The organism is Pseudomonas sp. NFPP07 (assembly GCF_900115645.1).
GTDB classification, from domain to species: Bacteria; Pseudomonadota; Gammaproteobacteria; order Pseudomonadales; family Pseudomonadaceae; genus Aquipseudomonas; species Aquipseudomonas chlororaphis.
In genome coordinates this window covers 298,236-342,038 of record NZ_FOXG01000009.1, presented here as the reverse complement: position 1 = coordinate 342,038, position 43,803 = coordinate 298,236, and the positions used below count along the sequence as shown (strand labels likewise).

Annotated in this window: 39 protein-coding genes; 22 read left to right on the top strand and 17 right to left on the bottom strand. The window is 61.7% G+C overall.

The features are described 5' to 3' along the window. Window positions 1-411: 411 nt before the first annotated feature. From msrQ to BM019_RS24260, 6 genes are all read right to left on the bottom strand, one after another. Window positions 412-1,035: a protein-methionine-sulfoxide reductase heme-binding subunit MsrQ gene (gene msrQ / locus BM019_RS24285; protein ID WP_085534696.1), complete on the bottom strand. Its 624-nt coding sequence runs from the start codon at window positions 1,033-1,035 to the stop codon at window positions 412-414. Next, window positions 1,035-2,048, bottom strand: a complete 1,014-nt coding sequence (msrP, locus tag BM019_RS24280; protein WP_092420850.1) for a protein-methionine-sulfoxide reductase catalytic subunit MsrP — start codon at window positions 2,046-2,048, stop codon at window positions 1,035-1,037. The genes msrQ and msrP overlap by 1 nt, the downstream gene beginning before the upstream one ends. 63 nt (window positions 2,049-2,111) lie before the next feature. Then, window positions 2,112-2,969 (bottom strand): CDP-diacylglycerol--serine O-phosphatidyltransferase, encoded by an 858-nt coding sequence (gene pssA, locus BM019_RS24275; protein WP_009045643.1) that lies wholly within the window; start codon window positions 2,967-2,969, stop codon window positions 2,112-2,114. A gap of 146 nt (window positions 2,970-3,115) precedes the next feature. Next, window positions 3,116-4,132: a ketol-acid reductoisomerase gene (gene ilvC / locus BM019_RS24270; protein WP_007924618.1), complete on the bottom strand. Its 1,017-nt coding sequence runs from the start codon at window positions 4,130-4,132 to the stop codon at window positions 3,116-3,118. A 45-nt stretch (window positions 4,133-4,177) separates the two neighbouring features. Continuing rightward, entirely contained in the window at window positions 4,178-4,669 is a 492-nt protein-coding gene (gene ilvN, locus BM019_RS24265) for an acetolactate synthase small subunit (RefSeq protein ID WP_007924620.1), read from the bottom strand. Window positions 4,670-4,671: 2 nt separating this feature from the next. Then, window positions 4,672-6,396: an acetolactate synthase 3 large subunit gene (locus BM019_RS24260; protein ID WP_007924621.1), complete on the bottom strand. Its 1,725-nt coding sequence runs from the start codon at window positions 6,394-6,396 to the stop codon at window positions 4,672-4,674. Between the two features lie 403 nt (window positions 6,397-6,799). Between BM019_RS24260 and BM019_RS24255 the strand changes: the two genes are divergently transcribed. Then, window positions 6,800-7,222: a DUF4124 domain-containing protein gene (locus BM019_RS24255; RefSeq protein WP_087091984.1), complete on the top strand. Its 423-nt coding sequence runs from the start codon at window positions 6,800-6,802 to the stop codon at window positions 7,220-7,222. Window positions 7,223-7,240: 18 nt separating this feature from the next. Here the strand turns inward: BM019_RS24255 and BM019_RS24250 are convergent, their stop codons facing one another. The 3 genes from BM019_RS24250 to mrcB are packed head-to-tail and all read right to left on the bottom strand — an operon-like array spanning window position 7,241 to window position 10,648. Next, window positions 7,241-7,576, bottom strand: coding sequence for a YqcC family protein (locus BM019_RS24250; RefSeq protein ID WP_009045645.1), 336 nt, complete (start codon window positions 7,574-7,576; stop codon window positions 7,241-7,243). Beyond that, window positions 7,576-8,307, bottom strand: coding sequence for a tetratricopeptide repeat protein (locus BM019_RS24245; protein WP_007924627.1), 732 nt, complete (start codon window positions 8,305-8,307; stop codon window positions 7,576-7,578). The genes BM019_RS24250 and BM019_RS24245 overlap by 1 nt, the downstream gene beginning before the upstream one ends. A 16-nt stretch (window positions 8,308-8,323) precedes the next feature. After that, window positions 8,324-10,648 carry a penicillin-binding protein 1B gene (gene mrcB, locus BM019_RS24240; RefSeq protein WP_007924629.1) on the bottom strand — a complete coding sequence of 775 codons (2,325 nt, stop codon included), beginning with the start codon at window positions 10,646-10,648 and terminating at the stop codon, window positions 8,324-8,326. Between the two features lie 117 nt (window positions 10,649-10,765). Between mrcB and BM019_RS24235 the strand changes: the two genes are divergently transcribed. The 4 genes from BM019_RS24235 to BM019_RS24220 all read left to right on the top strand — a co-directional run bounded on the left by BM019_RS24235 (window position 10,766) and on the right by BM019_RS24220 (window position 14,057). Then, window positions 10,766-12,322 carry a bifunctional aminoglycoside phosphotransferase/ATP-binding protein gene (locus BM019_RS24235; protein WP_092420847.1) on the top strand — a complete coding sequence of 519 codons (1,557 nt, stop codon included), beginning with the start codon at window positions 10,766-10,768 and terminating at the stop codon, window positions 12,320-12,322. A gap of 90 nt (window positions 12,323-12,412) precedes the next feature. Then, a complete protein-coding gene (locus tag BM019_RS24230) occupies window positions 12,413-12,757 on the top strand; it encodes a pentapeptide repeat-containing protein (protein ID WP_007924632.1) in 345 nt (114 codons plus the stop codon). Between the two features lie 211 nt (window positions 12,758-12,968). Further along, window positions 12,969-13,241: a TfoX/Sxy family protein gene (locus BM019_RS24225; RefSeq protein WP_007924634.1), complete on the top strand. Its 273-nt coding sequence runs from the start codon at window positions 12,969-12,971 to the stop codon at window positions 13,239-13,241. Between the two features lie 15 nt (window positions 13,242-13,256). Then, a complete protein-coding gene (locus BM019_RS24220) occupies window positions 13,257-14,057 on the top strand; it encodes a Crp/Fnr family transcriptional regulator (RefSeq protein WP_092420844.1) in 801 nt (266 codons plus the stop codon). Window positions 14,058-14,291: 234 nt separating this feature from the next. On the opposite strand, the gene BM019_RS24215 is transcribed toward BM019_RS24220, so the two are convergent. The 4 genes from BM019_RS24215 to BM019_RS24200 are packed head-to-tail and all read right to left on the bottom strand — an operon-like array spanning window position 14,292 to window position 17,865. Continuing rightward, window positions 14,292-15,155, bottom strand: a complete 864-nt coding sequence (locus BM019_RS24215) for a ChaN family lipoprotein (protein WP_092420841.1) — start codon at window positions 15,153-15,155, stop codon at window positions 14,292-14,294. Window positions 15,156-15,176: 21 nt separating this feature from the next. Beyond that, complete coding sequence (locus tag BM019_RS24210; RefSeq protein ID WP_092420838.1) at window positions 15,177-15,944, bottom strand: heme ABC transporter ATP-binding protein; 768 nt, start codon at window positions 15,942-15,944, stop codon at window positions 15,177-15,179. Next, entirely contained in the window at window positions 15,944-16,927 is a 984-nt protein-coding gene (locus BM019_RS24205) for a FecCD family ABC transporter permease (RefSeq protein WP_175510724.1), read from the bottom strand. Before BM019_RS24205 ends, BM019_RS24210 begins: the two co-directional genes overlap by 1 nt. A 50-nt stretch (window positions 16,928-16,977) precedes the next feature. After that, on the bottom strand, window positions 16,978-17,865 hold the full coding sequence (locus tag BM019_RS24200) for a heme/hemin ABC transporter substrate-binding protein (RefSeq protein WP_062824581.1): 888 nt from the start codon (window positions 17,863-17,865) through the stop codon (window positions 16,978-16,980). A 214-nt stretch (window positions 17,866-18,079) separates the two neighbouring features. Between BM019_RS24200 and BM019_RS24195 the strand changes: the two genes are divergently transcribed. Continuing rightward, window positions 18,080-18,397, top strand: coding sequence for a Rieske (2Fe-2S) protein (locus BM019_RS24195; protein ID WP_092420835.1), 318 nt, complete (start codon window positions 18,080-18,082; stop codon window positions 18,395-18,397). Here the strand turns inward: BM019_RS24195 and sfsA are convergent. Continuing rightward, complete coding sequence (gene sfsA / locus BM019_RS24190) at window positions 18,394-19,107, bottom strand: DNA/RNA nuclease SfsA (protein WP_062824580.1); 714 nt, start codon at window positions 19,105-19,107, stop codon at window positions 18,394-18,396. The two genes, BM019_RS24195 and sfsA, sit on opposite strands and share 4 nt — an antisense overlap. Next, entirely contained in the window at window positions 19,107-20,279 is a 1,173-nt protein-coding gene (locus BM019_RS24185) for a pyridoxal phosphate-dependent aminotransferase (RefSeq protein WP_009045653.1), read from the bottom strand. Before BM019_RS24185 ends, sfsA begins: the two co-directional genes overlap by 1 nt. 337 nt (window positions 20,280-20,616) lie before the next feature. Between BM019_RS24185 and dksA the strand changes: the two genes are divergently transcribed. The 16 genes from dksA (at window position 20,617) to BM019_RS24100 (ending at window position 42,232) form a co-directional block, all read left to right on the top strand. After that, window positions 20,617-21,057 carry an RNA polymerase-binding protein DksA gene (dksA, locus tag BM019_RS24180; RefSeq protein ID WP_007924645.1) on the top strand — a complete coding sequence of 147 codons (441 nt, stop codon included), beginning with the start codon at window positions 20,617-20,619 and terminating at the stop codon, window positions 21,055-21,057. A gap of 144 nt (window positions 21,058-21,201) precedes the next feature. Continuing rightward, entirely contained in the window at window positions 21,202-22,098 is an 897-nt protein-coding gene (gene gluQRS, locus BM019_RS24175) for a tRNA glutamyl-Q(34) synthetase GluQRS (protein ID WP_092420832.1), read from the top strand. A 77-nt stretch (window positions 22,099-22,175) separates the two neighbouring features. Beyond that, complete coding sequence (locus BM019_RS24170) at window positions 22,176-22,352, top strand: hypothetical protein (RefSeq protein WP_003176118.1); 177 nt, start codon at window positions 22,176-22,178, stop codon at window positions 22,350-22,352. Next, window positions 22,336-25,290 (top strand): sensor histidine kinase, encoded by a 2,955-nt coding sequence (locus tag BM019_RS24165; protein WP_175510718.1) that lies wholly within the window; start codon window positions 22,336-22,338, stop codon window positions 25,288-25,290. Before BM019_RS24170 ends, BM019_RS24165 begins: the two co-directional genes overlap by 17 nt. A 22-nt stretch (window positions 25,291-25,312) precedes the next feature. Next, entirely contained in the window at window positions 25,313-26,749 is a 1,437-nt protein-coding gene (locus tag BM019_RS24160) for a sigma-54-dependent transcriptional regulator (protein ID WP_085534684.1), read from the top strand. Between the two features lie 733 nt (window positions 26,750-27,482). Then, complete coding sequence (locus BM019_RS24150; RefSeq protein WP_009045657.1) at window positions 27,483-28,886, top strand: polynucleotide adenylyltransferase PcnB; 1,404 nt, start codon at window positions 27,483-27,485, stop codon at window positions 28,884-28,886. 4 nt (window positions 28,887-28,890) lie between these two features. After that, window positions 28,891-29,370 (top strand): 2-amino-4-hydroxy-6-hydroxymethyldihydropteridine diphosphokinase, encoded by a 480-nt coding sequence (gene folK / locus BM019_RS24145; RefSeq protein WP_009045658.1) that lies wholly within the window; start codon window positions 28,891-28,893, stop codon window positions 29,368-29,370. A gap of 237 nt (window positions 29,371-29,607) precedes the next feature. After that, window positions 29,608-30,408, top strand: coding sequence for a 3-methyl-2-oxobutanoate hydroxymethyltransferase (gene panB / locus BM019_RS24140; RefSeq protein WP_007924658.1), 801 nt, complete (start codon window positions 29,608-29,610; stop codon window positions 30,406-30,408). After that, window positions 30,405-31,259 (top strand): pantoate--beta-alanine ligase, encoded by an 855-nt coding sequence (gene panC / locus BM019_RS24135; protein WP_085534682.1) that lies wholly within the window; start codon window positions 30,405-30,407, stop codon window positions 31,257-31,259. Before panB ends, panC begins: the two co-directional genes overlap by 4 nt. A gap of 109 nt (window positions 31,260-31,368) precedes the next feature. Further along, window positions 31,369-31,749, top strand: a complete 381-nt coding sequence (panD, locus tag BM019_RS24130) for an aspartate 1-decarboxylase (RefSeq protein WP_007924662.1) — start codon at window positions 31,369-31,371, stop codon at window positions 31,747-31,749. Window positions 31,750-31,988: 239 nt separating this feature from the next. Continuing rightward, complete coding sequence (gene pgi / locus BM019_RS24125; protein WP_007924664.1) at window positions 31,989-33,653, top strand: glucose-6-phosphate isomerase; 1,665 nt, start codon at window positions 31,989-31,991, stop codon at window positions 33,651-33,653. 174 nt (window positions 33,654-33,827) lie between these two features. After that, window positions 33,828-35,765 (top strand): acetate--CoA ligase, encoded by a 1,938-nt coding sequence (gene acs / locus BM019_RS24120; protein ID WP_092420826.1) that lies wholly within the window; start codon window positions 33,828-33,830, stop codon window positions 35,763-35,765. 38 nt (window positions 35,766-35,803) lie between these two features. After that, complete coding sequence (locus BM019_RS24115; RefSeq protein WP_092420823.1) at window positions 35,804-36,670, top strand: oxygenase MpaB family protein; 867 nt, start codon at window positions 35,804-35,806, stop codon at window positions 36,668-36,670. 151 nt (window positions 36,671-36,821) lie between these two features. Further along, window positions 36,822-38,000 carry an acetyl-CoA C-acetyltransferase gene (locus tag BM019_RS24110; RefSeq protein WP_092420821.1) on the top strand — a complete coding sequence of 393 codons (1,179 nt, stop codon included), beginning with the start codon at window positions 36,822-36,824 and terminating at the stop codon, window positions 37,998-38,000. Between the two features lie 183 nt (window positions 38,001-38,183). Continuing rightward, entirely contained in the window at window positions 38,184-39,200 is a 1,017-nt protein-coding gene (locus BM019_RS24105; RefSeq protein ID WP_007924670.1) for a class I SAM-dependent rRNA methyltransferase, read from the top strand. Window positions 39,201-39,301: 101 nt separating this feature from the next. Continuing rightward, a complete protein-coding gene (locus tag BM019_RS24100; protein WP_092420818.1) occupies window positions 39,302-42,232 on the top strand; it encodes a DUF748 domain-containing protein in 2,931 nt (976 codons plus the stop codon). A gap of 202 nt (window positions 42,233-42,434) precedes the next feature. On the opposite strand, the gene BM019_RS24095 is transcribed toward BM019_RS24100, so the two are convergent. After that, window positions 42,435-42,791 carry a BON domain-containing protein gene (locus BM019_RS24095; RefSeq protein WP_009045666.1) on the bottom strand — a complete coding sequence of 119 codons (357 nt, stop codon included), beginning with the start codon at window positions 42,789-42,791 and terminating at the stop codon, window positions 42,435-42,437. 285 nt (window positions 42,792-43,076) lie between these two features. Then, a complete protein-coding gene (locus BM019_RS24090; protein WP_007924673.1) occupies window positions 43,077-43,493 on the bottom strand; it encodes a pilin in 417 nt (138 codons plus the stop codon). Window positions 43,494-43,803: the final 310 nt, after the last annotated feature.

Genomic DNA, 43,803 nt, shown 5'->3' with positions numbered 1-43,803 from the left:
CACACGAATTGCTTGATTCAGTTGTTAAAGAGCGGTTGGTTAAGTCTTTCGTCTCAACCGAGGCGCGCATTCTACAGCAGCCTCTGTATCTGTCAAGCGGTTATTTTAAGAAGTTTTCAAAGTTTCCTTTGCAACTTCAACCACTTGCGCTTCCGATCTCTCGTCAGCGGGAGGCGAATTCTACAGCGTTACACGCTGCTGTCAACACCTCTTTTTCTCCGCTTTCGACCGAGAAGATCGAATCGTTAACCCGGCGAAAACATACTGCCGAATCAACTCCTTCGGGCTTCGATGAACTGAAGCGTGAGCGCTGTCGAAAACCGTGTAACTCGTTGAATCTCAAGGAGTTTTCCGTTTCGACTGCGCCGGAAGTGGGGCGAATTATAGACTTCCAGAATCTGCCGTCAACCCCTAATTACGCTTTTGTTGCAAAAGATGGTTTTTCCCCACTAAACGCGGGATTCGCCGTGTCACCGGCGGCACCCGCAGCAGTAACAACAACCCGCCAATAGAGGCGTAGATAGCCCACTCTTTAAGATCAGCCCGAACAATCCAGAGCATATGCAGTAAACCCAGCCCGAGAATGAGATACGCCATCCGATGCAACTTCTTCCAACGACTGCCCAGACGACGCTGACTGTATCGATTGGAAGTCACCGCCAAGGCCAACAATCCGAGAAAGCCCAGGCTTCCTACAATAATGTAGGGCCGCTTACGCAACTCCACGCCCAACTGCGACCAGTCGAGCCCGAGGATAAATACAGCGTAAGCACTTAAATGCAGCACTACATAAGCAAAGCACCACAAACCGAGCTGGCGTCGTACCGCGATCCATCCCGCCCATCCCGTGAGTTTCTGCAGGGGCGTCATACTCAGGGTAATCAGCAAAAAGATCAGTGTCCCCAGCCCCAACCGATCGACCAGTACCTTTCCCGGGTCGGGCCCGAGGGCGGAGGCCCAAGCCTGGTACAACCAAAGCAAAGGCCAGATAGCAGCAACGATGAAGACGCCAAGGCGCCAGAGTGGGTAGCGCATCAGTAATTCTTCCGCAGATCCAGGCCGGTATATAAAGAAGCGACTTCATCCGCGTAGCCATTGAACATCTGTGTCTCACGCACGTTGGGACTGAACAGGCCGCTAGGCAATCGACGTTCGCGTGCCTGAGTCCAGCGAGGATGATCAACCGTAGGATTCACGTTCGCGTAAAAACCGTACTCATTGGCAGCGATGCTTTGCCAGGTGGTTTTCGGCTGCTCCTCCACCAGACTGATGCGCACGATCGACTTGATGCTCTTGAAGCCGTACTTCCACGGCACCACTAAACGCAACGGCGCGCCATTCTGGTTAGGCAGCTCGCGGCCATACATCCCCACGGCAAGAATCGCCAAGGGATGCATCGCCTCATCCAGGCGCAGCCCTTCTACATAAGGCCAATCGATCAGGGCAAAACCCGAACGCTGGCCGGGCATGCTTTTAGGATCCTGAAGGGTTTCGAAGCGGATGAACTTGGCCTTGGAGGTTGGCTCGACCTGCTTGAGCAACTCGGAGATCGGGAAACCGATCCAGGGAATCACCATGGACCAGGCCTCGACACAACGCAGCCGGTAGATCCGCTCCTCCAACTGATAAGGCTTCATGAAGTCTTCCAGCGCATAACGCCCTGGCTTGCCCACCTCCCCGTCCACCACCACACTCCAGGGCTCGGTTTTCAGCGCGCCGGCATTGGCAGCCGGGTCGCCCTTATCGGCACCGAACTCATAGAAGTTGTTGTAGTGGGTAGCATCCCTGAATGGAGTGATCGCCTCATCCTTGACGTTGACCGCCTGCCATTTGGTTTCCGGCAGTTTCTGCGCAAACCATGACGGCGCCTTGCCAGGTTCGACATCTGGATATCGCCCAGCGTCTCCGGCACTGGCCCAACGCGGCAGCGCACTGGCAGCCAGGCCAGCAATGGCCCCACCCAACAGGCTACGGCGAGAGAAATAAAGAGATTCAGGCGTGACGTCCGACTCTTTGCAGTCAGACGACTTGGGGATTTTGATCAACATGGCAACTCCGCAGTATTGGAGGACTGATGCACCAATAGACTGCGGAGTATGGGGGAAATTACATTAAGGCAACGTTTTGCGTCGACGAAGACGCAGCAGGTATTGCACCGGACCGGACGCCGCATAAGCGAGGAAAACCAACAGCAGAATCCGCGGCGGATCACTGAAGACCACGGCGAATACCAGAACCACGGCGAGAATCGCCACGAAAGGTACACGCCCCTTCAGGTCCAGCTCCTTGAAGCTGTTGTACTTGATATTGCTGACCATCAGCATGCCGGCCGCCGCCACCATCAGCGCCACCAGGAACGACATCTTCGAACCCTGGATGCCGTAATCGCTGAACGCCCAGACAATACCGGCCACCACACCCGCCGCGGCCGGACTGGCCAGGCCGATGAAGTAACGCTTGTCGGCAGTCCCCACCTGGGTGTTGAAGCGAGCCAGACGCAACGCTGCGCCAGCTACATAGATAAAGGCGACCATCCAACCGACCTTACCCATGTCGCCCAACGCCCAACCGAATGCCAGCAAGGCAGGCGCAACGCCGAAGGCAACCATGTCGGACAGCGAGTCATACTCGGCGCCAAAAGCGCTCTGGGTATTGGTCATGCGGGCCACGCGCCCATCCAGACCGTCGAGCACCATGGCGACAAAAATCGCGATGGCCGCGAACGCGAAATACTTGCTCGCTCCTGCCGCGTCCCCGGCGCTCAACGCGCTCTGGGCACTCATGGAGTTGATGATCGAGTAGAAACCGGCGAACAGGTTCGCGGTGGTGAAGAGATTCGGCAGCAGATAGATACCACGATGCCGGACTTTACGGCCTTCAGCGTCATGCCCTTCTTCGACATGCTCATCGATGGGTAGCAGGCTTTCGGCGTCAGAGGCCTGGTTTGGCTCTTCGGGACGTTCGCTCATGGACATTACCTTGCAACGGTGTGAAAAGTTTCGACGATACCCAGGGTCACGATTGGACCACAAAGGATCCAGCTTTATACCAGAACCTGTCTATCCAAACGAAAAAACGCGGCCTAGGCCGCGTTTTTCCCTGACAAGACTCGAACTTAGTTCTTGGCTTTGTCGACGATTTTGTTGGCACCGATCCACGGCATCATCGAGCGCAGTTGCTCACCGATGATTTCGATACCGTGAGCGGCGTTGTTACGACGCTTGGCAGTCATCGATGGGTAGCCGGTAGCACCTTCGCTGATGAACATCTTGGCGTACTCACCGTCCTGGATGCGCTTCAGGGCGTTGCGCATGGCCTGACGGGATTCGGCGTTGATCACTTCAGGGCCGGTCACGTACTCGCCGTATTCGGCGTTGTTGGAGATCGAGTAGTTCATGTTGGCGATACCGCCTTCGTACATGAGGTCAACGATCAGTTTCAGTTCGTGCAAGCACTCGAAGTAAGCCATTTCCGGCGCGTAGCCAGCTTCGACCAGGGTTTCGAAACCGGCCTTGACCAGCTCGACGGTACCGCCACACAGAACAGCCTGCTCGCCGAACAGGTCGGTTTCAGTCTCGTCCTTGAAGGTGGTTTCGATGATACCGGTACGGCCGCCGCCCACGCCTGCCGCGTAGGACAGAGCAACGTTCTTGGCGTTGCCGGAGGCGTCCTGGTAGATAGCGATCAGGTCAGGGATACCGCCGCCCTTGACGAACTCGGAACGTACGGTGTGGCCTGGGGCCTTCGGCGCGATCATGATCACGTCGAGGTCGGCACGCGGAACGACCTGGTTGTAGTGGATCGCGAAGCCGTGGGAGAAGGCCAAGGTGGCGCCCTTCTTGATGTTCGGCTCGATTTCGTTCTTGTACAGCTGGGACTGGAACTCGTCCGGGGTCAGGATCATGACCAGGTCGGCGCCGGCAACGGCCGCGGCTACGTCGGTCACTTTCAGGCCATGGGCTTCAGCCTTGGCAACGGTGGACGAACCTTTACGCAGGCCAACGGTGACATCAACGCCGGAGTCTTTCAGGTTGCACGCTTGAGCGTGGCCCTGGGAACCGTAACCGATGATGGCAACTTTCTTGCCCTGGATGATCGAGAGGTCGCAGTCTTTATCGTAGAAAACTTTCATGAATTTCCCCTATATCAGGCCGTTCAGGCCGTTCGCTAATTTGAGTTAGATGCTGAGTACTTTATCGCCACGGGCAATGCCGGTGACGCCACTGCGTACGGTTTCCAGAATCGAGGCGGTGCCGATCGACTGGATGAAACTGTCGAGCTTGTCGCTGGTACCGGTCAATTGAACGGTATACACGCTGGCACTGACATCGACGATCTGCCCACGGTAAATATCGGTGGTGCGCTTGACCTCGGCGCGCTGGGCGCCGGTGGCCTTGACCTTGACCAGCATCAGCTCGCGTTCGATGTGAGCGCTTTCCGACAGGTCGACCAGCTTGACCACTTCAACCAGCTTGTTCAGGTTCTTGGTGATCTGCTCGATGATTTCATCGTGCCCCACGGTAGTCAGTGTCAGACGCGACAGGGTCGGGTCTTCGGTCGGCGCCACGGTCAGGCTTTCGATGTTGTAGTTGCGCTGCGAAAACAGGCCAACCACACGAGACAAGGCGCCCGGTTCGTTTTCCAGAAGCAAGGAGATAATGTGCCGCATGATTAAGTACGCTCCGTCTTGCTCAGCCACATATCGCGCATGGAGCCGTCTTTGATCTGCATCGGGTAGACGTGCTCGCTGGTATCGACCTGGATGTCGAGGAACACCAGGCGATCTTTCATGGCGAACGCTTCTTCCATCTTCGGCTTCAGATCCTTCAGGTCCGTGACGCGAATGCCCACGTGCCCATAGGCTTCGGCCAGCTTGACGAAATCAGGCAGCGATTCCATGTAGGAATGCGAGTGACGGCTACCGTAGTTCATGTCCTGCCACTGACGCACCATACCCAGCGCACCGTTGTTCAGGTTGATGATCTTGACCGGCAGGTCGTACTGCAGGCAGGTCGACAGTTCCTGAATGTTCATCTGGATACTGCCCTCGCCCGTTACACAGGCAACGTCAGCATCAGGGAAACTCAGCTTGACGCCCATGGCCGCAGGGAAACCGAAGCCCATCGTGCCCAGGCCACCGGAGTTGATCCAGCGATTGGGTTTGTTGAACCGGTAGTACTGCGCCGCGAACATCTGGTGCTGACCCACGTCGGAGGTCACATAGGCGTCGCCCTTGGTCACTTCGCAGAGGGTCTCGATCACGGTCTGCGGCTTGATGATGCTGCCGTCGCCCTTGTCGTAAGGGAACAGGCCGCGATCACCGCGCCACTCCTCGATCTGCTTCCACCAACTGGCGACTGTATCCTTGTTCGGGGTTTCGCCGATTTCCTTGAGGGCCGCGACCATTTCGGTCAGGACGCTCTCTACCGGACCCACGATCGGCACGTCTGCCTTGATGGTCTTGGAGATGGACGCCGGGTCGATGTCGACATGGATGATCTTGGCGTTCGGGCAGAATTTCGCCGGGCCGTTGATAACACGGTCGTCGAAACGCGCGCCGACTGCCAGGATCACATCGGCATGGTGCATGGTCAGGTTGGCGGTGTAGCTGCCGTGCATGCCGAGCATGCCGACGAACTGACGATCGGTGCCAGGATAGGCACCCAAGCCCATCAGGGTATTGGTGACCGGCAGGTTGAGCATTTGTGCCAATTCGGTCAGCGGCGCGGAACCGCCACCGAGGATCACCCCGCCGCCTGCGTACAGCACAGGACGCTTGGCCGCCAGGAGCATTTCTGCCGCCTTGCGGATTTGCCCGGAGTGACCACGAACAGCTGGGCTGTAGGAGCGCAGCTTCGCTTTTTTAGGGAAAACGTATTCGAACTTTTCAGCCGGATTGGTCATGTCCTTAGGGACATCGACCACGACTGGACCCGGACGACCGGATTGCGCCAGGTAGAACGCCTTCTTCATGACTTCCGGGATTTCCGAAGCATGCTTGATCATGAAGCTGTGCTTCACGATCGGCCGGGAGATACCGATCATGTCGGTTTCCTGGAACGCGTCGGTACCGACCATGGTGCTAGGCACCTGACCGGAAATGATCACCATTGGAATGGAGTCCATATAGGCAGTGGCGATACCGGTGATGGCATTGGTCGCGCCAGGGCCGGAAGTCACCAGTACCACGCCGGCCTTGCCGGTGGCACGGGCGTAGCCGTCAGCCATATGGGTAGCCGCTTGCTCGTGACGAACCAGGATGTGGGTCACTTCCGGTTCTTTGAACAGGGCATCGTAAACATGAAGGAGAGCACCACCCGGGTACCCATAGATATATTTGACGCCTTCGTCACGCAAAAAGCGGACGAGCATCTCACCGCCAGATAAAAGCTCCACGTTGTTCACCTCTAAAACGCCAGAATACCGCCCTCTTGAAAGGGGACGGGTCTTAATAGGTTTACTTCTCAGCAGAGCATGAGCGACGGTGGTCGCCGACTACGTCAGCACTGACTGAGCAAGTATTGGGAGTGCCCCAAGTGTTGCGGGGTTTTCCCACCCAGCGCGAGGTAACGCGTTGCGGGTGTAGCAGGTCGGCGCGGATGTGCGCCTCATGTTCTGCCGAGTGGGTCTGCTTCTGGCAGTCCCTCTACAGCGGACTTTGGATTCTTCTGTTTCGCCCTCTGCAAGTCAAGACGTCAATGTGCTTTATTCGAACTAAGCGCATGAGAACGCAAGAAAAAACCTGTAAACCGCGAGTGTCTGCGCTTCAATTGCGCAATCCTGGATAAGGAATTCAAAAATGCGAACCTTCGCCATGACCGCTGGCCTGCTGCTCGCCATGAGCCTCCCGTGCCAGGCCGGCCAGATTTACAAATGGGTCGACGCCCAGGGAGTCACCCATTTCGACGCCCAGCCACCCCAAGGCGTGGGCAGCACTGCCATCACCCTGCCAAAAGCGCCGAAAGGTGCGAGCAGTACTCCGCCGCCCGACAAGCCGGGCCCTCAGCAACAAGTCATGGACAATCAGGTCAAGCAGCAGCTCGCCAGGCAGGAAGCCGAACGCAGGCGTTTTTGCACACAGGCACGGGCCAGCCTGGCGCAGTTGCAGAACAACCCGCGCCTGAGCGAGAACACAGAGGGGGGAGTGCGCCGCCTGACCGAGGAACAACGGCAGCAGCGCATTGCGGAAACACAGAAGGCGATAGACAACCACTGCCGCTAGGCAGTGGTTGCAGAAGGTTTAGCGGGCGCCGCCGATCAGTTGGTCAAACTCCTTGAGCAGGATCTGCAACTGATGGTCCCGGCCTTGCATCGAGCGACCGGCGAATACCACTTCGGCCATTTCCTGGATACCCGAGGCGTTGGGCAAAGGCAGATCCTGCTCAAGAATCGCCTTCATCCGCGGCAGGAAGATCCACTGCAGCCACTGCTCGAACTCCAGCGTATCCACGGCAAACGGCTCGACACTGGCCAGAGCTTCAGCACTCGGCGGGGTGTCATCCCACAGCCCTTGCAACCGCATCTCACGTTCGATCAACAGCAACTGATCGGCAATCTTTGGAAAACGTGCATCCATCAGAGCGACACCTTGGCTTTTTGCCGGGCCTGAGCGGCACCAGCGGCATCGCCCTGTTTCTCGCGTGCCTGGGCAATCAATGCCCACAGGCTGGCCTGCAGATCCGGACGACCGTTGGCGAAGCTCAGGCCGCGACGGGCAAACTGTTCAGCCTGCGGGGCATCGCCCTGGGCCATGCGTACCTGGGCCAGGCGATACAGCACCTGCGGCTCACGCGGCGCGACACGCTGGGCGCGCTCAAGACTGGAGGAAGCACCGTTCAGATCACCACTCGCCTGTTGCTGCTGAGCGGTGGTCAACAGGGCCAGCACTGGACCGTCCAGTTGCTCATCGGCGGACAGCCCGCCAGAGCTGGCCGAAGGCACCCCGCTCGGCGTCGGCGGCAAGCTGTAGCTGCCCTGATTGATCGGTGCGGACTGGATCGGTGCGGTATCGATAGGACCTGGGGTGATCGGGCCCGGGGTAATCGGCGCGCTGCTGATCGGCGCAGCAGTGGCCGCAGCCCCGCCCGGCACCATCACCACCACGCCCGAGTCCTGGGGAATACTTTGAGCCTGAGCTTGCGCAGGACGCTTGATGGTCGTCTGACGGAAGCCGCCATTGGCCGAAATGCGTTCGCTGTTGGACACTGCGGTACCGGAGTCCACCACCGGAATCGAGCCACGCTGCACGCTGGCGCAACCATTGAGCAAAGCCAGAGCTGTAATAGCTGGAATCCACCACTTGTTCACGTCAAACCCTCTTCGCTTAATTCATCCAGCCCTTGACCCAATCCATCACCGACTCGCCGGACGCCGGGCTTTCGCCACCGCATGCCGGACCGGGAGGAGGTTCGCTGCCGCGAATATACGGCATCTGTACCGCGCCCGGACAGTTGGCATCCGAGCCTTGCCCGGTCCGCGAGTCGACCCAGGCCTGCACCACGTTATCCGGTTGCGGCATATCCAATGGCAACGGGTCGGCCTTGCGCATGAAACTGGTCCAGACCTGCAGCGCACCGGTGGCGCCGGTGAACGGTGTCTTGCCGTTGTCATCACGCCCCAGCCAGACCACGGCCAACAGATCCTGGCTGAAACCGGCGAACCAGCTGTCGCGGGAATCGTTACTGGTACCGGTCTTGCCCGCCAGCGCCAGGGAGCGCGGCAGCACGTTGTAGACCGAACTGCCGGTACCTTCGCGCATGACGCGCTGCATCGCGCTCTGGATCAGGTAGATCGAGCCCGGGTCGAAACGTTGCTGGATCTGGAACGGATAACGCTTCAGCGGTTCGCCCTCAGCGGTCAGCACGCTACGGATCCCGCGCATCGGGGTATTGAAACCGCCGTTGGCCAGGGTCTGATACATGGTGGCGACTTCCATCGGGCTCAAGCCCCCCGCCCCCAGCAGCATCGAAGGGAACGCCGGGAACTCGCGGGTGACACCAAGGCGCCCCAGGGTTTTCAGCACATTCGGCACACCGACTTCCAGGCCCAGGCGCGCGGTCGACAGGTTATAGGAATGGGCCAGCCCCTGATAAAGGAAGACCGTGCCGTGGGAACGACGGTCGTAGTTCTGGGGTTTCCACACCTGTCCATCGCCCCCCTTCACCGAGAACGCCTCGTCGGAGAGCCAACTGGTCAGGGTGTATTGGCTGGGTTTCTCCAGCGCCGTCAGGTAAACCGCGGGCTTGATCAGGGAGCCGATCGGCCGCACCGCATCCAGCGCCCGGTTGAAACCGGCAAAACCGGCCTGGCGGCTGCCGATCATGGCCTGGACTTCACCGGTTTCCGGGTTGGTCACCACCATTGCCGCTTCGACTTCATCCGATCCCTTGCGCCCGGCCAGGCGCTTGAAGGTATCCCCGACCGAAGCCTCGGCCTTCATCTGCAGAATCGGGTCGAAGCTGGTGAAGATCCGCAGGCCTTCCTCGGTCAAGTCTTCGTCGCGGTAATCCTCACGCAGCTGACGCTTCACCAGATCCAGGAAGCCCGGGAACGAGCTGTCCGCCAGACTGCCGCGCTTGGTCACGCCCAAGGGCATTTTCTTCGCCGCTTCGACCTGCTCCGGCGTCGCCACACCCTGCTGCGCCAGTAGATCGAGCACCAGGTTACGCCGCTCCAGCGCGCGCTCCGGATAACGACGCGGGTTGTAATAGGACGGCCCCTTGACCATCCCCACCAGCAAGGCGATTTGATGCAACTTGAGTTCGGCCAGCGGCTGGCTGAAGAAGAACTGGCTGGCCAGGCCGAAACCGTGCACGGCACGCTGGCCATCCTGGCCGACGAAGACCTCGTTGAGGTACGCCTCGAGGATCTCGCGCTTGTCGTAATGCAGCTCAAGCAGCAGGGCCATCATCGCTTCGGTGAGCTTGCGGCTCAGGCTGCGTTCGTTGGTCAGGTAGAAGTTCTTGACCAACTGCTGGGTCAGGGTACTGCCGCCCTGGCGCATGGCGCCGGACGAGGTATTGACCCACACCGCCCGTGCGATCGACTTGGGCGACACGCCAAAGTGGCTGTAGAAATCCCGGTCCTCGACCGCCACCAGGGTTTCCAGCAGATAAGGAGGCACCTGATCGATCTTGATCAGGATCCGGTCTTCGAGATTCTTCGGATACAGGCCGCCGATCAGCAGCGGCTCCAGGCGTACCACGGCCAGTTTCGAGCCTTTGCTACCTGACAGCTCGGCCACGTAGTCACCGGAGAAGCGCACCCGCACCGGTTGCGCCTGTTCCATGCCTTCATAGAACTGGAAACCGCGGGTATTGAGTTCAACGGTGTTACCACTGACCGACGCAGCGCCAGGGCCATTGACCACGCTTTCGCGGCGATAGCCGAGTGCGTCGAGTTCGGTGAGGAAGTCGTCCTTGCTGAGCTTCTGTCCGACGAACAGCTCCAGCGGGCGCGCATAGACCTTGGCCGGAATGGTCCAGCGCTTGCCGGAGAATTTCTCCTGGACCACGGCGTCGAGATAAACCGCAAAGCCGGCGAGCACCACCAAAGCGACCAGACCGAGCTTCAAGGCCCAGCCCAGCCAGGGGCGCGGGCCACTAGACGGACGTTTTTTAGCGGAACGGGGGGATCGAGTACGAGTCATGGCGGCGGATTATACGCACTTTATTCATCGTCAACAGGAGCCGCCCGAGGTTTGCGTTAGCCCTGTCAGCGGCCATAATGACGCCCTTGAATTTTCCCCGACTCTGAAGGATCGCCTGTGAGCCAATCCCTGATCGCCGCCCTGCAAAACCCGGCCCTCTACCCGCATCCCGTAGACGGTTTCCAGGTCATCGAGACCCATATTTCCTGGGTCCTGCTCACCGGCCCCTATGCCTATAAGCTGAAAAAGCCGGTCAACTTCGGCTTTCTCGATTTCACCGGCCTTGAAGCGCGCGGGCACTTCTGCGGCGAAGAGCTGCGTCTGAACCAGCGCCTGACCGATGATTTGTATCTGGAAGTGTTGCCGATCACCGGCAGTGCCGAAGCGCCGCAGATCGCGGGTGACGGCCCGGTTATCGAATACGCGCTGAAAATGCGCCAGTTTCCGCAAAGCCAGCTGCTCAGTACGCTGCAAGCCAATGGCGAACTGACCACCGCGCACATCGACGAAATGGCCCGGCAGATTGCCAGGTTCCACCTCGAAGCCCCACGGGTCTCGGCAGCCCACGAAGCCGGCACCCCGGAAAGCGTCATGGAGCCGGTGCGTCAGAACTTCGAGCAGATCCGCCCATTCCTCAGCGACAAGGCCGACCTGCAACAGCTCGAAGCCTTGCAAGCCTGGGCCGAAAGCAGCTTCGAGCGCCTCAAGCCACTCCTTGCCCAGCGCAAGACCGAAGGCTTCATCCGTGAATGCCACGGCGACATCCACCTGGGTAACGCAACGCTTATCGACGGCAAGGTGGTGATTTTCGATTGCATCGAGTTCAACGAGCCGTTCCGCTTCACTGACGTCTATGCCGACGCCGGTTTCCTCGCCATGGACCTGGAAGACCGCGGCCTGAAATGCCTGGCACGCCGCTTCATCAGCCAGTACCTGGAACAGACCGGTGACTATCAGGGCCTGGAGCTGTTGAATTTCTACAAAGCCTATCGCGCCCTGGTACGCGCCAAGGTCGCCCTGTTCAGCATGCCGGCCGACGCCAGTCCGATGCAGCGCGCCACGGCCCTGCGCCAGTACCGCAACTACGCCAACCTGGCAGAAAGCTACAGCACCATTCCATCGCGCTTCCTGGCGATTACTTCTGGCGTTTCCGCCGTTGGCAAAAGCCATGTGGCCATGCGTCTGGTGGAAGCCCTGGGCGCCGTTCGCCTGCGCTCCGATGTCGAGCGCAAACGCCTGTTCGGCGAGCAGCAGGTACAGAACGATCCGAATGCCGGCATTTATAATGCCCAAGCCAATACCGCGACCTATGACCGCCTGCATGAACTTGCCGGTATCGTCCTGCGCGCCGGTTTCCCGGTGGTCATCGACGCCACCTACCTCAAGCGCGACCAGCGTGATGCCGCAGCCAAGGTTGCCGAAGCGACCGGCACGCCTTGCCTGATCATCGACTGCAATGCCCCGCAGGCCGTCATTGCCAGCTGGCTGGCGCAACGCCAGGCCGATCGCAACGACCCGTCGGACGCGACCCTAGCCGTAATCGAACAGCAGCAAGCCAATCGCGAAGCCCTGAGCGCCGAGGAAGTGCTGCGCAGCAAGCGCGTCGAGACCAATGAAAGCGGGAGCCTCGACAGCCTGGTCGCGAACATTCGCCAGCGTCTCCCAGGCTTGTAATCAACTATTTCAGCCGTGAAACCGCAAAGGCTTCACGGCTGAAAAATAGTGGCACTATACTGGCGTCATAATTCCAGCAGGTGACGCCCCATGAGTCAGCCCAAACTTCTCGATACTCCCCTTTACGCTTTGCTGCACAAAGACGACATCGACGGCTTTAACCGGGAGCGCCCGAAAGACCAGACTGTCGACATGCGCGGCGGCGATTTTCGTGGGCTCGACCTGCGTGAACTGAATGCCGACGGCATCGACTTCACCGACGCCTACTTCCGCTCTGCCGACCTGCGCGGCCTCGACCTGCGCAATTCCTCCATGGAAGGCGCCAGCCTGGCCCATGCGCAAATCTCCGGCGCCTACTTTCCGCCCGAACTGACTGCCGATGAGATCCTGATGTCCGTCAATTTCGGCACTCGTCTGCGCTACCGCACCAAGTAATCGCTCCTTTTGCTCCGAGGTCCGGCGCTTTCTGCCTTACGCTGGACTTGGTCTTCTCCTTCCCCCTCTTCCCTCTGTTTCTGGCGTACTTTCCTCTGTCGCCTTAGAAGCTTTTGCGCCAAAACCGACCAAAGAACAGCGCTTTTCCTACTGAGCGCTACACTCCTTTGAGACTTGCCCACGCACCATTCGGCCGTCGCAAGGAGGCTTGATGAATGATGAATTGCAACACCTGAAGAACCTTGGCAAGACGTCGGCACAATGGCTGCATGCGGTGGGCATCCATAGCGCTTCGGACTTGCGCCGCCTGGGGGCGGTGGATGCCTATCGGGCCGTGCGGACCCGAGGGTTTCGAGCCTCGAAGGTGCTGTTGTACGCCATTGAAGGCGCACTGATGGATGTGCACTGGAATGACATTCCGGCAGAACGCAAGGAAGCACTCAACAAACAGCTGGATGCCATTTCTTCACGCCAAAAGAACTGACCTGGCAGGCTTTTTATGTATTTACTGGGGGAACAACCGGCTTACGCCGATGCCTTGATCAATCGGCTGCAGAGCATCCCGCCGCGCCTGCTGGAAGGCCTGCTGCCGTCCGGCGACGTGTTGGAGGTGGCCCCTTCCAAAGACCTTTCCAGCAGCCTTGCCGACAGCCAGTTGTTCCTGCTCGAAAGCGGCCAGGTACAAGCCAGCGTCGATGAGCGCCCACTGTTTTATCTGCATGAAGGCGATCTGCTCGGGCTGCGCCGAGGCGTGGACCTGCCGCACTGGCAACTCAGCAGCGAGCAGCCGTTGAGCCTGATCCCCTATCAGCGTTCCGCGGTGTTCCAGCATCTGTATGCCGACGAACAGCGTTCCGAACTGTTTCTACAGTACCTGATCGGACAAACCGCCCTGCTCTCCGATGCCGTTGCCCGCCTCAAGCAGCCCGAGTTGCGCAACAGCAACGGCTTTCAACGCGCGGCCAAGGGCGAAGTGCTGATTCACCAGGGCGACGACGCCGATCATGTGTTCGTCATTATCGAAGGGCACGCCGAAGCCTTTGTCGACGGACACAAGGTCGGAGATGTGCCCAAGGACGAGATCTTTGGTGCGATGGCCATTTTCACCGGGGAGAAACGCAACGCCAGCGTGATTGCCAGCGAGCCATCCACCCTGATGCTGATCCCCAGGAGCCAGTTTCTCAGCCTGACTCAGAGCAATCCACGTATCGCCCATAGCCTGATCGAAAGCATGGCGCGGCGAATCGACTTGTTGAACAAGGAAGTCAGCCGCCTGCACAGCCTGAGCGCCAACCTTTGAAGCCCCGCGTTTACAAGCAATCCAAACGAGCGTTTAGCGGAATTCGCAGAAACAGGAAAAACTTTGTTGACTTGGAAATGAGAATCGTTATGATTATCACAACTGGTCGCGAGATCAGTCGATAACCTGGAAGACCAGTGGTTCGGACTCTCAGATTATCTCCTCATCAGGCTAATCACGGTTATTTGACCCGGCTCTTGCCGGGTCTTTTTTTGTCCGGAAAAAGCCATCCGCCTACTGGCGCATCTGGGCGCAGTAGTCCTTCTCCGGCAGCCGCGCGCTGTACCACACGTAATCCGCGCTTTTCAGCGATACCTGCATGCCCTTCTGCGCCAGCATCAGCACCACGGCGCCGTTCGATGCGTCGAGGTCCCGCAGGTGAACCGGTACCCCGACATCCTTGCGTGCATGAAAGGCCCCGGCAAACAGCAGCGCCGGCGTCGGTGCCGCCAGCAAGCGCTCGGCCATGCGTCGGTCGCGCTGCTGCTGAACCGCCAGCATCGCCGGCATCTGGCTTTCGGGCAGCAGGCCACAATGGGAATCACGAACTTGCTGCAGCAACTCATTGCGCACCAAGGCGGCATTCGAGTGCTCGCCACTCAAGGCTGGTGCCTGGCGATAGATGCCGCGAACTTCGGAGCTATCCAGATTGGCGGCCAGCAACGGATAAGGCTGGAGCAACGCATAGCGCACGACAGGTCCGTACAGCGCCCAGTTCCAACCCGGCGACCAGGCCAGTGCACCTGACAGATCATCGGGCAAGCCCTGCGCCGCCTTGTGCTGGCGGAGCGCGTCGACCCGCGGCTGCTGGTCCGGCGTGAGCATCTCCAACAGCAGGCTGCCTTGCGTGCGCTGGGTCGCCATCACCTGCAACAACCACAGCTGCAAGGCGTGATGCTCGGGGTGGTCATGCTGCTCGCCGACAATCACCCGCGGCGCCCGGGCCAGACGAATGACCAGCTCCTCTGGAGTCAGGAGCTTTCCACTGCGCAGGTCCTGAATCGCCCCGCTTTCAGCCTGGACCGGAAGTTCAGGCATGACCGGCAGGCCCTCGCAGGCGCCCAGCAGCAACACACTCAGGATCAATAACACACGCATGTGGCGTCTCCGCGAATCGCCTCAGCGGGCGATGATCAAAGGATGGCCGCGCTCGGGGTGCGCCTGCACCAACACCTCCAGTCCGAACACCGCCTTGAGCGGTTCGGGCCGCAGCACCTGCGCCGGGCTGTCCAGCGAGTGAGGCCGCCCGCCTTCGAGCAGCAACAGGCGATCACAATATCGCGCGACGAGGTTCAGATCATGCAGGATCACCAGGACCGCGACCCCACGATCGGCAAACTCGCGGATGGCCTGCAAAGTGACATGTTGATGCAAAGGGTCGAGGGCCGAGGTCGGCTCGTCGAGCAACAGGGTCTGGCCGACCGCGCCCGGCCACAGCTGCGCCAACACCCGGGCCAGATGCACACGCTGACGCTCGCCGCCCGACAAGGCCACATAGCTGCGACCGTGCAGGTGCCCGGCATCCGCCGCTTGCAGGGCCTGCATGACAATCTCATCATCCCGTGCCCGACCGCTTTGATAAGGCAGGCGCCCCAGGCCGACGACCTCTTCGACCCGGAAGGCGAACTCGAGCGTCGAACTTTGCGGCAACACCGCCAGCCTTTGCGCCTTTTGCCCGCCGTCCCACCTGGAGAGCTCACGCTGATCCAGCCAGACCTGACCCTGATCGGGTTTCAGCTCGCCGCACAAGGCCGCCAGCAAGGTGCTTTTGCCCGCGCCATTGGGCCCTAGCACTCCCAGCACTTCCCCGGGCTTGAGCTCAAGGTCGATCCCTTCCAGCACGGTTTTCCTGCCACGGCGCACCGCCAGATTTTCCGCTCGCAGCATCAGGCGCGCCCTCGCAATAACAAAAACAGAAAGAATGGCGCACCGATAAAGGCAGTCACGATGCCAATGGGCAACTCCGCAGGCGCCAGCGCCAGGCGCGCCACCAGATCCGCCAGCAACAGCAGGCTGGCGCCGGCCAGTATCGACGCCGGCAACAAGGTCCGGTGGTCAGGTCCCGCCAGCAGTCGCACCAGATGGGGTACCACCAGCCCGACAAAGCCGATCAGCCCGGCAGCGGCGACAGCCGCGCCGACCCCCAGCGCGGTACAGAACACCAACTCCCGCTTCAGCCGTTCGACATCGATCCCCAGGTGGCCGGCTTCAGATTCACCCAGCAGCAAGGCATTCAAGGCTCTGGCCCGGCGTGGCAGCCACAATGCCACGGCCGCGCTGATCAACAGCAGCGGCCACAACCTCGAATAACTGGCGCCGTTGAGACTGCCCAGGTTCCAGAACGTCAGGGTGCGCAGGGTCGCGTCGTCGGCCAGGTAGGTGAACAGGCCCACCGCCGAGCTAGCCAGCGCCGTCAACGCGATCCCGGCCAGCAGCATGGTCGCCACATGGGTCTGGCCGTTGCGCCGCCCCAGGCGGTAGACCAGCCACGCCACCACCAACCCACCGAGGAAGGCACAGAACGACAGCAGGTAAGGACCAATCGCTTCCGGCACGCCCCCCAGCAACGAGCCACCGACGATGGCAAAGGCCGCGCCCAGCGCCGCGCCACTCGAAACGCCTACCAGCCCCGGATCAGCCAGGGGATTGCGAAACAGCCCCTGCATCGCCACGCCGGACAGGGCCAGGACGCCCCCTACGGCCAGCCCCAGCAAGGTGCGTGGCAGGCGAATCTGCCCGAGGATCAGTTCGGCCTGCTCCAGCCCCTGCCCTGAAATAGGCAGGCCCAGCAAACGCAGGGCGGCACGCAGGGTATCGAGCAACGGCAGGCTGACCGGCCCGAGCGCCAGGGACAGCCAGATCGCCAACAGACACAGCAGGCTCAGGCCAATGAACAACGTGCGGGGTTTAAGCAAAGGGGTCATTGGGCGGTGCTGGCCTGGCCCGACTCGGCTGGATAGAAACCAGCCGACAGCCTTTTCAGGCTCTGTGGCAAGCGCGGCCCCAGGCCTCCCACCAGCAAGGTCGGATCAATCTCGAAGACCCGGCCGGCCTTGGCCGCGCCGCTGGAGGCGAGAATCGGGTTCTCCTTGAACAGCGCGGCGCGGGCCGCCTCACCACTCAGGCTGCGATCGGCAAACACCAGCACCTCGGGGTTGAGTTCGGCCAACGACTCATTGGAAAAGGGCTTGTAACCCGTGTGGGTCGCAAGATTGCGTCCGCCCGCCTGCTGCAGCAGCCAATCGGCGGCAGTGTCCTTACCGGCAATCAGAGGCTTGCCACCCGCATGCCCGAGCAACAGCAACACACCCGGCGCGGCCTGTTTCTTCTGGGCCCGGCTGACCCAGGCCCGCTGCTGCTCCAGCTGCTGCTGGTATTGCTCGAACAGCTGCGTCGCCTTGTCTTCGCTACCCAGCAGCTTGCCCAGATGCTGCAGGTTGCCCCGCAGGGTCGGCAGGTCGGCCTGGGCCGAGAACAGCTCGACCTGCACCCCGGCGCCGCGCACCTGCGAGAGCACTGGCGGCGGCCCCATCTCTTCGGTACCCAGCAGAATCTGCGGGCGCAGGCTGAGAATGCCTTCCGCCGATAACTGACGCTGATAACCGATACTCGGCAGGCTCTTCAGGGATTCGGGATGCTGGCTGGTGGTGTCCACGCCCACCAACTTCGATTCGGCGCCCAGCGCGCTCACCCATTCGGACAAGGCGCCGCCGGCGCTCACCCAGCGTTGTGGTAGCTCGGCCGCCGCAGCGGCATGACTGGCCAGAAGTCCGACACAGAGCGCGATTGCGCGGGCACTCGAACGCATAAAGGTATTTCCTTCAGAGAGTGGGCCCACGGAAACCGCCGTACATGTGACATGCCCTGCAACCCAGGCATCGAAATGAGCAAGCGCCCCACAGGCGAAGCGGCCATTTGATAATTGTTTGCATTTGACCGTCAAGCACAGACATGTTTCACCAAGCGCCCACAGGAAAACTGTGACAGCCTGAGCCCAGAGCCTTTGGTTACCGAGGATAGACATGAAGTTTCTTTGCCCCCCCGGCGATCTGCCAGAGGCTTCCAGCCGAGGTTTCAACCTTGAAGGCCAACCGCTTTTTGCAGTGCGCCGCGATCAACAGGTATACGTCTACACCAATCGCTGCCCCCATCGCGGGGTCGCTCTGGAGTGGCAACCCGACCAATTCCTCGATCCCAGCGCCAGCCTGATTCAGTGCGCCACCCACGGTGCGCTGTTTCTGATCGAAAACGGTGAATGCGTCGCCGGCCCCTGTGCCGGGCAATCCCTGACGGCCATCCCCTGCCGGGAAGACAGCCAGGGCATCTGGGTTCAGCTTTAGCCGTTGAGCAATACGTCCAGACGACGGTCGATGCACACTTCCTCGGCGGTCAAGCGCACCCCGTAGGCCAGTACTTCAACCCCGGACGCCACCGCCTCGCGCAGCGCCGCGGCATAACCGGGGTCGATCTCTTCGGCCGGTCGCACCGCTTCGACACCCGACAGGTTGACGCAATACAACTGCACCGCCCGAATACCGTCACGCGCCAGACAGGCCAACTCCCGCAAATGCTTGGCGCCACGCTGGGTCACCGCATCCGGGAAGGCCGCGACCGCGGAGCCGTCGAAGCCCAGGGTGACGCTTTTGACCTCGACGAAAGCCGGGCCGCCCAGATAGTCCAGGCGGAAGTCGATACGGCTGTTTTCCTGGCCATAGGGCACTTCCCGCTTGAGGGCGGTAAAACCGTTCAACTCAGCGATCACCCCGGCGTGCAAGGCTTCTTCCACCAGCGTGTTGGCCCGCGCCGTATTGACGCAAGCCAGCCGCCCCTGGGGCGTTTCGCTGATTTCCCAGGTCCCCGGCAATTTGCGCTTGGGGTCATTGGAACGGCTGAACCAGACCTGCCCGCCCTCGACCATGCAATTGAACATGGAACCGGTGTTGGGACAGTGAATGGTCAGCAACTCGCCACCAATGGTCTCGATATCGGCGAGAAAACGCTTGTAACGACGGACCAGGCGACCTTCTTCGAGGGGGGGATGAAAACGCATCAGCCTTGCCAGCTCCGCAGGCCACGGGCAATCCGCTCCACCGCTTCCTGCAGGCGCGGCAGGCTCTGGGTGTAGGCGAACCGGACATGGTGCCCGGCCTGATGGCGACCGAAATCCAGTCCCGGGGTAAAGGCAATGTGCTCGGTCTCGAGGAAATGCCGGCAGAAGGCAAAGGCATCGCCGCCGAAGGCGCTGATATCGGCATACAGGTAGAACGCCCCTTCCGGCTCTACCGCAATGCCAAAACCCAACTCGCGCAGGGCTGGCAGGAGGAAGTCGCGGCGCCGCTGAAATTCGTTGCGACGCTCTTCGAGAATACTGATGGTGTCTGGCTCGAAGCAGGCCAGCGCAGCGTACTGGGCCATGCTCGGGGCGCTGATGTAGAGGTTCTGCGCCAGCTTCTCCAACTCGCCGACCGCCGCCTGCGGCGCCACCAGCCAGCCCAGGCGCCAGCCGGTCATGCCGAAATATTTGGAAAAGCTATTAAGGACAAAGGCGCTGTCATCGACTTCCAGCACGCTGGCGGCATCGCAGCCGTAGGTCAGGCCGTGGTAGATCTCGTCCACCACCAGATGACCGTTACGCGCCTTCACCGCGGCCGACAGGCCCGCCAGCTCGTCACGGGTGAGCAAGGTCCCGGTGGGGTTGGCCGGCGAGGCCACCAGGGCGCCGACGCTGTCCTGATCCCAATAACGCTCCACCAGATCCGGTGTCAGCTGATAACGCACGTCCGGACCGACCGGCACCAGTTGCGCCGCGCCTTCCACCAGGCGCAGGAAGTGCCGGTTGCAGGGGTAGCCTGGGTCCGCCAGCAGCCAGTGCTTGCCGGGGTCGACCAGCAAACTGCTGGTCAGCAGCAATGCGCCGGAACCACCGGGCGTGATCATGATGCGCTCGGGGTCGATGTCCAGCCCGTAACGCTGCCGATAGAATCCGGAGATGGCCGTGCGCAGCTCGGGAATCCCGCGGGCGGCGGTGTAGCGGGTCCTGCCTGCCTCCAGCGCGGCCTGCCCGGCCTTGATGATCGGCTCAGCCGTGGTGAAGTCCGGTTCACCGATTTCCAGGTGAATCACATCGTGCCCGGCCGCTTGCAGCTCATTGGCACGGGCCAGCAGGGCCATCACGTGGAAAGGTTCGATAGCGCGGCTGCGCGCACTGTAGGGCTGAGCCATTAGCCTTCCTTCATTGAAGTGAGCAAAAAACCGATTCTACCCAACCCCGGGGACAAGGGAGAGCCCAAAGCCTTTGAGCCCCCGCCATCCACCCCGTTAAAGAAGACCGACAACAGGCCCAGGCTTGGCTAAAATCATTAATTGACCAGGCCCCCGAACAGACCAGGCCAGGCGGCATCGACCTTTGCAAGCGCCGCGGGACGCGGGCTCGACAACCGGGAGTAGCGCCGTCCGATTTGATCTGGTAAGTTCGCCCGCTTGCAGTCGCAGGGCCGGCACGTGTCGGTGATGGAGCAATCCTGCGCAATGGATTACATGAGTAGAGGCGGTCCATTTCATGCCCACCCAAGCAAAGCAACAGAATCAATCGATCAGCGGCTTCGAGCCTTATGTTGAAACCGCAGGCGAAGAGTACATGGGCAAGCCCATGCGCGAGCACTTCACCAAGATCCTGAACAAGTGGAAACAGGACTTGATGCAGGAAGTCGATCGCACTGTTGATCACATGAAAGACGAAGCAGCCAACTTCCCCGATCCGGCCGACCGTGCCAGCCAGGAGGAAGAATTCAGCCTGGAACTGCGCGCCCGCGACCGTGAGCGCAAGCTGATCAAGAAGATCGACAAGACGCTGCAACTGATCGAAGACGAAGAATACGGCTGGTGCGAATCCTGCGGCGTCGAGATCGGTATTCGCCGCCTGGAAGCCCGCCCTACCGCCGACATGTGTGTCGACTGCAAGACCCTGGCGGAAATCAAGGAAAAACAAGTCGGCAAATAATCGCTGGCTTGCATGAAAAACGGAGCGTGCGAACGCTCCGTTTTTGTTTCTGCCGCCTTCCCCCTGTAGGAGCGAGCTTGCTCGCGATGGCGATCCGCCAGACGCCATCGTCACCTTGGGACCGAACGAAGTAACATCCTCTCCATGACTGTCTCTCACGCCTCTTCCTACATCGGGCGCTTTGCCCCAACCCCCAGCGGGCACCTGCATTTCGGCTCGCTGGTCGCCGCCCTGGCCTCCTACCTCGATGCCCGCGCCGTCGGCGGCCGCTGGTTGTTGCGCATGGAAGACCTCGATCCACCCCGGGAAGAGCCCGGCGCCCAGGCGGCCATTCTCAAGGCCCTGGAAAGCTACGGCTTCGAGTGGGACGGCAAAATGGTCCGCCAGAGCGAGCGGCACGCGGCCTACGCCGAAGTCCTCAACCGCCTGTTCAACCTGGGCCTGGCTTACGCCTGCACCTGCTCGCGCAAGCAGCTGGAACCCTACCACGGCATTTATCCGGGCCTGTGCCGCAATGCCGGACATGGCCAGGAAGATGGCGCCATCCGCTTGCGCGTACCGGAGCTGGAATATCGTTTCACCGATCGGGTCCAGGGCGAATTCCGCCAGCACCTGGGACGGGATGTGGGCGACTTCGTGATCCGCCGCCGCGACGGCCTCTACGCCTATCAACTGGCGGTGGTGCTCGACGACGCCTGGCAAGGGGTGACCGATATCGTCCGCGGCGCCGATCTGCTGGACTCCACCCCGCGCCAGCTGTACCTGCAGGAGCTGCTCGGCCTGCCGCAGCCGCGCTACCTGCATGTGCCGCTGATCACCCAGCCGGATGGGCATAAACTGGGCAAGTCCTACCGCTCCCCGCCGCTGGCCGCGGACCAGGCCACCCCGCTGCTGTTGCGTGCCCTGCGCGCCCTGGGGCAGAAAACCGACAGCGAAATGGCCCATGCCAGCCCTCGGGAAGTGCTGAGTTGGGGCATCGAACACTGGGATGCTTTACTGATCCCACGCACACTGAGCGTGCCCGAAGCGCAAATCCGCTGACGCCCCTTGCAGGTTGGCGCCCATCCGTTACCATCGCCGCACGTTTTCGGGCACGCACACAATAAAGAGAGGCCGAGATGTACATCTATCGCTTGGTCCTGCTGCTGGTAGTGGGGATCTATCTGTTCTCCCCCGCCATCATGGATTGGTGGATCGATGCTACGGGCGCCTGGTATCGCCCGTATCTGCTCTGGCTGATCCTGATCGTCGTGACCTTCATCCTGCAGAGCCAAAAAGATGCCGATGAGCTTTAGCCTGACCCAGATGATCCTGATCAGCGCCGCGTACCTGCTGGTGCTGTTCGGGGTGGCCTGGATCAGCGAACGCGGCATGATCCCGCGCTCAATCATCCGCCACCCGCTGACCTACACCCTGTCCCTCGGGGTCTACGCCAGCGCCTGGGCCTTTTATGGCACGGTCGGCCTTGCCTATCAGTACGGCTACGGTTTCCTTTCCAGTTATCTCGGGGTTTCCGGCGCCTTCCTGCTGGCGCCGGTGCTGCTTTACCCGATCCTGAAAATCACCCGCACCTACCAACTGTCGTCGCTGGCCGACCTGTTCGCCTTCCGTTTTCGCAGCACCTGGGCCGGCGCACTGACCACGGTGATCATGCTGGTCGGGGTATTGCCGCTGCTGGCCCTGCAGATCCAGGCAGTCGCGGACTCCATCGGTATCCTCACCCGCGAGCCGGTGCAGCACCGGGTAGCCTTGAGTTTCTGTGCGCTGATCACCCTGTTCACCATCTTCTTCGGCTCCCGGCACATCGCCACCCGGGAAAAACACGAAGGCCTGGTGTTCGCCATCGCCTTCGAGTCGGTGATCAAGCTGATCGCCATCGGCGGCGTCGGTCTCTATGCCCTGTACGGTGTGTTCGATGGCCCGCAACAGCTGGAACTCTGGCTGCTGCAGAACCAGACCGCCCTCGCCGCCCTGCACACGCCATTGCAGGAAGGGCCGTGGCGCACCCTGCTGCTGGTGTTCTTCGCCTCGGCGATCGTGATGCCGCACATGTACCACATGACCTTCACCGAAAACCTCAACCCGCGCTCGCTGGTCAGCGCCAGTTGGGGCCTGCCGCTGTTCCTGTTGCTGATGAGCCTGGCGGTGCCGCTGATCCTCTGGGCCGGCTTGAAACTGGGCGCCACCACCAATCCCGAATACTTCACCCTCGGCATCGGCATCGCCGCCAACAAACCGGCATTGGCCTTGATGGCCTATATCGGTGGGCTTTCCGCCGCCAGCGGCCTGATCATCGTCACCACCCTGGCGCTGTCGGGGATGGCCCTCAACCATCTGGTGCTGCCGCTGTATCAACCACCGGCCGAAGGCAACATCTACCGCTGGCTGAAATGGACCCGCCGCGCGCTGATCGTGGCCATCATCATGGCCGGCTATGCCTTCTACCTGTTGCTGGGGGCCGAACAGGACCTGGCCAACCTCGGCATCGTGGCCTTTGTCGCGACCCTGCAGTTCCTCCCCGGCGTACTCTCGGTGCTGTACTGGCCGACTGCCAACCGGCGCGGCTTCATCGCCGGGCTGATGGCCGGGACGCTCGTGTGGCTGGTGACCATGTTGCTGCCGCTGATCGGCAACTTGCAGGGCTTCTATATACCGCTGCTGAACATGATCTACGTGCTGGACGACACCAGTTGGCACATGGCGGCTATCGCCTCGCTGGCCGCCAACGTCCTGATATTCACCCTGATTTCGCTGTTCACCAACGCCAGCTCCGAAGAAGCCAGCGCCGCCGAAGCCTGCGCGGTGGACAACGTGCGCCGGCCGCAACGTCGCGAACTGCATGCTGCCTCGCCCCAGGAGTTCGCCACCCAGCTGGCCAAGCCCCTGGGCGCCAAGGCCGCGCAGAAGGAAGTCGAGCAGGCGCTGCGCGACCTCTACCTGCCCTTCGACGAGCGCCGCCCCTATGCCCTGCGCCGCTTGCGCGACCGTATCGAGGCCAATCTGTCCGGCCTGATGGGCCCCAGCGTGGCCCAGGACATGGTGGAAACCTTCCTGCCCTACAAGGCCGGCGGCGAAAACTATGTGACCGAAGACATTCACTTCATCGAAAGCCGGCTCGAGGACTACCACTCGCGCCTGACCGGCCTGGCCGCCGAGCTCGACGCCTTGCGCCGCTACCACCGCCAGACCCTGCAGGAACTGCCGATGGGTGTCTGCTCTCTGGCCAAGGACCAGGAAATCCTCATGTGGAACAAGGCCATGGAGGAACTGACCAGCATTCCGGCGCAGCATGTGGTCGGTTCGCGCCTGAGCACCATCGCCGATCCCTGGAGAGAGCTGCTGCAAGGCTTCATCAACATCCCCGATGAACATCTGCATAAACAGCACCTGGCCCTCGACGGCCAGACCCGCTGGCTGAACCTGCACAAGGCCGCCATCGACGAACCCCTGGCCCCGGGCAACAGCGGCCTGGTGCTGCTGGTGGAAGACCTGACCGAAACCCAGATGCTCGAAGACAAGCTGGTGCATTCCGAGCGGCTGGCCAGCATCGGCCGCCTGGCCGCCGGCGTGGCCCACGAAATCGGCAACCCGATCACCGGTATCGCCTGCCTGGCGCAGAACCTGCGCGAAGAGCGCGAAGAAGACGGCGAACTCACCGAAATCAGCGGCCAGATCCTCGAACAGACCAAGCGCGTGTCGCGCATCGTCCAGTCGCTGATGAGCTTCGCCCACGCCGGCAGCCACCAGCACAACGACGAAGCCGTGTGCCTGGCCGAGGTGGCGCAGGACGCCATTGGTCTGCTGGCGCTGAACCGGCGCAACTTCGAAGTGCAATTCTTCAACCTGTGCGATCCCGACCACTGGGTCGACGGCGACCCGCAGCGGCTCGCCCAGGTACTGATCAACCTGCTATCCAATGCCCGCGACGCCTCACCGGCGGGCAGCGCGGTACGGGTCAAGAGCGAGGCCGGCGAACACACGATCGACCTGATCGTCGAAGACGAAGGCAGCGGCATCCCGTCGAGCATCATGGATCGACTGTTCGAACCCTTCTTCACCACCAAGGATCCTGGCGAGGGCACCGGACTGGGCCTTGCACTGGTCTATTCCATCGTTGAAGAGCATTATGGACAAATCACCATCGACAGCCCGGCTGACACCGAAAGCCAACGCGGCACCCGTATCCGGGTGACTTTACCGCGTCATGTCGAAGCGACGTCCGCTGTGAACTGAGACCGTCGAGAGAATCGAATCAATGCCGCACATTTTGATCGTCGAAGACGAAACAATTATCCGCTCCGCCTTGCGCCGCCTGCTGGAACGCAACCAGTACCAGGTCAGCGAAGCCGGTTCCGTGCAGGAAGCACAAGAGCGTTTCAGCATTCCCACGTTCGACCTGATCGTCAGCGACCTGCGCCTGCCAGGCGCCCCCGGCACCGAACTGATCAAGCTCGGCCAGGGCACCCCGGTGCTGATCATGACCAGCTACGCCAGCCTGCGCTCGGCGGTCGACTCGATGAAGATGGGCGCGGTGGACTACATCGCCAAGCCTTTCGACCACGACGAAATGCTCCAGGCCGTGGCGCGCATCCTGCGCGACCGCCAGACCGCGCAAAGCAGCCCCAACGAGCGGCCGGCCGCCAAGCCGGGCAACGGCGCGGACAAGGCTGGCGCCAGTGCCAGCAACGGCGAAATCGGCATCATCGGTTCCTGCCCACCGATGCAGGACCTGTACAGCAAGATCCGCAAGGTCGCCCCGACAGACTCCAATGTACTGATCCAGGGTGAATCCGGGACCGGCAAGGAACTGGTAGCCCGCGCCCTGCACAACCTGTCCAAGCGTGCCAAGGCGCCGATGATCTCGGTGAACTGCGCGGCCATTCCGGAAACCCTGATCGAGTCCGAGCTGTTCGGTCATGAAAAAGGCGCCTTCACCGGTGCCAGCGCCGGGCGCGCCGGCTTGGTGGAAGCGGCGGACGGCGGCACCCTGTTCCTCGATGAAATCGGCGAATTGCCGCTCGAAGCCCAGGCCCGCCTGTTGCGCGTGCTGCAGGAAGGCGAGATTCGCCGGGTCGGCTCGGTGCAATCGCAGAAGGTCGATGTGCGCTTGATCGCCGCGACCCACCGCGATCTCAAGAGCCTGGCCAAGATCGGCCAGTTCCGTGAAGACCTGTATTACCGCCTGCACGTGATTGCCCTGAAACTGCCAGCCCTGCGCGAGCGCGGCGCCGACGTCAACGAAATCGCCAATGCCTTCCTCGCCCGTCAAAGCGCGCGCGTGGGCCGCACTGACCTGAAGTTCGCTCCGGACGCCGAGCAAGCCATTCGTCACTACTCATGGCCAGGTAACGTTCGCGAACTGGAAAACGCCGTCGAGCGCTCGGTCATCCTGTGCGAAAGCCCGGAAATCTCCGCCGAGCTGCTGGGTATCGATATCGAACTGAGCGATCTGGAAGACGACGAATTCATCGGCCTGGCGCCCCAGGCCGCCAACGCCAACAACAGCAGCCACGAGCCGACCGAAGACCTGTCGCTGGAAGACTACTTCCAGCATTTCGTCCTCGAGCACCAGGACCACATGACCGAGACCGAGCTGGCGCGCAAACTGGGCGTCAGCCGCAAATGCCTGTGGGAACGTCGCCAGCGTCTGGGCATCCCACGGCGCAAGACCGGGGTCGCCAGCGAAAGCTGAAGTTCGGCGGTAACGGGTTGCGGGTAACACGTGACCTTGTGAAAAAACTGTTACCTCAGTCATTTCACGTAACAAAAGCCGGGGCTTAAGGTAACGAAGCCCCGGCTTTTTTCGCCCGCGAAAACCTAAAAACCGTGCCTAACCCCTTGTTTTACTGGGCTTCGCAAAAGTTGGCACGGCACCTGCTATATGTTTGGTACAAGAACAATAACAAGCAATGCATAAGACAATAAAAATAAGACGAATCGACTCACGCACAATAAAAACAACACGGCGGAGGCGCAGCTAACTGATTCTTTTGGAGAGGCGTTGTCATTGGGGCTTGCCCCACAACCAGGCCGAGAACAACAAAAACTGCCCTAAGGCAGAGCCTGAACTGGTTGGATCATCGATCATTGCAACACAGCGACCAAAGCAATCCGTTTGCTCTTGGCTCCCGATTGGGAGGGTCATCCTGGGTTAACCAGGTGACAAGGGCGTTAAACAAAAACAAGAAGCCCGAAACCAATAATAAAAATAGAGCACGCAAACACTTCTGGGGGAGCTTCGGCTCCCCTTGTGGTTTCCGTGATTGCGACTTTACTGATGCAAAGCCCCGCCAACCCGCGTTCCAAAGCCCCGCGCACGACTCGCCGCAGCTTCCTACACCATCCCCCGACTAAATGCTAGAATCCCCGCCCATCATGCGGTCATTCTTCGTTATGGCCGAACATTCCTTCAAACAGTGCATCCCATGCTGAAGAAGTTGTTCCAGTCATTCCGTTCTCCCTTGCGTCGTACGCAACACAAACGCAGCACGCCTGAAGTGCTCAACAGCAGTCAACATTCGCTGCAACGCGCCCAGTTCAGCCGTTATGCGGTGAACATCGTCGAACGCCTGCAGAACGCCGGCTACCAGGCCTACCTGGTCGGCGGTTGCGTGCGCGACATGTTGCTCAATATCACCCCCAAGGATTTCGACGTCGCCACCAGCGCCACACCGGAACAGGTGCGGGCCGAATTCCGCAACGCGCGGATCATCGGCCGTCGGTTCAAGTTGGTGCATATCCACTTCGGCCGCGAAATCATCGAGGTCGCGACCTTCCGCGCCAATCACCCGCAAAACGATGAAGAGGAAGACAGCAACCAGTCCTCGCGCAACGAAAGCGGGCGCATCCTGCGCGACAACGTGTACGGCACCCTCGAAGAGGACGCCCAGCGCCGCGACTTCACCATCAACGCCCTGTATTACGATCCGGTCAGCGAACGCATCCTCGATTACGCCAACGGCGTGCACGACATTCGCAATCACCTGGTCCGCCTGATCGGCGACCCACGCCAGCGCTACCAGGAAGACCCGGTACGCATGCTGCGGGCCGTGCGCTTCGCCGCCAAGCTGGATTTCGGCATCGAGAAACACACTGCCACACCGATCCGCGACCTGGCCCCCATGCTGCGGGAAATCCCCTCGGCCCGCCTGTTCGAGGAAGTACTCAAGCTGTTCCTGTCCGGCCATGCCGCCGACACCTTCGAGATGCTGGTCGACCTGCAACTGTTCGATCCGCTGTTCCCGGCCAGCGCCGAGGCGCTGGAGTACAACCCGACCTACACCCATACGCTGATCAGCGAAGCCCTGGTCAATACCGACCTGCGCATCAAGCAGAACAAGCCGGTCACCCCAGCTTTCCTGTTCGCCGCGCTGCTGTGGCCTGCCTTGCCGGCTCGCGTGCTGCGCCTTCAGGAACGCGGCATGCCGCCAATTCCGGCGATGCAGGAAGCCGCTCACGAATTGATCAGCGAACAGTGCCAGCGCATCGCCATTCCAAAACGCTTCACCATGCCGATCCGCGAAATCTGGGACATGCAGGAACGTCTGCCACGCCGCAGCGGCAAGCGCGCCGACCAGTTGCTGGACAACCCGCGGTTCCGCGCCGGCTATGACTTCCTGCTGCTGCGCGAAAGCGCCGGCGAACAGACCGATGGCCTGGGCGAATGGTGGACCGACTATCAGGACGCCAACGAAGCCGGTCGCCGCGACATGATTCGCGATCTGAGCGGCAAGGACGAAGCCGGCACAGGTCCGCGCAAGCGTCGTCGCAGCAGTGGCGCCAAACGCAAACGCGCCACCGCCGGCGCACCGAGCGCTTCCGGCGAATAACCCGATGGAACGCATCTACATCGGCATGGGCAGCAACCTGGCTGCCCCGGCAGAGCAATTGCGCAGCGCGATCGACGCCCTGGCGCAGTTGCCGCACAGCCAACTGGCGGGGGTCTCGGCCTTCTATCAAAGCGACTCTCTGCTGCCCGGCCAACCGCGTTACACCAACGCCGTGGCCGCCCTGGACAGCAGCCTCGCGCCGCTCGAACTGCTGGACGCGCTGCAAGCCATCGAAAACGGCCAGGGCCGCGAGCGTCTCGAACGCTGGGGGCCACGTACCCTGGACCTGGACATCCTGCTGTTCGGCGATCGCCTGATCGACGAACCGCGACTCAAGGTCCCGCATTACCATATGCAGGCCCGGGCCTTCGTCCTCTATCCCCTGGCCGAACTGGCCCCCGCCGACCTGCAACTGGCCGACGGCCGCCACCTGCGCGATCTGCTCGCCGCCTGCCCATTTGTCGGCCTGGAACGTCTGGCCTGACTGCTGAAACGCATCAGTTACGGCGGTAACACTCACGCCGTAACAATGCGGTAACACATGCAATTGACTTCCCGAGTTCTCCTCACGACTATAGGCGTCCCGTTGCCGCCAACACGGCGTTACAGGGCGCAATCCAGGCCTTATAAGCACGACAACAGACCGTGCGCCTGCATAGATAAAGAATCACGCGCGTTACTCGCAGCAGTTTCCAGAGCGCCTGAATGAGGACCCTTTTTCATGCCAGACATTACCCTGACCACCCTGCAAGGCCTCAAGCAGAAAGGTGAAAAAATCACCATGCTGACCTGCTATGACGCGACCTTCGCCCACACCTGTTGCCAGGCTGGCGTTGAAGTACTGCTGGTGGGCGACTCCCTCGGCATGGTCTTGCAAGGGCACGACAGCACACTGCCAGTCACTACCGCCGAGATGGCCTACCACGTCGCCGCGGTCAAACGCGGTAACAGTGGCGCGCTGATCCTCGCCGACCTGCCGTTCATGGCCTACGCCACCACCGAACAGGCCCTGAACAACAGCGCCCAGTTGATGCAGGCCGGTGCGCACATGATCAAGGTCGAAGGCGCGCTCTGGCTGGCGGAGTCCATCCGCCTGCTGGCCGAACGCGGTATCCCGGTCTGCGCCCACATGGGCCTGACCCCGCAATCGGTGAACATCCTCGGCGGCTACAAGGTCCAGGGCCGTAACGAAAACCAGGCCCGGCAAATGCGTGCCGACGCCATCGCCCTGGAAGCGGCCGGCGCAGCGATGCTGCTGCTCGAATGCGTGCCGAGCGAACTGGCGGCGGAAATCACCCAGGCGGTGAAGATTCCGGTGATCGGCATCGGTGCCGGCAGCGGCACCGACGGTCAGGTGCTGGTTCTGCACGACATGCTGGGCCTGTCCCTGAGCGGTCGCGCGCCGAAGTTCGTGAAGAACTTCATGGCCGGCCAGGAAAGCATCCAGGCGGCCCTGAGCGCCTACGTCAATGAAGTCAAGGCCGTGACCTTCCCAGGCGCCGAACACGGGTTTTCTGCATGAATACTGTCAAAACCGTACGTGAACTGCGTGCCGCCGTGGCCCGTGCCCGCAGCGAGGGCAAGCGCATCGGCTTCGTACCGACCATGGGCAACCTGCACAGCGGTCATGCGGCCCTGGTGACCAAGGCGGCCCAGCGGGTGGATTTCGTGGTGGCGAGCATTTTCGTCAACCCGCTGCAGTTCGGCGCCGGCGAAGACCTCGACAAGTACCCGCGGACCCTGGCCGCCGACCAGGAAAAGCTCCTGCAAGCCGGTTGCCATCTGCTGTTCGCCCCGACCGTCGAAGAGATGTACCCCGACGGCATGGACGACCAGACCCGGGTCAGCGTGCCGCAACTCTCCGAAGGCCTGTGCGGCGCCAGCCGTCCCGGGCATTTCGAAGGAGTGGCCACGGTGGTCAGCAAGCTGTTCAACATGGTGCAGCCGGACCTTGCGGTCTTCGGCCAGAAGGACTTCCAGCAACTGGCAGTGATCCGCGCCCTGGTGCATGACCTGAACATGCCGATCCAGATCATCGGCGAGCCCACCGTGCGGGCCGCCGACGGCCTCGCGCTGTCGTCGCGCAACGGCTACCTGAGCGAGGAACAACGTGCCATCGCCCCCGCGATCTATCGTGGCCTGACTCAGATCGCCGAGGCCATCAGCCAGGGCGAGCGGGACTATCCAAAGCTGCTGGACGAGCAAAAACGAGTGCTCGAAGCCGCAGGTTTTCGCCCCGATTACCTGGAAATCCGCCACGCCCGAACCCTGCGCCCAGCCACCGCGCAAGACCGAGACCTGGTAATCCTGGCGGCGGCCTATCTGGGTGCTACCCGCCTGATCGACAACCTGCATCTGGACCTCGACGCCTAGGTCCCAAAGGCCGATTGCCCGAAGCCCGACCTTCGGGCAAACTGCCGCCGCCCGGGGCCTGCAGCGATGCTGCGGGCCCTGTTCGAGGATCCGACCGAGAGAACCATTCATGCACGCCATCATGCTCAAGGCCAAGCTGCATCGCGCCGAAGTCACCCACGCTGTGCTCGACTACGAAGGCTCCTGCGCCATCGACGGCGAATGGCTGGACTTGTCCGGTATCCGTGAGTACGAACAGATCCAGATCTACAACGTCGACAATGGCGAACGCTTCACCACCTACGCCATTCGTGGCGAGGAAGGCTCGCGCATGATCTCGGTCAACGGCGCCGCCGCGCACAAGGCCAAGGTCGGCGACCGGGTGATCATCTGCGCTTACGCTCACTACAGCGAAGCCGAACTGCTCAACTTCAAGCCACGCATGCTCTATATGGCGCCGGGCAACGAGCTGAGCCACACCAGCCATGCCATCCCGGTTCAGGTCGCCTGAACCCCAGTCATTCTCACCCCCTGAAATCCCGTTCGTGCGCGGCTCTGAGGCGCCGGTGTAAAAAAGTACCGGCCGCAGGTCAGACAAAGCCAAGACAGATCAGCACGCGAGAGTTACTGTTATCGCCCTGCGTGCTTAATCGTGTCAGCGCAGGTTTGACCGAACGTTATTCTTCGAGCAGGACGTTCCGGGCTTTTCAGTGTCCAACAGGCAGTTCAAGTAAAAGGAAAACCGCAGCGATGGCGTACTACCGCACTCCTCACGACGTTACCGCTCTGCCCGCCTGGCAAGCGTTGAATGACCACCGCCAGGCCATGCAGGATTTCAGCATGCGCGAGGCCTTCAATGCCGACCCGCAGCGCTTTCATCAATTCAGCCTCAGCGGCTGTGGGCTTTTTCTCGATTACTCGAAGAACCTGATCACCTCCGAAACCCGCAACCTGCTGGTGGGCCTGGCCAACGAAGCCGGCCTGCAGGACGCGATCAAGGCGCTGTTCGCCGGTGAGCTGGTCAACTCTTCCGAAGGCCGTCCGGCCCTGCACACCGCCCTGCGCCGCCCGGTGGGCGACAAGCTGTCGGTCAACGGCGTCAACGTGATGCCGGAAGTGCACAAGGTGCTGAACCAGATCACCGAGCTGGTCGGGCGCATCCATGACGGCCTGTGGCGTGGCTACACCGAAAAGCCGATCACCGACGTGGTGAACATCGGCATCGGCGGTTCCTTCCTCGGCCCCGAGCTGGTGTCCGAAGCCCTGTTGTCCTACGCCCAGAAAGGCGTGCGTTGCCATTACCTGGCCAATATCGACGGCAGCGAGTTCCACGAGCTGTCCTCGAAGATCCGCGCCGAAACCACGCTGTTCATCGTCTCGTCGAAATCCTTCAATACCCTGGAAACCCTGAAGAACGCCCAGGCCGCACGCGCCTGGTACCTGGCTCAGGGCGGCTCCGAGGCCGAGCTGTATCGCCACTTCATCGCAGTGTCGAGCAACAACGCCGCCGCGGTGGCCTTCGGCATCCGCGAAGAGAACATCTTCCCGATGTGGGACTGGGTCGGCGGGCGTTACTCGCTGTGGTCGGCCATCGGCCTGCCGATCGCCCTGGCCATTGGCATGTCCAACTTCAAGGAACTGCTGTCCGGTGCCTACACCATGGACCAGCACTTCCAGACCGCGCCGTTCGAGCAGAACATGCCGGTTCTCCTGGCCCTGCTGGGCGTGTGGTACGGCAATTTCTGGGGCGCGCAAAGCCACGCGATCCTGCCGTACGACCACTACCTGCGCAATATCACCAAGCACTTGCAGCAGCTGGACATGGAATCCAACGGCAAGAGCGTACGCCAGGACGGCACGCCGGTTTCCACCGACACCGGTCCAGTGATCTGGGGTGGCGTGGGCTGCAACGGCCAGCACGCGTACCACCAGTTGTTGCACCAGGGCACCCAGCTGATTCCGGCCGACTTCATCGTGCCGATCGTCAGCTTCAACCCGGTCGCCGACCATCACCAGTGGCTGTACGCCAACTGCCTGTCGCAAAGCCAGGCGCTGATGCTCGGCAAGACGCGCGCCGAGGCCGAGGCCGAGCTGCGTGAAAAAGGCCTGAGCGAGGCCGAAGTCCAGAAGCTGGCACCGCACAAGGTGATCCCCGGCAACCGCCCGAGCAACACCCTGGTGGTCGAGCGCATCAGCCCGCGCCGCCTGGGCGCGCTGGTGGCGATGTACGAACACAAGGTGTTCGTGCAGAGCGTGATCTGGGGCATCAACGCCTTCGACCAATGGGGCGTGGAGCTGGGCAAGGAGCTGGGCAAGGGCGTCTACAACCGCCTGGTCGGCAGCGAAGAAACCCCGGCCGAGGATGCTTCGACCCAGGGCCTGATCAACTACTTCCGCGGTCGCCACCGCGGTTGATAGCCGCCTGAAATAGCCTTTCGCGAGCAATCGAGCGTCGACCGGCTGCTCCTACAGAACCCGTATCCACCTGTAGGAGCGAGCTTGCTCGCGATTGGCCGCCCTCCCCTTGAACCCCTTCCGATCAAGGCGCATCTTTATTACTTGTCGCTAAAACAAGAATAAGGAACCGTCATGTTCGATATCAGCATGTTCCCCCAAGCCGATGCCGTCCGCCGGGCCGCACAATTGAGTCAGGACGACTACCAGCGGCTGTACCGCGAATCCATCGAGCACCCCAGTACCTTCTGGGCCGAACAGGCCACCCGCTTTCTCGACTGGAGCGCGCCCTGGCAAACCGTGCAGCGCTATGACCTGAAAACCGGCGCCGCCAGCTGGTTCGCCGGCGGCCAGTTGAACGTCAGCTACAACTGCATCGACCGCCATCTGGAAAAACGCGGCGATCAGGTAGCGATCATCTGGGAAGGCGACGACCCGGCCGAATCGCTGCAAATCACCTACAAGAAACTCCATCACTACGTCTGCCGCCTGGCCAACGTCCTGAAAAGCCGCGGCGTGAAAAAAGGCGACCGGGTATGCATCTACATGCCGATGATCCCCGAGGCGGCCTACGCCATGCTCGCCTGCACTCGTATCGGTGCGGTGCACTCGGTGGTCTTTGGCGGATTTTCCCCGGACGCGTTGCGCGACCGCATTCTCGACGCCGACTGCCGCACCGTGATCACCGCTGACGAAGGGGTGCGCGGCGGCAAGTTCATACCCTTGAAAAACAACGTCGACAAGGCCCTGCAAAGCTGCCCGAACGTCAGCACCGTGGTGGTGGTCGAGCGCACCCAGAACCCGGTGAACTGGGTCGAAGGCCGCGACCTCTGGTATCACCAGGCCCTGCGCGGCGTCGAAGACGACTGCCCGCCGCAACCGATGGACGCCGAGGACCCGCTGTTCATCCTCTACACCTCCGGCAGCACCGGTAAACCCAAAGGCGTGCTGCACACCACCGGCGGCTATTTGCTGCAAGCGGCAATGACCTTCAAATACGTACTGGACTACCGCGAAGGCGAAGTCTTCTGGTGCACCGCCGACGTCGGCTGGGTCACCGGCCACAGCTACATCGTCTACGGCCCGCTGGCCAATGGCGCGACCACCCTGATCTTCGAGGGCGTGCCCAGTTATCCGAGCAGCTCGCGCTTCTGGGAAGTCATCGACAAGCACCGGGTGAACATTTTCTACACCGCCCCCACCGCATTGCGGGCGCTGATGCGCGAAGGCCCCGAGCCGCTGCAGCACACCTCGCGCAGCAGCCTGCGCCTGCTGGGCACTGTCGGCGAGCCGATCAACCCGGAAGCCTGGGAGTGGTATTTCAATAGCGTCGGCGAGCAGCGCTGCCCGATCGTCGATACCTGGTGGCAGACCGAAACCGGCGGCATCATGCTCAGCCCGCTGGTCAGCTCCAGCTACATCAAACCGGGCTGCGCCACCCGCCCGATGTTTGGCGTGCAACCGGTGCTGCTGGATGAGCACGGCAAGGAAATCAGCGGCGCCGGCAGCGGCATCCTGGCGATCAAGGCCAGCTGGCCGGCGCAGATCCGCAGCGTCTACGGCGACCCGCAGCGCATGGTCGAGACCTATTTCAAACCCTACCCGGGCTACTACTTCACCGGCGACGGCGCGCGGCGCGATGAAGACGGCGATTACTGGATCACCGGACGCATCGACGACGTGATCAACGTGTCCGGGCATCGCATCGGCACCGCCGAAGTCGAAAGCGCCCTGGTCCTGCACGACAGCATCGCCGAGGCCGCGGTGGTCGGCTATCCCCACGACCTCAAGGGCCAGGGCATCTATGCCTTTGTCACCCCGATGAACGGCGTCGAGCCCAGCGAAGAACTGAAGAAGGAACTGTTGAGCCTGGTCAGTCGCGAGATCGGCAGTTTCGCCAAGCCGGAACTGATCCAGTGGGCGCCGGCCTTGCCGAAAACCCGCTCGGGCAAGATCATGCGGCGTATCCTGCGCAAGATCGCCTGCAACGAGCTCGACAGCCTGGGCGATACCTCGACCCTGGCCGACCCGAGCGTGGTCGAGGGCCTGATCGATAAGCGCCTGAACCTCTGAGCGGGCCTCGGGCCTCAACCAAGGAACAGCCAAGCGGTATGGAATTCATTCGCAGTCGTATCGAAACCCAGGTCATGAGCCTGGGTGGCCTGTCGCTGGGTCAGCTCGACCTGGACAACCCCAAGGGCGACCCGGGCCTGTTCGGCCCGGACGCCATCTGCTGGCAGGTGCATGGCGATTTCAGCAGCATGCTGATCGGCGGCATCAGCGCCTTGCTGATGCAGGCCCTGCACCCGCTGGCCCTGGCTGGGGTCTGGGATCACTCGAACTTCCGGGAAGACATGATCGGGCGTCTGCGGCGTACCGCGCAGTTCATTTCCGGCACCACCTTCGGCTCGCGCCAGGATGCCGAATGGCTGATCGACAAGGTGCGCACCATTCACCTGCAGATCGTCGGCCATGCGCCAGATGGCCGGCCCTATGCCGCCAGCGATCCGCAGTTGCTGACCTGGGTGCATGTGGCCGAGGTCAGCAGCTTTCTGGCGGCGCACCTGCGTTATCGCAACCCGCAGCTGTCGCCTGCCGACCAAGACCGTTACTACGGGGAAGTCGCGCTGATCGCCGAGCGTCTTGGCGCCACTGATGTACCGAGCTCGCGCCGGGCCGTGGCGGCTTACCTGGCCGGGATGCGCCCCCAGTTGCTCTGCGATGAACGCAGCCGAGAAGTGCTGCGTTTGCTCTTGGCGGCACCTGCCCCAAGCCGCCTGGCCAAGCCATTTGGCTCGTTGATGATGCAGGCCGGCATCGACCTGTTGCCCGACTGGGCCAGCGATATGCTCGGCATCAACCAGGGTCTGCTGCAACGCCAGCTGATCCGCGCCAGCGTCAACCGCAGTGCGCCGATGCTGCGCTGGGCGGTACGCAACGGCTCGATACATCGCGCACGCCGACGCATGGGCCTGTAATACCCGACCGGGCGAACAGAACGCGACCCACCGGTTCGCGATTGGCGACGTCGCGACCTTCTATGCAACCATGATTTTCCAAGTTCTCGCGCACCGGTCACCTGCCAATGGCCGCCGACCGATGCCGCCAATAACGATGAGGATTCGCGCCATGCAAGACGTCGTAATCGTTGCCGCCACCCGCACCGCGGTCGGCAGTTTCCAGGGTTCGCTGGCGAACATTCCCGCGGTCGACCTGGGGGCCGCGGTGATCCGCCAGCTGCTGGCCCAGACCGGCCTGGACGGTGCCCAGGTCGATGAAGTGATCATGGGCCAGGTGCTCACCGCCGGCGCCGGGCAGAACCCCGCGCGCCAGGCCGCGATCAAGGCCGGCCTGCCCCACGCGGTGCCGGCGCTGACCCTGAACAAGGTCTGCGGCTCCGGCCTCAAGGCCCTGCATCTGGGCGCCCAGGCGATCCGCTGCGGCGACGCCGAGGTGATCATCGCCGGCGGCCAGGAGAACATGAGCCTGGCCAATTACGTGCTGCCCGGTGCCCGCACCGGTCTGCGCATGGGCCACAGCCAGATGATCGACAGCATGATCAGCGACGGCCTGTGGGACGCCTTCAACGACTACCACATGGGCATCACCGCCGAGAACCTGGTGGACAAATACGCCATCAGCCGCGAAGCCCAGGATGCCTTCGCCGCCGCCTCGCAGCAGAAGGCCGTGGCCGCCATCGAAGGCGGACGTTTCGTCGATGAGATCACCCCGATCCTGATTCCCCAGCGCAAGGGCGAGCCCGTGGCCTTCGCCACCGACGAGCAGCCGCGCGCCGGTACCACCGCCGAATCCCTGGGCAAGCTCAAGCCAGCCTTCAAGAAAGACGGCACGGTCACCGCCGGCAACGCCTCGTCGCTGAACGACGGCGCCGCCGCGGTGATCCTGATGAGCGCGGCCAAGGCCCGGGCCCTGGGCCTGCCGGTGCTGGCGATGATCGCCGCCTACGCCAACGCTGGCGTCGACCCGGCGATCATGGGCATCGGCCCGGTGTCGGCCACCCGCCGCTGCCTGGACAAGGCCGGCTGGTCCCTGGAGCAGCTGGACCTGATCGAAGCCAACGAAGCCTTCGCCGCCCAGGCGCTGTCGGTGGGCAAGGAGCTGGGTTGGGACGCGAACAAGGTCAACGTCAATGGCGGCGCCATCGCCCTCGGCCACCCGATCGGCGCCTCGGGCTGCCGGGTGCTGGTGACCCTGCTGCACGAAATGCTCAAGCGCGATGCCAAAAAAGGCCTGGCCACCCTGTGCATCGGTGGCGGCCAGGGCGTGGCACTGGCCATCGAACGCTGACCACAATCCCCTTGTAGGAGCGGCCGGTCGACGCTCGATTGCTCGCGATGGACCTCAACGGTAACGCGGTCTGCCTGGTGCATCGCGGTGTTGCGCCGATCTTTCGCGAGCAAGCTCGCTCCTACACAGAGGACAAAACGAAACTGGTAGACTGCCCCGCCCAATCATCCGCAAGGCGCCCGCATGTCTTCCTTGAATCAGGCGCTGCGCGCCGCCCTCGATCATCGCCAGGACCTGCTCGTCGAGCTGCATCAGCAAGGTACCGACTGCTATCGGCTGTTCCATGGCAGCCAGGAAGGCGCCGGGGGCCTGACCATCGACCGTTACGGCCCGCAGCTGCTGGTGCAAAGCTTTCACCAGACGCTGGAACGCGATGCCTTGCTGCAATTGCACGAGACCGTCCAGCAGCAACTGGGCCTGGACACCCTGCTGGTCTACAACGACCGCTCCCGGGGCAATTCACGCATCGATCGCGAGGACTCGGTTTACCGCGCCGAAGAAGAAGCGCTCAAAGACCTGGTCGGCCACGAATGGGGCTTGAACTACCGGGTACGCGGTCGCCATGCCGGCCAGGACCCGCTGCTGTTTCTCGACCTGCGCAACGCCCGTGGCTGGGTCAAGGCCCACAGCGCCGGCAAGAGCGTGCTGAACCTGTTCGCCTACACCTGCGGTGTCGGCCTGAGTGCCGCGGCAGGCGGTGCCCGCGAGGTGTGCAACCTGGACTTCGCCGAGGGCAACCTGGCCGTCGGCCGCGAGAACGGCCAGCTCAATCCGCAATTGCCGGCCATGCAGTTCGTGCAATCGGATTACTTCCCGGCGATCCGGCAACTGGCCGGCCTGCCCATCAGCCAGCGCCGTGGACAAAAGCTGCCCAGCTACCCACGCCTGGAACAACGCCAGTACGACCTGGTGCTGCTTGACCCGCCGGCCTGGGCCAAGAGCGCATTCGGCACCGTCGACCTGCTGCGCGACTATCAGAGTCTGCTCAAGCCTGCCCTGCTGGCCACCGCCGACAATGGCGTGCTGATCTGCTGCAACAACCTGGCGAAAGTCACGCTGGACGACTGGCGCGAACAGGTGCTGCGCTGTGCCGAAAAAGCCGGTCGCCCGGTACGCGAATGGCAGGTGCTGACACCCGCTCGCGACTTCCCGTCCATGGACCAGCAACCGCCGCTCAAGACCCTGATCCTGCATCTGTGATCTGCTGCGAGGAATCTGAACAATCCTGTTTGCGACCGTGATGGGATTGTTTCGGAACCGGAAACGCATGCCATACTCCAACGCACTTCCGATTCAGATAGATGAAGCCTCGCATGTCCAAAGGATTGATCCGCGCTATCGGCGCCTTGTTGACCGCTCTCGCCCTGTACAGCCTGTTGGGCTTTCTGATTTTGCCGGGCATCGCCTTGCGAGTGGCCAATCAACAGTTGGCCAACTACGCGACGGTACCGGCAAAGATCCAGCGCATCGAACTCAACCCGTTCAGTCTCGAACTGACGCTCTGGGGCTTGAATATCGGTGAGCCGGGCAAAGAGCAAGTGGCCTTCGAGCGTCTCTACGCCAACCTGCAACTGGACAGCCTCTGGACCCGCGCGCTGCACCTGGCCGATATCGAACTGGACAAACCCAAGAGCGAGATCCTGTTCGCCAAGGACGGCAAGCTCAACCTGCTGGGCCTGTTCAACCTGCCCGTCAGCGAACCCACTCCGGACGACCCCGAGGCCAAGCCGTTCCCCCTGCGTATCGAGCGCATCAAGCTGGCCGGTGGTTATGTGCACTTCCAGGACGCGCGGCCCAGCGAGCCCATCGAGTTCCTGTACGACAAGCTCGATTTCGAACTGAAGAACCTCAGTACCCTGCCCGACGACAGTGCCGACATGACCCTGGTCGCCGCCGGGCCCGAGGGTGGCCAGATCGACTGGAGCGGCAACTTCAGCCTGGTCCCCATCGCGTCCGAAGGCACCCTGAAAGTCACCGACGGCAAGATGAAAGTCTGGTGGCCCTATGTCCGCGACGCCTTGCCCCTGGTCCTGGAAGACGGCGTGCTGAACCTCAACACCCGCTACAAGCTGAACCTGTCCAAGGAAACCGAGCTGCTGCTCAGCGATGCTTCGGTCAGCGTCGCGCCCTTCGCCATCAAGGCCCCCGACGGTCGGCCACTGGCCCGCCTGGAGCGCCTGGACGTCAGTGAAACCACGGTCGACCTGGCCAAGCAGCAAGTGGTGGTCGGCAAGATCCGCAGCCAGAAACTGGAAACCTGGGCCGCCCTGGAGGCCGATGGCCAACTGGACTGGCAGAAACTGTTCGCCAGCCAGCCGGCCAAACCGGCTGCCAAGCCCGCTCCGGCCGCCGCCGATACTCCACCAGCTCCCGCTCCGGCGCCGAGCAAACCCTGGCAGGTGCTGCTCAAGGACGTGCAGTTGCGCAATTATCAGGTGCACCTGGCGGACCGTCAGGCCAAGCCGGCCGTGGCCCTGGAGGTCGGCCCGCTGAACGTCGACGTGCAGAACTTCGACAGCCTCAACCAGTCGCCTTTCAACCTCAAGCTCGACACCGGAGTGGGCAAACAGGGCAAGATCCTCGCCAACGGCGTGGTCAACCTGCAACCGGTGACCGCCAAGCTGGCGGTGCAGACCAAGGACATCGACCTGCGGGTCGCCCAGTCCTACATCAGCCCGTTCATTCGCCTGGAACTGCGCAGCGGCATGCTCGGCAGCGACCTGGCGGTGGACCTGAAAAACATCGATCCCCTGACATTCAGCGTGACTGGCCGCGCCCAGGTCGACCAGTTGCACACCCTGGACACCCTGAAAACCCGCGATTTCGTGAAATGGCAGCAACTGGTGCTCGAAGGCCTGAACTATCAGCACGGCGACAGCCTGACGATCAACAAGGTCAACCTGATGCAGCCCTATGCGCGCTTCATGATCAACGATGACCGCACCACCAACATCGATGACCTGCTGATCCCGCAACCGGCCGACAGCGCGCCGAAAGGCGCAGCCAAGCCGGCCGCCAAGGAAAAGCCCCTGGGCATCCATATCGGCCAGATCGCCATCAACGACGGTTCGGCCAACTTCGCCGACTTCAGCCTGACCCCCAACTTCGCCACGGCCGTCCAGCAACTCAATGGCCAGATCGGCACCATCGACAGCCGCCAGGCAAAACCGGCCAACGTCGATATCAAGGGCAAGGTCGATCGTTATGCGCCGGTCACCATCAAGGGCAGCGTGAACCCCTTCGATCCGATGGCCGCACTGGACATCGCCACCAGCTTCAAACGCGTCGAACTGACCAACCTGACCCCCTACTCCGGCAAGTTCGCTGGCTACCGCATCCGCAAGGGCCGGCTCAACCTCGACCTGCACTACGTCATCACCAACGGCCAGCTCAAGGCCGAAAACAAAGTGGTGGTCGAACAACTGGAGCTGGGGGAAAAAGTCGACAGCCCGGATGCCGTGAGCCTGCCACTGAAACTGGCGGTCGCCTTGCTCAAGGATGTCGACGGCAAAATCTCCATCGAACTGCCGGTGACCGGCGATCTGAACAACCCACAGTTCAGCGTCATGCCGATTGTCTGGCAGACCCTGCGCAACCTGATCGTCAAGGCTGCCGCGGCACCGTTCAAACTGATTGGCGGGCTGGTCGCCGGCGGCGGTTCGGAAGACCTGGGCAGTGTCTCGTTCGCCCCGGGCTCGAGTGACTTGAGCCCGGAATCGGAAGCGGCACTGGTCAAGCTGTCCAATGCACTCAAGGAACGTCCGGCCCTGCGCCTGGAGATCGAAGGCACCGCCGCGCAGAGCAGCGATGGCCCGCTGATCGCCGAGCAACGCCTGGAGCGGGAATACCAGTACAACTACTACAAGATGCTCCAGCGTCGCGGCGACAAGGTGCCGGCCCAGGCGTCGCTGCTGGAAGTACCGGAGAAAGAGAAAGCCCCGCTGCTGGAGGGCATCTATCGCACACGCCTCAAGACCCAGCCACCGGCCGAATGGAAGGACCTGGGCAAGGAAGAGCGCACCGCGAAAATGCGTGAAGGCGTGATCAAGTTCTGGAGTGGCAGCGATGTGCTGTTGCGCCAGTTGGGCCAGGAACGGGCCAGCAGCATCAAGGACTTCCTGGTGGACAAGGGCCAACTGACGGACGATCGGGTCTACTTCATCGATGCCAACCTTGGCCAGGCCGAAAGCGATGGTCGGGTCATTACCCCCATGCACCTGGACGCCGAATAACCCCCCTCCCCGCCGCCCCGGAAACGGGTCGGCCCGGCGGTTTTCCCCGCCATGAACAGAACAGGCCCCGACACACTGTGCCGGGGCCTGTTCTGTTTACAAAAGGAGCCACTTCCCTGTGGCCATTCGCATGAACCTTCAAGGAAGCGGTAGATGAATCCTCTACCGCATCTTCTCCCTGTCCAGGAAAGAAGCTTGAGGCTTAGTCGGTTTTCAAACCGTCAGCCGATACTGCCTTCACGCCTTTGATGTTTTTGGCGATGTTGACTGCGGTTTCTTTCTGCGCCGCGGTCAGAGCAGTGGTGGAGGACAGGGAAACCACACCCTTGTTGGTTTCGACCTTGATGTCGGTACCAGGAATGCCTTTTTCAGTTACGAGATCCGCTTTGACTTTGGTGGTGATCCAGGTGTCGGAAGTGGCTTCCTTGGCCTTGGTCACTTCACCCGCCGCGAGCACCATTGGCGCCTGAGTAGCTTGAGTGGTCTGGGCAAATGCGACGTTAGCCATGGTCAGGGTCAGAGCGGTAGCAGTTGCAGCAGCGATAGCGAACTTCTTCATACGAGTAACTCCTGTTCTTCTGGAAAACCTGCTCCAAGTCCTGGCAGCAGGGTTACTTAAGTAGATTGCAGGCGTTATGCCAAGTTCAGAAAAACAATAAAGCCCTTAAATATCAAAGAATTACAAAACCATCCAAACACTCGCGGTCATGCAAAATGCATGACCTGTGAATAATCTGCATGCAAGTTGCACTTCCCGGCGAGCTAACTTCCTGAATTCTCGATATTTTCCCCAAAGGCACGCTGGCGCGTGGCGTTTCACGCGCCAAGCAAGCGAGAACCGGACTCAGCTGCCGCTGGCGGTGCAGCCTTTAGGGGAGTAGTCCGCGGGGACAGTGGTGGTGCAGACCCAGCCATCGGCCGTGGTGCGGGTCAGGGTGACGGTCTTGTTCAGCACCGGCGCCGGTGCATTGAGGATGGTGCAGCCGATTGTTCCCGCTCCGGTCGAGGCGGAACCCGCGGCGGTCATGGTGCAGTTCGACGTCGCCGCCTTGCCCCCCACCAGCTCCAGGGTCGGATCGCTGCCCTGGTTCAGCACGTCCTCGAAATTGACCTTCAGCGCCGAGGCTTCGGCCAACGCCGCGGTGACCTTGGCCCGCGCCTGGTATTTGGAATACAGCGGCATGGCAAAGGTGGCCAGGATGCCGATGATCGCCACGACGACCAACAGCTCGATCAAGGTAAAACCTTTCTGATACTTCATCTATCTGCTCCAAGCAGGGGATATCCAGGGGTCTGGGCATTCACCACACAGCCATAGCACAGCCTGTGCCAGCGCCTGCGCCCCAGCCGAACGGGGCTTTAGCGGCGCAAAGCTGCGGCGGTGAGCGCCAGAAGTCGCACTATCTGACACTTTTTGTCAGCCAAGTGCCCTGGGCCGGTCGCCGTGACGGGCTACGCTGTCATTCGATCATCGATTGCCTTCACTGCCCGCCCCATCCAAGGAACGTATCGGGCCATTCAAACTCTATGAGCCGGACGCCGCGCGCCGCGCAGCGGTCCACTCGCTAACG

Coding starts and splice junctions, on each gene's coding strand:
- BM019_RS24115 (WP_092420823.1), top strand. CDS start 35,804: ATGGAATTCATTCGCAGTCGTATCGAAACCCAGGTCATGAGCCTGGGT.
- msrQ (WP_085534696.1), bottom strand. CDS start 1,035: ATGCGCTACCCACTCTGGCGCCTTGGCGTCTTCATCGTTGCTGCTATC.
- BM019_RS24255 (WP_087091984.1), top strand. CDS start 6,800: ATGCGAACCTTCGCCATGACCGCTGGCCTGCTGCTCGCCATGAGCCTC.
- panB (WP_007924658.1), top strand. CDS start 29,608: ATGCCAGACATTACCCTGACCACCCTGCAAGGCCTCAAGCAGAAAGGT.
- BM019_RS24105 (WP_007924670.1), top strand. CDS start 38,184: ATGTCTTCCTTGAATCAGGCGCTGCGCGCCGCCCTCGATCATCGCCAG.
- folK (WP_009045658.1), top strand. CDS start 28,891: ATGGAACGCATCTACATCGGCATGGGCAGCAACCTGGCTGCCCCGGCA.
- msrP (WP_092420850.1), bottom strand. CDS start 2,048: ATGTTGATCAAAATCCCCAAGTCGTCTGACTGCAAAGAGTCGGACGTC.
- BM019_RS24160 (WP_085534684.1), top strand. CDS start 25,313: ATGCCGCACATTTTGATCGTCGAAGACGAAACAATTATCCGCTCCGCC.
- BM019_RS24215 (WP_092420841.1), bottom strand. CDS start 15,155: ATGCGTGTGTTATTGATCCTGAGTGTGTTGCTGCTGGGCGCCTGCGAG.
- BM019_RS24110 (WP_092420821.1), top strand. CDS start 36,822: ATGCAAGACGTCGTAATCGTTGCCGCCACCCGCACCGCGGTCGGCAGT.
- ilvN (WP_007924620.1), bottom strand. CDS start 4,669: ATGCGGCACATTATCTCCTTGCTTCTGGAAAACGAACCGGGCGCCTTG.
- BM019_RS24230 (WP_007924632.1), top strand. CDS start 12,413: ATGAGTCAGCCCAAACTTCTCGATACTCCCCTTTACGCTTTGCTGCAC.
- panC (WP_085534682.1), top strand. CDS start 30,405: ATGAATACTGTCAAAACCGTACGTGAACTGCGTGCCGCCGTGGCCCGT.
- BM019_RS24250 (WP_009045645.1), bottom strand. CDS start 7,576: ATGGATGCACGTTTTCCAAAGATTGCCGATCAGTTGCTGTTGATCGAA.
- BM019_RS24100 (WP_092420818.1), top strand. CDS start 39,302: ATGAAGCCTCGCATGTCCAAAGGATTGATCCGCGCTATCGGCGCCTTG.
- pgi (WP_007924664.1), top strand. CDS start 31,989: ATGGCGTACTACCGCACTCCTCACGACGTTACCGCTCTGCCCGCCTGG.
- BM019_RS24170 (WP_003176118.1), top strand. CDS start 22,176: ATGTACATCTATCGCTTGGTCCTGCTGCTGGTAGTGGGGATCTATCTG.
- BM019_RS24225 (WP_007924634.1), top strand. CDS start 12,969: ATGAATGATGAATTGCAACACCTGAAGAACCTTGGCAAGACGTCGGCA.
- BM019_RS24220 (WP_092420844.1), top strand. CDS start 13,257: ATGTATTTACTGGGGGAACAACCGGCTTACGCCGATGCCTTGATCAAT.
- BM019_RS24090 (WP_007924673.1), bottom strand. CDS start 43,493: ATGAAGTATCAGAAAGGTTTTACCTTGATCGAGCTGTTGGTCGTCGTG.
- dksA (WP_007924645.1), top strand. CDS start 20,617: ATGCCCACCCAAGCAAAGCAACAGAATCAATCGATCAGCGGCTTCGAG.
- BM019_RS24195 (WP_092420835.1), top strand. CDS start 18,080: ATGAAGTTTCTTTGCCCCCCCGGCGATCTGCCAGAGGCTTCCAGCCGA.
- BM019_RS24150 (WP_009045657.1), top strand. CDS start 27,483: ATGCTGAAGAAGTTGTTCCAGTCATTCCGTTCTCCCTTGCGTCGTACG.
- gluQRS (WP_092420832.1), top strand. CDS start 21,202: ATGACTGTCTCTCACGCCTCTTCCTACATCGGGCGCTTTGCCCCAACC.
- BM019_RS24210 (WP_092420838.1), bottom strand. CDS start 15,944: ATGCTGCGAGCGGAAAATCTGGCGGTGCGCCGTGGCAGGAAAACCGTG.
- BM019_RS24200 (WP_062824581.1), bottom strand. CDS start 17,865: ATGCGTTCGAGTGCCCGCGCAATCGCGCTCTGTGTCGGACTTCTGGCC.
- acs (WP_092420826.1), top strand. CDS start 33,828: ATGTTCGATATCAGCATGTTCCCCCAAGCCGATGCCGTCCGCCGGGCC.
- mrcB (WP_007924629.1), bottom strand. CDS start 10,648: ATGACTCGTACTCGATCCCCCCGTTCCGCTAAAAAACGTCCGTCTAGT.
- BM019_RS24095 (WP_009045666.1), bottom strand. CDS start 42,791: ATGAAGAAGTTCGCTATCGCTGCTGCAACTGCTACCGCTCTGACCCTG.
- BM019_RS24165 (WP_175510718.1), top strand. CDS start 22,336: ATGCCGATGAGCTTTAGCCTGACCCAGATGATCCTGATCAGCGCCGCG.
- BM019_RS24185 (WP_009045653.1), bottom strand. CDS start 20,279: ATGGCTCAGCCCTACAGTGCGCGCAGCCGCGCTATCGAACCTTTCCAC.
- panD (WP_007924662.1), top strand. CDS start 31,369: ATGCACGCCATCATGCTCAAGGCCAAGCTGCATCGCGCCGAAGTCACC.
- pssA (WP_009045643.1), bottom strand. CDS start 2,969: ATGAGCGAACGTCCCGAAGAGCCAAACCAGGCCTCTGACGCCGAAAGC.
- sfsA (WP_062824580.1), bottom strand. CDS start 19,107: ATGCGTTTTCATCCCCCCCTCGAAGAAGGTCGCCTGGTCCGTCGTTAC.
- ilvC (WP_007924618.1), bottom strand. CDS start 4,132: ATGAAAGTTTTCTACGATAAAGACTGCGACCTCTCGATCATCCAGGGC.